Origin of the sequence: Mesorhizobium sp. WSM4898 (assembly GCF_029625845.1) — a bacterium.
Lineage (GTDB): Bacteria > Pseudomonadota > Alphaproteobacteria > Rhizobiales > Rhizobiaceae > Mesorhizobium.
In genome coordinates this window covers 1-55,069 of the sequence record NZ_JARTVQ010000013.1, presented here as the reverse complement: position 1 = coordinate 55,069, position 55,069 = coordinate 1, and the positions used below count along the sequence as shown (strand labels likewise).

Here is a 55,069-nt window from a genome sequence, read left to right as displayed (position 1 = left end):
ATTCAAGGAGCCAGGCATGGAGCGCCTGTCTGGAAAATGCCTTGACCTCGCCTTTCAGCGGTTCCGGCAGCCGGTTGGCCTTCGTGCGGAAGGCCTGGCCGTACTCCGGATCGCCGACCACGGGATGACCGATATGCGCCATATGCACCCTGATCTGGTGCGTCCGGCCGGTCTCGAGGCGGCATTCGATCAGACTTGCGGTGGTGAATTCCTTCTGCCGCCCGCCGAAACGCTCGACGACGGTGAAATGGGTAACGGCATGCCGGGCGTCGTCCCGGTCTTCGGGAACCACCGCGCGCCGTACCCGATCGGCGGCGCGGCCGAGCGCGGCCTCGACGGTGCCGGTCGGCCGCTGCGGAATGCCCCAGACCAGCGCCAGATAGGCGCGTTCGAGGTCGCCCGTCCGGCCATGATCGGCGAAGGCCTCAGACAGTGCCTTGTGGGCGCGGTCGGTCTTGGCCACCACCATGACGCCGCTGGTTTCCTTGTCCAGCCGGTGGACGATGCCCGGTCGCCTGACGCCGCCGATGCCGGAAAGACTGTCGCCGCAATGATGGATCAGCGCGTTGACCAGTGTGCCGGTCCAGTTGCCGGCGCCGGGATGCACAACCAGCCCCGCCGGCTTGTTGACGACGATCAGCTCGTCGTCCTCGTAAAGGATGTCGAGAGGAATGGCCTCGCCTTGCGGCTCGGCAGGCTCCGGCTCCGGCATGATGACCGCGACACGCTCGCCCGGCGCCATCTTGCGCTTTGCCTCCTCGACCGGCTTGCCGGCGATCGTAACCGCACCCTGCTTGATGAGGGCCTGCACGCGGCTGCGTGAGATCTCCGGGCCGAACTGGGCGGTGAGCCACTGGTCGAGGCGCTTGCCTGCGGCATCGGCGCCGGCTTCCAGCTCCACCTTTCCATCCAACTCATCGCCCGGCAATTCATCCTGTCTCAAAATCGGGGCCCTATCAAAATCGAGGTCTCTTCGCTATGAGCGCTCATCGAAACCGTTGCGGATTGTTTAGTCATGGCCCGGCCGATCGCCGAAGAAGATGAGGAGAAGCCGCTCGACCCTGCGGCCGAAAAAGTGCGCCGGAAGCTCATCCGCTTCATGATCGTCAATCTCGGTCTTCTGTTCCTCGCCCTTATGGTGGTGATCGGAGCCCTTGTCTACAAAGCCCGCAATGCGCCCGGCGCCGGATCGGTGCATGCCGGCGATGTCCAGGCTCCGGCCGGCGCGCCCCTCTCCGGCGATATCGTGCTGCCGGTCGGCGCCAAGGTCGTCAGCCAGGCACTGTCCGGCAACCGCCTGTCGATCGATGCCGAACTCGCCGACGGCAGCCGTTCCATCTTTCTCTACGACATTGCCGAGCGCCGCGTGATCGGCCAGTTCGCGATTCGCAACAAATGAGCGGCTTTGCCGATAACCGCAGCATTGCGACCGTGGCGCTCGTCGTCGAAAACTATGACGAGGCGATAGCCTGGTATGTCGAGCGGCTTGGCTTTGTGTTGAGCGAGGACGTCGACTTCGGCGGCGGCAAGCGCTGGGTGACGGTCACGCCGGCAAACAGGCAGGGCGCGCGGCTGCTCTTGGCGGCAGCCTCCGGCGAGAGGCAGGCAAGCCGCATCGGTGACCAGACCGGCGGCCGGGTGTTTCTTTTTCTCGAAACGGACGACTTCGCCCGCGACCATCAGGCGATGCTTGGCAGGGGCGTCGAATTCCGCGAGGCGCCGCGCTTCGAGCCCTATGGCACGGTGGCGGTGTTTGCCGATCTCTACGGCAATCTCTGGGATCTGATCGAGCCGAAACGGCAGGGTTGACGAGGGCAGTCCGCAAAGTCCGCGAACAGTCCGAAACCCCAGTTGCTTTTTTCCGGCCTTCATCCTATGTAGCCGGTTCTTGAGCGCGCCCATCGTCTAGCGGTCAGGACACCGCCCTCTCACGGCGGGAACAGGGGTTCGATTCCCCTTGGGCGTACCATTGATTCCAATAATTTAGCTGCCGCGTCGAATAGCGATCGAGAAGCCTTAGCCAGGCAATGCGCGAAGGAACACACAGCACCGTCGGCCGTTTGCCTTTCTTTCAGTGAAAGGATGAGACATGCCGACACCCGCTGAGCTCGAAGCGAAATTCTGGAAAGCACTGAAATCGGACATGACGATGATGATCGGCCTCGACGGCTCCAACATCATCCCTCGGCCCATGACGGCACAACTGGAGAAGGACGATACCGGTCCGATCTGGTTTTTCACGGCGAAAGACACGGAGCTTCCGATGGGCCTTTCCGGCGGCGAACAGGCAACGGCCACGTTCGTCTCCAAGGGACATGACCTCTTCGCAACGGTGCAGGGCAAGCTTCGCGTCGACAATGATCGGGCTGTGATCGATCGGCTCTGGAACCCCTATGTCGAAGCATGGTTCGAGGGCGGCAAAGACGATCCGAAACTCACGCTGTTGCGCTTCGATCCGGACCGAGCCGAAATCTGGCTCGATGCGTCGAGCGTGGTTTCGGGCATCAAGATGCTGCTCGGAAATGACCCGAAGCAGGAATACAAGGATAATGTCGCCAAGGTCGACCTTTAGGGGCCGGTCGCGACAGGCTGTCGGCCGCGTAATTTCTGCTTGATTCTCGGTTGATGCGGCAAAGGCCTCCAGCCTGGAATGCAACCACGCATCCACTCTATGGGCTCGCGACCAGAATGAACCGCGCCAGTTTGCGGCGGCAATGCGTTACGCGCCGGGATGGAAGATAGGCGCACGAATCCGCCACTGGCGCGCGCCTGGCGTTATACTCGACGTTATCGGAGCGCCGCTTTTTGCCCCTGGGCTTTGAAGCCCCTGTTTCCGCGCTGTCCCATGAGAGGAAGGCGCTGCGCTATTTCCCGGTAAGAAACGGCGTGGCTCAGTCATGCGATAGCGTCTAGCCACCGATTCGGCCTTGGCTACCATCCCAATTGGATTATCTGGGAAAGATCGGCGATGTCGCCATAGATCATCGAGCCTTTGACGAGAAAACACTTGCCATGCAAGACCTCGGACAGTGAGCTCGACGCGGTGCAAACCGGCAAAACTTTATGGCCATTGGCTTCGGTCGGGCCGATGCTGATGACGAGGAAAGCAATCGCAACGAGAGTCGTTCTGCTCATATCCAACCCCTCAAGCCTACTAGCTGCCAGGGCTGCAAAACCGGTTGCCTCCTCAAAGTAGCATCGGGCAATGATGGGATTCATCGTATCGATTGGAGAAGCGGCTCATCTATCTGCCGTAGGCGCAAAGACGGATTAGCCCCCGCCTGTTCAGTGGCCTCCACCATGCAGGCTAACGCTTCTTTGTTTCCCAGCCGAAATACAACGCCTCGAATTGCCCACCATCAAGGCGCTTGAATTGCGAACTTCTTCAAAGCGTTCAGGAGCTTCACGACGTGCATCTATCGCGCTTGCTGAAAAAGGCGGCGCGGAACAGTGCAGCCTAAAGATGGGGGCGCCCGGCCTGTGGCATATCGGGGGACCTAGGGCAGACAGGCCGGGCCTTTTACCCCATGTGGGCAAGGGGCAAGTCTGTACTATGCGCCACCTTTCGACGGCTGACATCAGAACTTTAGGTGTAGCTAATAAACGCCGTCGCGATTAATGAGCGCAAGCGAGGGACCTTTGGTTGCCTCTGCGGCTACACCCCTGATGGGATTGACCGCTCATAGTCAGCACGCTCCCAAACGGAAGCGGCAAACCGCTCACCTGCGAAAGCGGGATGAGTTGCGCCATGACCGTTGCAAGTCCTCGCGCTTCTCAAGACAGGCTTTTCGCAAACGCTGACGGACTTGGAGTGTGACCTTGCCGCGCCATCAACGCTGTGGTGGCACCGGATCGAGCAGGGTGACATCGTCGGGCCCCGCGGGTGGCAGTTCGCCATTGGGCGTCAGTTTGTTGACCGCCTCGGGCAAGTCCCTGGTTATCCTGGCTATCAGCTCATCGCGGGACAAGCCGGTCTGCATTGAAAGAGAAGCGAGCGTTTCGTCGTCTATTGCCGCCTCGACCTCTTTCGGCTCGATCGGCTGGTTGGGTCCGCTACTAACCCAAGAATCCACCTTGGAACTGGCTCCCGCATTTCTGAAGCGGTCGACAATATCCCCAAGCGCCGTCCCCGATACGCCTTTGGACAGCTGATCCAAGATCCCTCCCTGCAGACTGTTTGGATCGCGATTTCCCGCGCCACGGAGCAGCTCTCCGATCTTGTCGCGATTTTGGTAGGCGAGAATGCCCAATATGGCGACAGCCAGTCTTCCCAGGTTTGCCATTGATTGCCTCCCAGCAATTACAAGGGAAGAGCCGGTGATCACAAAGGTTCCGTCTAACGTGAAAAGTTTGCCGAGAGGCCAGCAAGCGAGGTCATCTTGCGATCAACAGTCTGGATCACGAGCCGCTTGATTTAGACGCATAAAGTCCTGGACGAAGGCCGCTCGGAAAGCCGCAAAAATCTCCGGTGGCACCCCCTTCAACCTGCTTGCCACTGGCGACAAGCCATACTGAAAGAATCCTGCTGGCCGCGATCCTATTGGCTTTTGTTCAGGAGCGTGGCGGGACCGAAAACCCGGCAGCCGGGTCCTAGGGAAAAGAATGCCGGTACTCCTCGCTAAATCAAACCGCGCTCGGAACAAAGGTGTGGGTTGCTTGTTGGGTTCGCAGCACATCTGCCCAACTAGGAACTTCTCCATGAAAAATCGCCATCTACTGGTTGCGCTGACCACAGCCGCCGCCATCACATTTGCAGTGCCTGCCTTTGCCGCCGACGATGCCCAGGGGTTCGTCGACAAGGCTGCCAGCGGGGGCATGTTCGAGGTCGAGTCGAGTAAGATCGCCCAAGCCAAAGCCCAGGGTCAGGCGGTCAAAGACTTCGCCCAAAAGATGATCGACGATCATGGGGCGGCCAATGCAAAACTCGAAACGATTGCCGGCGAGCAGAAGCTCAAAGTGCCCGCCGAGACGGATGCCAAGCACAAGAGCGACCTCGACGCCCTTCAGAACGGCAAGGATCCGGTCGAAAGGACCTATGTGCAGATGCAGCGTGATGCGCACGCGGATGCCGTGGAGCTGTTCGAGAACTACGCTAAGGATGGCGACAATCCCCAGCTCAAGGCGTTCGCATCGGAGACCTTGCCCACACTCAAAATGCATAAGGAAATGATCGAGAAGATCGCTTCCACCATGGACGATGAAACCGGCACGACGACGAGTTCGACAACTCCCGCCGTCACCACGACCGACACAAAAAATCCGGCTGCTCCGGTGCCAGGCGCCAATAGCTTCACCGAAGACCAGGCCAAGAGCCGGATCCAGGATGCCGGCTTCTCGGATGTCTCAGCGCTAACCAAGGACGATCAAGGCATCTGGCGCGGTCAGGCCACCAAGGACGGAAAGAAGACAACCGTGGCGCTCGATTATCAAGGCAACGTCGTTGCCGGCAGCAACTGAAACGGATTGGAGTTCAACCATGAGAACCGTGACCGGACTATTTGACAATTATGAGGACGCTTCCGATGCCGTCGGTGAACTCGAAGCCATCGGCGTTCCGCATTCCGACATCAGCATCGTCGCCAATAACTCGACCGGCTGGTACCAAGATGATCGCTCGAATGCCGCCGAAGATGCGGCTGGCGGCGCCGGTGTGGGCGCCCTCATTGGCGGCGCCGGCGGGTTGCTGACGGGGCTTGGGATCATGGCTATCCCAGGCGTGGGCCCTGTTGTCGCCGCAGGGTGGCTCGCCGCTACCGCTGCAGGCGCATTGGGGGGCGCAGTTGTCGGCGGGGCTGCCGGGGGCATCGTCGGAGCCCTTACCGACTCCGGGGTCCCGGAAAGGGATGCTCATGTCTACGCCGAAGGTGTGCGCCGCGGCGGGACGTTGGTCACGGCCAAGGTTAGCGACGCGTTGGCCGGCGAAGCCGAGAGCATCCTCGGTCAATCAAGATCGGTGAACTTGGAAGATCGCCGCAGTGCCTACGAAGCCGACGGTTGGACGAGCTTTGACGCTGGCGCCGAAAACTACACCGCCGACGAGATCGAACGCGATCGGGCGCGCTACGCAAATCGCGTTTGACCATATCGCCCCCAGGCGAAGGGCTTGGGGGCTTCACGCTCTGGCGCGTAGACAGCGCCTCCATGCCCGGAGCAACGCAGCTCGGTCCATCCGCTCAATAAAGTTCTCTGCGGCCTCGACGCGCGAGCCAGCTGTGATGCGGGGAGTGAAAAGTGATTTTGCGGCGCGCAACGCGCGGGTTACGCTATGTCACTTGCCAAAAGGAGGATGATGATGAAAGCCTTCCTCGGAACGATCTTAGCGCTGGGCCTGTCCGTCTCTGCAGCGTCAGCCAATTGCCCGGCACACGCGAAGGATCAAGCCTCAGTCGACGCGCAGCAGACGGCGAGTGTTGACAAGTCCGACACGTCAACATCGACGGAAATCAAGAAAGAAACCCCGGCGAAGTCGGAGTAGTGCTTCTTCTTCGAAGGTAGATTGAGAGAGTGTCCGCGCTGCGGGCGCCCGAAAGCCGGCTACCATGAAGAGCCATGCGGCGCGAGGACGGCGTGAGCGTCGCCGCTATCGCTGAGAAGCTTCGCTGATCGGCGACATGAAAGCGTAGCGGTGTCGCCAGTTCGGGCGTCTTCAAGGACGGTCTACAAATAGGGCTTCCGTCGGCTGCCGACGCTGAACCAAAAGTCTAAATGCCGGCTCGGGTCCGTTCACGAGACGCTCTCTCCAATAACAGCGACAGATGATGCAGGTGCATCAATTGGGCGTCTTCAAGCAACTGCAAAAAGCTGGACGCCTTGCATCGCGGCAACCGGCGGCGCTTTAGCGCAGCGATGCGCGCGCGCTGGCGCTTGATGTGCTGCTCGGCCTACAGAATATGGCGTTCCGCCATTTGGATGTCGTCAGCCAATGCCATCGTTGCAAACGGCGGTGTCGGGCAGGCGGTTCCGCTGACCCGGCCGGCCATCGAGCATGGTGCAAAGAGAGCCTTGTGCATCCTCCTTGCGGCCGGCGATGACCTGCTGGGGCGATGCCGTGTCGCCGCTTCTGGCGCAACGCCTCGGATTGAATTAGCATCCGATAATCAAAGTTTCGGCCGCGATCCAGCAGGATGCGGATTGCGGAACCAAGGGGGAAGCCGTGCGGCGGTCGCCTGCCGGGCGCCGATTTAAAGGCTGCCTGACCACATCGTCCGGCGGCAGGCGCGGCGGGGCCGGGAGGAGCCAATGCAAAAACTGCAGTCGCAAGGCGTCCATCACATCACGCTGGTCGGCGCCGATCGCCAGACCTCCATCGATTTCTGGGAAGGCGTGCTCGGCATGCCATTCATCTTCGAGCAGCCCAATCTCGACAAGGCGAGCGAAAGCCACCTCTATTTCGACCCGGGCGATGGCCGGCTGATCACCGTCTTCACCGACGAGAGCCGTAGCGCGGTCAAGCGGCGCACGCCGACCGATACCGGCTGTGTCCACCACATCGCGTTCTCGGTGTCGCGCGTGACGTTCCTGCAGGCAGTCGGCCGGCTCGACGAGCGCGCCATCAAGCACAGCGGCGTCAAGGATCGCGGCTTCATGGATTCGATCTATTTCGAGGATCCGCTTGGGCTGCTGATCGAGCTTGCCTCCTACCGGTTCGAGCCGCCCGCGGGCTTCAGCCATGCCGACGTGCTGATGGCGGCGCACAAGATCCGCGTTGCGCGCGGCGACTACAATATCGCCGAGGCGCACCTTGCCGACGCCATCCAGGCGCTGGTCGAGCGATCGCGCGAAACATTGTCCGAGAACCGGGCGGCGAAAAATCCATACTGAACAGGTCAGAGGGAGGACCAGATGGCAAAGGCTGCAACGAAGGGAACGAAGAAGGCCGCCGCCAAGCCGGCAGCGAAGATGGCAAAGCCGGCGGCAAAGGTGACTGCCGCCAAGATGTCGGCCAACGCAGTCAAGCCGGGCGCAAAAGCCGCGCCTAAAGCGACGGCAAAAGCCGCGTCTAAAGCAACGGCAAAGGCAGCGTTTAAAGCCAAGGCGAAGCCGGCGAAGAAGCCCGCGGTCAAGCTCAGCATGCTAAGGCCCAGCGTCAACAACATGACGGTCCGGGTGTTCACGCGAGCGGCCGGGCTCGACCATGCCGAGACCGACGCCTGGGGCCTGACGCGCACGCCGGAATTCCTGGCGCGGAACCCGGCGCATCTGACTCCGATGATCGAGGACAAAGGACTTCCCAGAGGCGTGCTTTGGGAAAGCTGCGCAATCATGCAGTACCTCGCCAACAAGCACGGGCTGGACAAGTTCTATCCGAAGGCGCCGGCCAAGCGGGCGATGGTCGACAGCGCCATGTTCTACCTGGTCGGAACGCTCTATCCCTATGTGGCCAGGGCCACTTATCCGGCACTTGGCTTTCCGCAATATGCCGGCGAGGTCGGCCACAGCGATGCCCATCCCGACAAGAAATCGGAGGCGCAAAAGGCTGCCATCGCCGCAATCGCCGAGCCGCTGGAGGTCTTTCATAGCTTCTTCAGGGACGGCAAGCCTTTCATCGGCGGCAACAACCCCTCGATCGCCGACATCCGTCTGGCGGCGACACTGGAGTTTCTGGCGGTCATCGACTATGCGCTGCCCAGCTGGGCGAAGGACTATATGGCTGCGATCGAGAAGAAGCTCGGCAAGGCCTATGCTGAGCCGGCCGGCGACGTGCGCGGCTACATCGCCCATGTGAAGGCCCAGGCCACGGCTTAAGAAATGCGCGAGGTTTAGGGTTTCGTTAACCAAACCCTTGTCTAGTGTCTCGGTCCTCGCTGCGACCACGGATGTACTGGCGCGATTGCCGAGGAGAAGGAAAGGTCGGCTCAGCGCCGGCCTTTTTGCTTTTCCGCCGGCGCGCCAGCGTCACGGCAGCATGATTTTATCGGGTGCCGGCGCGGTTGAAATTCTATTGTCATCAGCGTCGTTGATCGTACCATGCGAACGGGCGAAAGCGGCGAGGACAAAGCCATGAGAAGCACGGCTAGACTTTCAGCGATCGCAGGCGCGCTGCTGGCGATGCCTTTTCCGGCAGATGCCGCATCGCTCAACACGATGAACGAGGTCGGCGCGGCGCTGCAGGCGTGCTGGACGCCGCCGGCCGAAGCCGGAACTGCCTCGGTCACCTTGAGTTTCAGCTTCAAGCGCGACGGCACGCTGATCGGCCCGCCGAAGCCAACGGCCATCAAGGTCAACGGGGATGACAAGGCGCGTCAGGCGTATGTCGACGCGGCGACCGCTGCCCTGCGAAATTGCCTGCCGCTCAGCTTTTCGCCGGACCTCGCCAAAGGAATTCCGGGAAAGATCTTTACGCTTCAATTCAATTCGCCGAAGGACAACGCCAAAGCAATTCAGTAGTAGAACTGCCAAGTTGCCCAGTTTCGACTTCGCCGATTTCCAATAGAAAACATGGCTATGCTTTCTAAGAGGCGCTTTGCTGCTGGACAGCGCTACGCCGGATTGCGCCCGCGGCGGGCATTGGCGTGTTTTTCCAGTTGCGGCATCTCGAAGACATAGTCGCTCCAGGCCGATTCCGGAATTTGTCCGGCCAGATAGCATTCCAGCAATAGATTTTGCTCGGGTGTCAGACGCCTCGGGGCCCGCTCGTGATCCAGTCCAAGCGAATGGATCAGGTTTCTGGTCAGGCCTGAGACGGTGAAATGAACAGACATCTTCGCTCCCCTTCGTGTTTCGCCGATAACGCCAGACGCCACACAAAGGTTTCACGCGCAGTGAGGAAACACGCGATCTTATCGCAGCCGCGACGCTACTCGCAGACCACGCGATAGCGCTTGCCGGGTTCGCTGACATTCCGGCAGGCGAGCGCCTTCTGTGGCTGGGAGGACGCATCAGCCAAATCCGGCTGAAAGGAAGGGGCCGTCGAAACACGTCTTCGACTGGGGGAACTCACCGGGGCGCTCGGCGGCTGAGGAAATACGTCCGTCGCGATCTGCCGCGAAGCTGTTGTCCCTGGCGGGGCCTTGTCCCAAATGCGCCTGACGTCCATCCGGCTTGGAATGATGACGGTTCCGTCGTCGCTGCGCGTGCAGCCGCTCGCCGCGAGCAGCGCCGGACAGAGAACAAAAGTCAGCATTCGACCAAGCATCAGCTATACCCCCACCGATTTTATAGCCCGGCAGCGGTGGGTTCGCCAACGGACGGATTACCGCAGCGAGATCGGACCGGCGTCCGACTAAAACCCGTTAACGGCATCGGGCGTGTTCGGTTGCGAATCGTTAAGGTTAGCCGATCGTTAATGCTTGTCGGGCACATTCCGCCGGCGAACCGGGAGGGTTCGGCCTGGGGGTAGGGATGGCGGATACGGACGGTACTTTCGAGATGGGCGCCGCCCGTTTTTTCGAAGGCGCGGTCGAGCGCGGCGAGGCGGCGGTCCCCCGCGCCCCCGATCAGCATGCGGCCGCGACCTCGGAAGCGCTTGCCAATCTTCGCCTGATGGTCGATTCGATGCCGATCGGCGTCATTGTCCTCGATGCCGAGCTCAGGGCGGAGATCATCAACCGCGCCTTCTACGACTTCTGGAAGATCGATCCGCTTCGCGCCACTGCCGGCTGCGGCTTCCGCGAGCTGATGGAGGCCAGCCGCGACGCCGACCCCTATGGTGCCGACGAGGTGGGCTGGCAACGCCACATCGCCGAGCGCGAGGCCGAAATCCGGGCAGGCGTTGCCGGTTCCAGGCAGTTGCCGCGCAATGATGGCCGCGTGCTGATCGCCTCGCTTGCACCGCTTGCCGGCGGCAAGCGTCTGATCTCCTATGTCGACATCACCGACATGAAGCATCGCGAGACCGAGGCAGAGGATGCGCGCAAGAATCTCGCCACGGTGCTGGAGTCGCTGCCGGCCGGCGTCATCATCTATGACCGCCACGATGAATTCGTCTTCGCCAACCGCAAGCTGCATGACAGTTTGCCGGCGCTGAAGCCGGCCTGGCAGCCGGGCCGCACCTTACGCGAGGCGCTCGCTCTCGGTCATTCCGCCGGCTATTTCCGGTCGAGCGGCGACGTCGAGATCGACAATGTCTACGGTGTCGACAAAGAACGCTGGCTCGACGCCATGCTGAAGCGTTACCACCTGCCCAATTCGTCCTATGAGCGGCTCAATCCCGACGGTCGTTGGTTCCAGGTCTACGACATGAGAGCGGACGACGGCACGTTCATAGGGGTGCGCGTCGACATTTCCGACATCAAGGCCCGCGAGAAGGCGCTGCGCGAGTCGATGCGGCAGATCGACCTTTACCGGCATGTCATGGACGAATTGCCGGTGGCGGCGTTCATCAAGGCCGAGGATCTTACAATCGAGTTCGTCAACAAGGCCTGGTGCGCGCTGACCGGCATTGCCAAGGAAGACGTCATCGGCAAGACGGACCGGCAGCTTTTCGGCGCCGAGGACGCCGAAAGCTACAGCCATGACGATGCCGAGGTCATCGCGACCGGCAAGGGGCGCGAAGTCGAGGAGCCTGTCAGCCATCGCGACGGCACGGTGCGGCAGCTGATGACGCGCAAGAGCCGCCTCATCGCGACCGACGGATCGGTGCATCTGGTCGGTTCCAGCACCGACATCACCGAGGTCAAGGCGCGCGAGCGGGCGCTCAAGGAAAGCATGAGCGAGAACGAGGTGTTCCGCAACCTGATCGACAACGTGCCGGTGTCGATCTACGCGAAGCGTTCGGATCTAAGGCAATTCTACGTCAACAAGGGCTGGTGCGATCTCACCGGCTTCAGCAAGGAAGAGGCGATCGGCAAGACCGACGTCGAGATCTTCGGCGCGGACGGCGAAGCTTTCGTCGCCGGCGACCTGGCGGTGCTGCGCACCGGCGAGACGCAGGAGATCGAAGAACAGGTGACGCTGCCGGACGGCAGCGTGCGTCACCAGTTCGCGCGCAAGGGCGCGATGATCGCGTCCGACGGTTCGCTCTATCTGATCGGGTCGACCACGGACATTACGGAACTGAAACAGCGCGAGGCCGAGCTCAGCGAGGCGCGCCGGCGTGCCGTGCTTGCCGACCGCGCCAAGTCGGAGTTCCTCGCCAATATGAGCCACGAGATCCGTACGCCGATGAACGGCGTGCTCGGCATGGCCGAGTTGCTCGCAAAGTCGGACCTCGACCCAAAGCAGAGGACGTTCACCGACATCATCGTCAAATCGGGCAACGCGTTGCTCACCATCATCAACGACATCCTCGACTTCTCCAAGATCGACGCCGGCCAGCTCGTGCTCGACCCGGCGCCCTTCAACCTTGCCGAGGCGATCGAGGATGTGGCGACGCTGGTGTCGACCCGCGCCAAGGAAAAGGACCTCGAGCTCATCGTTCGCGTCCAGCCCGGGCTCGACGGGCAGTTCGTCGGCGACGTCGGCCGGATCCGACAGATCGTCACCAACCTGCTCGGCAATGCGGTGAAGTTCACCGACAAGGGCCATGTGCTGGTCGACGTGACCGGCGAGCGCGTTCCGTCGGGGACGAAGTTCGCCATCTCGGTCACCGATACCGGCATCGGCATTCCCGAAGACAAGCTGAAGCTGGTGTTCGAGAAATTCAGCCAGGTCGACACCTCCTCGACAAGACGGCACGAGGGCACCGGGCTCGGCCTTGCCATCACCTCGCGGCTGGTCGAGCTGATGGGCGGCGAGATCGGCGTCGACAGCGCCGAGGGCAAGGGCTCGACCTTCTGGTTCACCGTCACGCTGCCGCGGGCCGAGCGAGGCGGGCAGCGGATCATGCCGGTCGACGTGACCGGCGCGCGCGTGCTGATCGTCGACGACAATGCCGTCAACCGCGCGATCCTCAGCGAGCAGATGGCTTCGTGGACCTTCGATTCCTGCGCGGCCGAAAGCGGAGCCGAGGGACTGAAGGTGCTGATTGCGGCTGCCGCCTACGGCGTGCCTGTCGACTGCGTCGTGCTCGACTACCAGATGCCGGGCATGACCGGCGCCGAAATGGCGCGCATCGTGCGCAACACCGCCGGCCTCGCGCACACGCCGATCATCATGCTGACCTCGGTCGACCAGTCGCTCGCCAGCGCCGCCTACCGCGATCTCGGCATCGATGCGCAGCTGATCAAGCCGGCGCGTTCCTCGATCTTGCTGGAGACGCTGGTCGCCACCATCCAGCGTCATCGCCACAGCACGGCGGCCATCCATCCGGCCTTGACCGGCGACGTCGAGACCGGGGCCGGCGCGCCGCAGGCGTCCACGGCGCAGGCGACCGCGGCGGATCGCGTCCTGCTGCAGCCGCCGCCGGCGCGTGCCCGTGCACGCCTGGCCGGCGCGGAGGCCGGGCTCGACATTCTCGTCGCCGAGGACAACGAGGTGAACCAGATGGTGTTCACGCAAATCCTGGGCGAGACCGGATACCAGTTCGAAATCGTCGGCAACGGCCGCAAGGCGCTGGACGCCTTCGGCAGGCTTAACCCGCGCATGATCCTGATGGATGTGTCGATGCCCGAGATGAGCGGCCTGGAGGCGACCGCGGCCATCCGCCGGCTCGAAGCCGAGATGGGCACGCATGTGCCGATCGTCGGCGTCACCGCGCATGCACTGAAGGGCGACCGCGAGCGCTGCCTGGAAGCCGGCATGGACGATTACCTGCCGAAGCCGATCAGCCCGAAGGCGCTGCTCGAGAAGCTTGAAAGATGGCTCGGGTCGGACGCGGAAGTCCGCCGCAGCGCCGGATAACAGCCTTTCTGCGCGGCCGTTCACGGCGTCATCGACGAGGTCCGTCGGCGGGCGTCCAACGCAGACATATGGTGTGATCGCACCATACAAAACGAAGGCCAGGTCAGGACAATGGCTGCTGTCGATTCCGCCCTTCGGTTACGGGCGGGAGCAGCGACCGCCGGCAAGGAACAGCGTCGACTCTACCCCAACGGACCTGTTTTCGGCGATGGCCAGGCCATGATCCGCTCTGGCGCACAGGCAACGCGCTCTCGTCCGGATTTTATTTCCCGGCGGCCGGAGATCCGGCCGCCGGGATAATTTTTGATTCAAAAGTCGGACAAGCTACTGATTCCCGCGGCAAACTTCGGCTGGGTCCGCAAATGGCGGCCGCAGGCCCCCCCAAGGCATCCCCGTTCAGGCGTTACCGGGCTGACACGAAACTGTCATGCGACTGTAATAATCGACGTCTATTGCGCTCGTCAGGCGCCGACAGAAAAGGGTTGCCGAAAGACCATATTCCGAACAGGAGCAGGCCACATGAGACATTTCATCCGCTCGGCGGCCGTTGCGATTGCAATGGCTGCGGCATCTACGCTTTCCCTCTCCGCCGCTATGGCGGCCGACATCTCCGGTGCCGGCGCTACCTTCCCCTATCCGATCTACGCCAAGTGGGCCGACGTCTACAAAAAGGAGACCGGCATCGGTCTCAACTATCAGTCGATCGGCTCCGGTGGCGGCATCAAGCAGATCAAGGCCAAGACCGTGACCTTCGGCGCCTCGGACGCGCCGCTCAAGGGCGAGGATCTCAAGTCGACCGGGCTCGCGCAGTTCCCGATGGTGATGGGCGGCATCGTTCCGGTCGTCAACCTCGAAGGTGTCAAGCCGGGCGAACTGGTGCTCGACGGCCCGACGCTGGCCGACATCTTCGTCGGCAAGATCACCAACTGGAATGACGAGGCGATCAAGAAGCTCAACCCCGACGTCAAGCTGCCCGACCAGGCGATCGCGGTCGTGCACCGTTCCGACGGCTCGGGCACCACGTTCAACTTCAGCTACTATCTGGCCGAAGTCAGCGCCGACTGGAAGTCGAAGGTCGGCGTCAATACCGCGCTCGAGTGGCCGGTGGGCATCGGCGCCAAGGGCAACGAAGGCGTCGCCAACAACGTCGCGCAGACTGGTGGCGCGATCGGTTATGTCGAGTATGCCTATGCTAAGCAGAACAAGCTCACCTATACCGACCTGATCAATAAGGATGGCAAGAAGGTAGAGCCGACCGCTGCCGCGTTCTCGGCCGCTGCAGCCAATGCCGACTGGAGCTCCAAGCCTGGCTACGGCGTCATCCTGGCCAACCAGGCTGGTGCTGAAAGCTGGCCGATGACCTCCGCGACCTGGATCCTCGTCTACCAGAAGCCCGACGATGCGGCGGCCACCACCGAAGCGCTCAAGTTCTTCGCCTGGTCCTACGCCAAGGGCGACGACATGGCCGCCGAGCTGGACTATGTTCCGATGCCCGACGCGGTCGTGAAGAGCGTCGAGGAAATGTGGAGCAAGGACATCGTCGACAGCAACGGCAAGCCGCTCTACTCCGGCATGTAATTCCTCCGGAATAAGGAGGGCGCCTCGGGCGCCCTCCTGTCTCTTTCGAAATGCGAGGGCAAATGACAGCCGTTTCCGAAGCCGTGACATCGTCCGCCATACGGACCAGGGAAGCGACGGTGCGCCGCTTCGCCCTGACCGACACGATCTTCCGAACGGTCACGCGCCTCTCCGCCATACTCGTGCTGGTTCTTCTGGGCGGCGTCGCGGTCTCGCTGATCGCCGGCTCGTGGGAGGCGCTATCGAAGTTCGGCTTCTCCTTCCTGACGACTGAATCCTGGAATCCGGTCACCGAGAATTTCGGCGCGCTTGCGCCCATCTACGGCACCGTCGTCACCTCGGCCATCGCCATCCTCATTGCCGTGCCGATCGGCATCGGCATCGCCGTCTTCCTGACCGAGCTCTGCCCGCGCCCGCTCAGGCGCCCGATCGGCATAGCGGTCGAGCTGCTCGCCGGCATTCCCTCGATCATCTACGGCATCTGGGGCCTGTTCGTCTTCGCGCCATTCCTGCAGACGACGGTACAGCCATTCATCATCAATCTTTTCCACGGCATACCGGGTCTCGCCAGCCTGTTTGCCGGTCCGCCCTACGGCATCGGCCTCCTGACGTCGTCGCTGATCCTCGCCATCATGGTGCTGCCCTTCATCACCTCGATCACCAAGGACGTGTTCGACACGGTGCCAGCGGTGCTGAAGGAATCGGCCTACGGCATCGGCTGCACGACCTGGGAAGTGACCCGGCGTGTGGTCATTCCCTATACGCGGGTCGGCATCATGGGCGGCGTCATGCTCGGTCTCGGCCGCGCGCTCGGCGAGACGATGGCCGTCACCTTCGTCATCGGCAATGCGCACCGCATCAGCGCCTCGCTGTTTGCGCCCGGCACGACGATCTCGGCGACCATCGCCAACGAATTCACCGAAGCCGACGGCGAGCTTTACACGTCCTCGCTGGTCGCGCTCGGACTGATCCTGTTCATCATCACCTTCATCATCCTCGCGCTCGCACGCTACATGCTGTTGCGCATCGATAGCCGCACGGGAGCCTGACCGATGTCGACAGCCGCATCGCTCCACCGAAGCCGCAAGCGCAAGAACGCCGTGATGATGGCGCTCTGCACCATAGCGGCGGGCATCGGCCTCGTCTGGCTGGCGCTGATCCTCGGCGCCCTTCTCTATAAGGGGCTCTCGGGTGTCTCGCTTTCGGTGTTCACGGAAATGACGCCGCCGCCCGGCGACGCCGGCGGCCTGCTCAACGCCATTTACGGCAGCATCGTGATGACCGTGATCGGCATCGTCGTCGGCACGCCGATCGGCGTGCTCGCCGGAACCTATATGGCCGAGTACGGGCGCTTCTCGCGCCTCACGACGGTGGTGCGCTTCATCAACGACATCCTGTTGTCGGCGCCATCGATCATCGTCGGCCTGTTCGTCTACGAGCTGATGGTGCGGCCGATGGGTCATTTCTCGGCGATCGCCGGCGCGGTGGCGCTGTCGATCCTGGTGATCCCCGTCGTCGTGCGCACCACCGAGGACATGCTGAACCTTGTGCCCAACGCGCTGCGCGAGGCCGGCACCGCCATCGGCGCGCCGCGCTGGGTGGTGATCCGCTCGGTCGCCTATCGCGCCGCACTGTCCGGCATCGTCACCGGTATATTGCTGGCGATCGCCCGGATTTCGGGCGAGACGGCGCCGCTGCTCTTCACCGCGCTCAACAACCAGTTCTGGTCGAGCAATCTCAACGCGCCGATGGCCAGCCTGCCGGTGACCATCTTCCAGTTTGCGCTGAGCCCTTATGAGGAATGGCAGCAACTGGCCTGGACGGGCGCACTGATAATCACCCTGACGGTTCTCGGGCTGAGCATCTTCGCCCGCAGCCTTACCGGACGCAGAGAGGACAGATGAAACCGATGTTGTCCACCGACCTGAACGTAGCCGAGACGACCGCCGAGAAGGCCAAGATCGAAGTCAAGAACCTCAACTTCTACTATGGCCAGTCGAAGGCGCTGAAGGACATCAACCTGTCGCTGCCCGAGCGCAGCGTTACCGCCTTCATCGGACCTTCGGGCTGCGGAAAGTCGACGCTGCTGCGCGTGCTCAACCGCATCTACGAGCTCTACCCGAAGCAGAGCGCCGAAGGCCAGGTGCTGCTCGACGGCAAGAACATCCTCGACCGCTCGCAGGACCTCAACCTGCTCAGGACCAAGATCGGCATGGTGTTCCAGAAGCCGACGCCGTTCCCGATGTCGATCTACGAGAACATCGCCTTCGGCGTCAGGCTGTATGAGAAGATCAGCAAGGCCGAGATGGACAATCGCGTCGAACAGGCGCTGAAGCGCGCCGCGCTGTGGAACGAGGTCAAGGACAAGCTCAACGCCAGTGGCCAGAGCCTTTCGGGCGGCCAGCAGCAGCGGCTCTGCATCGCCCGCACCGTGGCGGTGAAGCCGGAGGTCATCCTGCTCGACGAGCCGGCATCGGCGCTCGATCCGCTCTCGACCGCCAAGATCGAGGAGCTGATCGACGAGCTGCAGGCCGACTACACGATCGTGATCGTCACCCACAACATGCAGCAGGCGGCGCGCGTCTCGCGGCAGACGGCGTTCATGTATCTCGGCGAGCTGATCGAATTCGACCGGACCGAAAAGATTTTCACCTCGCCCCGCGAGAAGCGCACGCAGGACTACATCACCGGCCGCTTCGGCTGAGTTCATACGAGGACATAACCATGGCCCATACGGTCGCTTCCTTCGACGAGGATCTGAGGCAGATCAGCCAGCTCATCCGCGACATGGGCGATCTTGCCGGCTCGATGGTCGGCGCGTCGACCAAGGCTCTGCTGAATTCCGACAACGCGCTGGCGCAGCGCGTGGTCTCCGACGATGCCATCATGGACGCGCGCCAACGCGAGCTCGACGATCGCGCCATCACGCTGATTGCCAAACGCCAGCCGATGGCCGACGACCTGCGCAGCGTCGTTGGCGCCATCCGGATGGCCGGCGATCTCGAGCGCATCGGCGACCTTGCCAAGAACATCGCTAAGCGCGTCGGCTCGGTCGGCATCAGCGCCGCGCCGCGCGACCTTTCGCACTCCATCGATTCGATGGCGCAGCTGGTGCTGATCCAAGTGCAGGGCGTGATCGAGGAATACACGGCCGGCGACGCCACGGCGCTCGCCAAGCTCCGCAACGACGACGAGCGCATCGACGTCAAATACACCTCCGTCTTCCGCGAGCTCCTGACCTACATGATGGAGGATCCGCGCAACATCACGGCTTGCACGCATCTGTTGTTCTGCGCCAAGAATCTGGAGCGCATAGGCGACCACGTCACCAACATCGCCGAGAACGCCTACTATGTGCTGACCGGCGCGCAATTGCCCGCGAATCGTCCTAAGCAGGACGAGACGGCGATGTCGGCGCCGGCGGCCTGACAGCGAAGGTGCCTGCTAAATGATCGCGCCACGCATCATGGTGGTGGAGGACGAGGAGCCGCTGGGGGTGCTGCTCCGCTACAACCTCGAATCCGAGGGCTATCAGGTCGAGGTGGTGACGCGCGGCGACGAGGCCGAGATCCGCCTGCAGGAGAATGTGCCCGACCTTCTGGTGCTCGACTGGATGGTGCCGGCGGTGTCCGGCATCGAGCTTTGCCGGCGCCTCAGGATGCGGCCCGAGACCGAACGCCTGCCGATCATCATGCTGACCGCGCGCGGCGAGGAAAGCGACAGGGTGCGCGGCCTCTCGACCGGCGCCGACGACTATCTGGTCAAGCCGTTCTCGACGCCGGAATTCATGGCCAGGGTCAAGGCGCTGCTGCGCCGCGCCAAGCCGGAGGTGCTGTCCAGCGTGCTCAAGGTCGGCGACATCGTGCTCGATCGCGAATCGCATCGCGTCTACCGCAAGAAGAGCGAGATCCGGCTCGGCCCGACCGAGTTCAGGCTGCTGGAATTCATGATGCGGCATCCCGGCCGGGTGTTCTCGCGCAGCCAGCTGCTCGACAATGTCTGGGGCGAGACGATCTATATCGACGAGCGCACCGTGGACGTGCATGTCGGCCGCCTGCGCAAGGCGGTCAACAACGGCCGCATGCCGGACGTCATACGTACCATCCGTGGGGCGGGCTACGCGATCAGGGAAGATTAGCCGCCGGCCTGGAGTTCATCCGTGCCTTCCAGGCGAGACAGTGCAGCCCAAAGCGCGTCGAACTCCGCTTTGGCAATCTCGCGGGTTTGCAAACCATCGTGCTCGGCCTCTTCCACCGTAGGCAGCTCCCCCTCGGGCAAGTGGTCGCCGTCGAGGCCTCCGGGATATGCGAGGAGCATGCGGCCATCGGCGTATATGTGTATTGCCCGACGACCAAGATTCTCGGCATCGCATTCGAAATAGTACAGGGTTGGCAAATCCGCGCCCCCAGGCGTGACACTCATGAGCCAGCGAGCGGGAGGGCCGAAGTCAGGCAGATAATAGGTTACGCCAAGCCGGTTCTTGTAGCTCTTCATCATAGGCACTCGTCGGCCTCAGGCGACATTCTTCCCCGCGCCGCTTCTCGCCTGCACGCCCGGCGCGAAAATCTCCTGGTCGACGAAGGTCAGCGCGCGCACGGCGCAGCCTTCGCGGATCAGCGGCAATTCGTTCGGCTCGGTATCGAAGGAGATCGAATTTGAATGCTGGCCGCCGGCGGTCTGGGCGATCGCCTCGCGCAGCGCCGGCTCGATCAGGTCGAAGGCGGCGGCGCTGACGCCGACCATGGCGACCGGCGCCGGGTCGATCAGCGCGAACAGGCTGCCGAGGCCGAAGCCCAGCGCCTCCCCGGCCCGGCGATAGGCCTCGCGCTCCGGGCCATCTGTCTCGCGCGCCTTGGCGGCGAGCGCCCGCATGTCGGCGTCGCCGACATCGATCGGCTCGGCGTCCTCGCTCATCTTCATGGCGCTGCGCCAGATGGCGTAGTTGCCGGCATAGGCCTCGACGCAGCCGCGGCGTCCGCAACGGCAAAGCGCGCCGCTCGGACGATGGATCATGTGGCCGAACTCGCCGCCTGAAGAATGCGTGCCGGTGAACAGCTCGCCCTTCAGCACCAGGCCCATGCCGATGCCGTGCGAGAGCAGGATGGCGATGAAATTGTCGCGATAGCGGTGGGGATCGCGCCACTGCAGCGCCACAGCCATCATGTTGCAGTCGTTCTCCATGGTGGCTGGAATGCCGAATTCCTTTTCAAGAATGTCGGCGAAGGCAATGTCGGTCAGCGGCGTGATCGGCGACCACAGCATGGCGCGGGCATGGGAATCGGTGATGCCCTGGATGCCCATGGCGATGCGGGCGACGCTGCCGACGTCGAGGTCCGGATCGTCCAACCGGCGCCGCACGATCGCCAAGCATTCGCCGATCAGCTCGTTGCGCGGCATGGTGAGGGTATCGAGGCGGCGCTGCTCCTCGGCGATGACCTGGCCCGCATAATCGATAACGGCGACCGAGAGGAAATTGAGCGACAGCACCACCGTTACCACCGCCGCCGCCTCCGGCTTGAGCGCGAGGCCCACCTGTGGCCGGCCGCGCTTCAGAGACGCGGTCTCGCTCGGCTTGCTCTCGGCCAGGATGCCTTCCTGGATCAGGTCGGAAGAGATCGCCGAAATGGTCGAATGGCTGAGCCCGGTGGTCGCGGCGATTTCCGTGCGCGACGGTTGGCCGGCCCGGCGCACGGCCGAGAGCACCATGGCGCGGTTGCGCCGGCGCAGATCGTCGTGGCGGATTCCGACCGACATTTTTTCTCCTCCCAGTCAGCGCGGCCTCTCGATCATGCACAGGACCCGGCGACGCGCCAGATCGATTCACCCGGACGCCGGCACCCGAACCGTCCTGGTTTTTTAACATTTTCGGTGGACGCGGTCTGCGCTTCCTCCGAACTGTTCCGCGATAGTGGCAGAAGCGGTCGGCACTGTCATTATTTATTGCGGGTCTCGAAAAAAAGAACGCGACACCTCAAAACCGTCAGAATTGCAGTTGACAGCGCTTTGGCGTTCGATCAGTATTTTTTCGAGGCTCGAAAAAAAGCCTCTAATGGCCTTCGGGCCAGTCTGGGTCGCGCCGCGAGGGGCGCAGGGAGGATATCATGAAGAGATTCGCAGCCGCCATGCTGGCGGGCGTCGCCATGTCGTTGACGTTGGCGTCGGTCGCCGAGGCGAAGGACAAGGTGATCGGCGTTTCGTGGTCCAATTTCCAGGAAGAGCGCTGGAAGACCGACGAAGCGGCGATGAAGAAGGCGATCGAGGCCGCCGGCGACAAGTATATATCCGCCGACGCACAGTCCAATCCAGGCAAGCAGCTGACCGACGTCGAAAGCCTGATCTCGCAGGGCGCCAATGCGCTGATCATCCTGGCGCAGGACGCCTCGGCGATCGGACCGGCGGTGCAGAAGGCACTCGACGAAGGCATTCCGGTCGTCGGCTACGACCGCCTGATCGAGAACAAGGACGTGTTTTATCTGACCTTCGACAACAAGGAAGTCGGCCGCATGCAGGCCCGCGAGGTGTTCAAGGCCAAGCCCGAGGGCAATTACGTCTTCATCAAGGGCTCGGGCGCCGACCCGAACGCCGATTTCCTGTTCTCCGGCTCGATGGAAGTGCTGAAGGAAGCCATCGACAGCGGCAAGATCAAGAATGTCGGCGAAGCCTATACCGACGGCTGGCTGCCCGCCAACGCGCAGAAGAACATGGAGCAGTTCCTGACCGCCAACGACAACAAGGTCGACGCGGTGGTGGCGGCCAATGACGGCACCGCCGGCGGCGTCGTCGCGGCTCTGACGGCGCAAGGGCTGGCCGGCACCGTTCCGGTCTCGGGCCAGGACGGCGACCATGCCGCGCTCAACCGCATCGCGCTCGGCACCCAGACGGTGTCGGTGTGGAAGGACGCGCGCGAGCTCGGCAAGCACGCCGCCGAGATCGCCTCGCAGCTCGCCGACGGCAAGAAGATGACCGACATCGCGGGCGCCAAGGACTTCACGACGCCTGGCGGCAACACCGTCAAGTCGCTGTTCCTGACCCCGGTCGCAATCACCAAGGATAATCTCAACCTCGTCATCGACGCGGGTTGGATCAAGAAGGATGAAGTCTGCGCGGGCGTTGCCGCCGGCAGCGTCGCGGTCTGCAACTAAGCTGGCCGTCAGGTTCAAACGCAGCGCCGCGGCCCGACAGCCGCGGCGTTTCTCCAAAGGCTTTCGGGCGTACTGAAGCCGGAGACCATTGGGGCAGTTCACTGTCCGGCAGGATCGCCGAACTGCTCCAGCCGTTTGTTTCCGCGCAATTCCAGGCGGCCACGCACTTTTCCTGGAATTGCTCTAGCATCGTGGTCCGGCATCGCGCCAGACGGCAAGCCGGTGGGAGGAGATCATGACCGATACGACCTCTGATACGCCGGCCAACCCGGCGGCGGATCGCGCGCGGGCTTCCGAACTCAGCGCCGTCGGGCGCTTCCTCAAGGCGACCGAGCTCGACACCCGCATGCTCGGCATGGTCGGCGCGCTGCTGATCATCTGGATTGGCCTGCATGTCATCTCGAGCCTGCGGCTCGGCGTCAATCCGCTCGATTTCGATAGCCGAACGTTCCTGACGCCGCGCAACCTGTGGAACCTGTCGGTGCAGACCTCGGCCGTGGCCATTATGGCTTCCGGCATGGTGCTGGTCATCGTCATGCGCAACATCGACCTCTCCGTCGGATCCGCCGAGGGTTTGATCGGCATGGTCATGGGCTTTGCCCAAGTGCATTTCCTGGTGCGAATGGTTGGGCTCGAGCTTGGCAATCCCTGGATCTGGGTGCTGGCGCTGTTGATCGGCCTGGCGCTCGGCCTGCTGATCGGCGCCTTCCAGGGCTTCGTCATCGCCTATCTCGAAGTGCCGGCCTTCATCGTGACGCTTGGCGGGCTGCTGGTCTGGCGCGGTGCTGCCTGGTGGGTCACCAGCGGCCAGACGGTGGCGCCGCTCGACGCCACCTTCCAGCTGATGGGCGGCGGACCGGCCGGCTCGATCGGCGCCAGATGGAGCTGGATCGTCGGCGCCGTCGCCTGTGTTGCCGTGGTGTTTGCGCTGTTCAACGGCAGGGTGCAGCGCAAGCGATTCCGTTTCCCGCTGCGTCCGATCTGGGCCGAGACGCTGCTCGGCGCGGTCACCTGCGCCGTCATCATGGGCGCGGTGTGGCTGGCCAATTCCTATCCCTGGCCGGTCGGCATCGTGAACCGCTACGCCGCCGCCAACAACATCACGGTCCCCGAAGGCGGCCTGTTCATCGCCCACGGCATCGCCATTCCGGTGCTGATGGCGATCGCCGTCGGCCTCGTCATGACCTTCATCACCAAGCGCACTCGCTTCGGCCGCTATGTCTTTGCCATCGGCGGCAATCCGGAAGCGGCCAACCTTGCCGGCATCAACACGCGCTGGATCACCATGAAGGTGTTCATGATCATGGGCGTGCTGGCGACGATGGCCGCGGCGATATCGTCGGCGCGGCAGAATTCATCGACCAATGCGCTCGGCACGCTGGACGAGCTCCTGGTCATCGCCGCGGCGGTCATCGGAGGCACCTCGCTCGCCGGCGGCTCGGGAACCGTGCTCGGCGCTATGCTTGGGGCGCTGCTGATGCAGTCACTGCAGTCCGGCATGGTGCTCCTCGGCGTCGATTCGCCGCTGCAAAGCATCGTCGTCGGCGCCGTGCTAGTCATCGCGGTCTGGCTCGACACCATCTACCGCAAGCGGGTGTGAAGGAGGCAGCATCATGGCAGACAAGAACGCTCCCGCCGGCGCCCCGCTGGTCGACATGCGCAACATCTCGATCGCCTTCGGCGGCATTCGCGCCGTCGACGATGCCTCCATCGATCTCTTCCCCGGCGAAGTGGTGGCGCTGCTCGGCCACAACGGCGCCGGCAAGTCGACGCTGATCAAGATACTGTCCGGCGCCTACAAGCGCGATGCCGGGCAGATCTTCGTCAACGGCGAGGAGGCAGCAATCTCCAACCCGCGCGACGCCAAGAAATACGGCATCGAGACGATCTATCAGACGCTGGCGCTTGCCGACAATGTCGACGCCGCCGCCAATCTTTTCCTCGGCCGCGAGCTGATGACCGCCTGGGGCACGCTGGACGACGTCGCCATGGAGGCCGAAGCGCGCAAGGTGATGGGCCGGCTCAATCCGCGCTTCCAGCGCTTCAAGGAGCCGGTGATCAAGCTGTCCGGCGGACAGAGGCAGTCGGTGGCGATCGCGCGCGCGATCCTGTTCAACGCGCGAATCCTGATCATGGACGAGCCGACGGCAGCGCTCGGCCCCCAGGAGACGGCCCAGGTCGGCGAACTGGTGCGGCAACTCAAGGCCGACGGCATCGGCATCTTCCTGATCAGCCACGACATCCATGACGTGTTCGAGCTGGCGGACAGGGTCTGCGTCATGAAGAACGGCCAGGTCGTCGGTACGGCGCGCACCAGCGACGTGACCCAGGACGAGGTGCTCGGCATGATCATTTTGGGCAAGTGCCCGCCAGGCGCCATGCCAGGCCCGGGAGCGCTGAAAATCGCGGCCTAAGACTATAAATTGGTTGGCTAATTTGCGACTTGTTTGATGAGCCAATCGCGGCGTTGGGTTGGCCTTGCCATTGTATTGGCGCGGAGACTTGCCCATAAAGGTGGCCAACCATCCATGGGCCGCACCCTGCATTGAAAAAGCTTTTCCCGATCGTCGCCTTCATCGCCGTCGCGCTGATCAGCCTGACGATGGCGGGGTTCGCCTATTTCGCGACCCAGGAGGCGGCACGCATCAAGTTCGAGGGAACCGCCGACGATGCGCTCAACCGCATCGAGAGCCGCATCGACCTGCATCTGTCGCTGCTGCGCTCGACCCAGGCGCTGTTCGATGCTCGTAACGGCGATATTACGCGCGGCGAGTTCAAGGCCTTCCTCACCGCGCTCGACATCGACGACAATTTCGCCGGACTGCGCGGCATCGGCTTCCTGAGGCTGGCCAAGGCCGGCGACGAGGCCACGCTCGAGCGCGACATCCTGCGCGCTCGCGGTTCGGCCCACCCGGTCTATCCGGCCATCACGCAGCAGCAATGGCGCACGCCCATCGTGCTTTTCGAGCCGCTCGATACCTCCAACCAGTCGATCATCGGCTTCGACATGTTCAGCGACCCGGCACGGCGGGCGGCAATCGAGAAGGCCATGGCCGACGACCAGCAGCATGCCAGCGGGCTCGTTCAACTTGGCCAGGGACAAGGGCTGGAGCAGACATTCCCCGGATTCCTGGTCTTCGTGCGGCTGAACGTGGAAACGGCTCCGGATGTCATTAATGCCAGCCGCTCCTCGACCGCCGGCTTCCTCTACGCCTCCTTCCGCGCACGCGATCTGTTCCAGGTGGCGCTCAGCAAGGCTCCGCTGCTGCCGGTCAACGTCGAAATCTTCGACGGCCAGCCGGGAGCCGACAATCTCCTGTTCCGGTCGGAGGCGCCGCCGGCCGAATCGCTCGGCGGAAAGCTGCTGGCGCGCCGGGATATCGTCGTGGCCGGCCGACCCTGGACTGTCCTGTTTCGGCCGACGAGCGCTTTCGCGCTGCCTTCCTCGCGCGCCATCCCGGTGATGCTCGGTCTGTTCGGCCTGCTTCTCGCCGGGGCCATCGCCTTGGTGGCCCGCTATCAGGAGCGCGCCTACGAGGCGAAGTCGCTGCTGCATGAGGCCACGGAGAAGAGCCTGCTGGAAAAGGAGCTGATCCTGCAGGAGATGAAGCACCGCATCAAGAACTCGATCACCAGGGTGCTGGCGATCGCGCGGCAGACTGCTTCGCAGGCCACGGACGTGAAGGAGTTCTCGGCATCATTCTCGGCGCGGTTGCAGGCGATGGCCGCGTCGCAGGACATGCTGACACGCTCGCGCTGGCAGAAAGCGGACCTCGGCGACCTGCTGCGCACCGAGCTTGGGCAGGTGTTCGGCAAAGAGCTTTCCGAAGGCATATTGTCGGGGCCGGAAGTGCTGCTTGACGAGACGACGACGCAGGCGCTTGGCCTGACCTTCCACGAGCTTGCCACCAACGCGCTGAAATATGGCGAGGCCGGCAACTCGGTGGGCGCCCTGAAGGTCGATTGGCGGGTCGAAGGACGTGGCCGGGAGCGGACGCTGGTGCTCGATTGGCGCGAGGCCGGGCAAAAGAAACTGGAGCCGCCGGCAAAGACCGGTTTCGGCACCAAGCTGATCGATCTCAATGTCACGCGAGAATTGCGCGGTACGATCAAGCGCGACTACCGGGCCGACGGGCTTAAGGTGGAAATAAGGATCCCGCTCACCGGATGAGCAGCGCCGGTGCGGCGGCGGGCCGTTCAGGCAAAGAAATGGAGGCCGGCAGGCCGGCCTTCATTGGATCGCTCTGTCGCGAGATCAGTTGCAGCGCGCAGTGTAGGTCGTGCCGTTACGGTAGCGATATACGCACTGGCCATTGCGCAGGTTGCGGACCAGGAGGCCGGACCCGGCGCCCACAGCCGCGCCGATCAGCGCGCCCCTGCCTCCGCCGACCAGGCCGCCGACGCCGGCGCCGATCAGGCCGCCCCCGACGACATCCTGCTCGGTCGTGGTGCAGCCGCTGACGGCGACCACGGCAACCATGGCAATGATCATTTTCCGCATAAATAGCTCCTCGCTTTTGTCCTCACTTTTGGCAGTGCCAACCGCCGTTTAGCACGAAAAAACGGGCTTTGCCTGCCCGATCTTGTTATTGCTGAAGAGAGTGTCTTACGGGCGTGCGCCGTTTGACGCGACAAGCGCGCCGGAAGTTTCCAGCGACGCGACGAGCCTGCCGTCGGGACGCACGGTCCACAGCAGTTGATCGTAGTCGTCTTCAAGTGCCGGATCGACGGCAAGGCACTCGCCCATGACACGCGGCGTGCGCCCCTGCAGGTCGCCCAGCGCAAACGGCCGTTCGGCGATGCAGGCCTCGAAAGTCTCGAAGACGCTGACCGGCACCGACAATTCGCGGCAATCGGTCATGGTGTCCGAGCAGCCAATGACGAGGAGCAAGGCGGCGATGTGTTCCACGGGTCGAATCCTCCCGCCGCAAAGAACGATTGTTGCCGCTCAAAAGTTCCTGCTCGTCGGAGTCGGCGCGCAATGGCGCGTGCCCTTGGCGCAGGCCGGCTGCTCGATCGGAAAGATCAGGCCAGTTGCCAGGCCATCGCCAGCCCGAGAGCAGCAACAAGCGCGACGGCGCCGAGGCGAAGCGATGGATGGGAGGAACGGGGCGAGGGCGGTGCTTCGGCGTCCTGGAAGCCGCCCATCGAGACGCGGGCGGCCCGCTCCAGCCTGTCCATATCGGCAATCATCATTCGCTTCCTCCCAAATCGCGGTGTGATTGCGCGGCTGGGTTTGATGCGTCGCGAGCGGTTCAGCGCCTCACGGGATCGCCGATCCACTCCACGGTTTTACGCAACTCGGAAGGGCATTGCGCGCTATCCTGGAGTTGCTTCTGGCGGGGAAACACAATCGGATTTTATGGTGAATGGCAGGTTAACGCCTCTCCGGCGGCTGTCTGTTGCCCAAGACGTGGTTGTTCATTCTATCTCGAAATTGCCGCGCGGGATGGTCAGGCGATATTCGAGACGATCGTCGTCGATATCGAGACTGGCGGAGCCATTCAGCGACGTCGGCACGACGCGTTCGAGGGCGACGCTGCCAAAACGATTTTCGGTGCGCCGACCGGCGCCGATCCTTTCTGTCCAAATCAGCAAAAGGCCAGGCGAAGTCTCGCTGCCGGCCGCGATCCTGGCGCTTACCCTGATCCGCCCGTCAGGCTGCGACAGGGCGCCGTAGCTTACCGAATTCACGGCCAGCTCGTGCATGGCCAGTCCGATATGAAGGGCAGCGTTCGGATTGAGGTAAGGGTTCTCCCCATCGAAACGCAGGCTGCGACTTGGATCGGCGCTATAGCGGCCGACCTGGCCGGACACGAGCTCACGAAGCGCCGCTCCCCGCCAGTTGGAGGATGTCACCAGATCCTGAGACGAGGCGAGCGACTGGATACGGCCGCGAAAGTGCGTCAGAAAATCGCCGAGCGTCTCCGAGTAGCGTCCGGTCTGGGTGGCTATGCTCTGGATGATGGCCAGAAGATTCTTCGAGCGATGGCTGACCTCTCGCAGCAGCGTTTTCAGCGTCTGCTCGCGGCGCTTCTGCTCCGTCGTCTCGACCATGGTGGTGACGACGCCCTGAACCTCGCCGGAGTCGCTGCGATCGGCATCGATCCAGACATGGAACCAGCGCACGCCGTCACTGTCGGAAATGCCGAGCTCGAGGCGATCCGGGTTGCCGGTTTCAATCACCTTGCGCTTGGCTGCGCCTATGCGCTCGGACTGCGCGGGGGAAAGCGCATCCTTGCCCTCGGCCGTCTCGCAGGCCCACGGGGCCCGCATGTTGCGCGCCCAGACGGTCTTCATTTCACGATCCTGGTAGAGGACCGAAATTCCAGCATTGTGGAGCGCGTGGAGTAGCGCGCGACCCACCTGCATCCCGCTTTCCGCCGGATGCATCGCGATCACTTCGTCGCTGTGCTCTTGCGTATAGTCCTTCTCTGAGGCCTTGGAACGCATTCGATACTTCCCGCATCCAGGCGCGAACGGCTTACGAGGATTGCTGCCCCGGTCTTGACCTACTGATGCTTATGCTGCCCAAAAGCGGTCCGCCGGACGACATCCTTTTGGGGACATCGCCCGGCGGTGGCTGGAAACCGTTTGAGGGGTGCGGCTTCCAGTGTTCGGCACTCCCCCTGGTCAGGTTCTCCTGACGAGGCCGGCGATGAGTGAGATCACCAGGAAAGCAAGGAAGACGAAGAACAATATCTGCGCGATGCCAGCCGACGTGCCGGCGATGCCGCCGAACCCAAGCGCGCCGGCGATGATCGCGACCACAAGAAAAACGAGCGCCCAGTACAGCATGATATCTCTCCTTCTAACGTCCTGGAAAAAACGTGGCTGGATGGCGTTTGTTCCACCATTTGCGGAAAAAGACGATCCCCTGAAAACGCTTCACGGATGGGACTCCGCGCCTCGCATGAGACCTCAATGATCGGACATGCGGTCAGGCCGCGGCTTTCGCCTGCCGGTCGAAGAACAGCGCCTGACTGATCAGGGCCTTCACCATGTCTGGATTGAAGGGCTTGGTCACCAGAAACGCCGGTTCGGGACGCTCGCCGGTCAACAGGCGCTCAGGGAAAGCGGTGATGAAGATCACCGGCACCGGCGTCGAGGACAAGATCTCGTTGACCGCCTCTATGCCCGAGCTGCCATCGGCGAGCTGGATGTCGGCCAGCACCATTTTCGGACGCGTCTTGCCGAAAACGGCGACCGCCTCGGCGTGCGTGCGGGCGGTGCCGACAACGCGATGGCCGAGGCTTTCGACCATCTCCTCGATGTCCATGGCGATCAGCGGCTCGTCCTCGATGATCAGCACGTCGGTCGCGACCTGGCGAGAAATCTCGCTGCTTGCTTGGGCAAGCAATTCGGAGAACTCCTGTTCGTCGGCATCGAGGATTTCCGCCGCTTCATCCTCGCTGAAACCCTCTACGGCGACCAGCAGGAAAGCCTGCCTCGGCCGCGGCGCGATTGCGTTGAGATTGGCGGCCGCCCGCTGCTCCCAAGCTGTCTGCGCATGCTCTTGCGGCACGCGGATCGCAATCGAAGTGAAAAGCCTGGCAAAGACCTTGTACAGCGCAATGCGATCGCTCGATGCCTTGGGGAAAACTTCGGTGTCGGCGATGATGGCCTCCAGCATCGCAGCAACCAGGGCGTCACCGCTTTCCTGCGATCCCGACACGGCGCGCGAGAAACGGCGGAGGAAAGGCAGGTGAGGAGCGATGGTTGCGGACAGGCTCATATTTGACGTCTCCCTCAGATGACGTTGTTGCATTGCAAAGGCTAGACTCACTGGAAGTCCCGGCAAAACCAACGTCGGCTTTCTGAAAAAGTTCCGCCGGGCAGGGAACTAAATTAGGAAGCGGGCGTTTCCGGCTTTGGGATGGGCAACCAGACAAGGGTGCCGCTTGCGTCGTGATCTATGGTTTTAAAGCGGTTTCAGGTGCTGGGACTTAGGGCAAACATGAAAGAAATGTCAAAGAATGCTGGCGCCCCGAGCAGGCACCGGAACGGGGGTAGCAGTCCGCTCGGACCGAACTCCGAAATCGCCCGCAAACTCAAGCAATATTACGACGAGCTGGTCTCCGATCAGGTGCCGGATCGATTCGCTCAGTTGCTCAGCCAGCTGGAAAAGGCCGAACCCGCCGAGAAAAAGGACTGAGACATGGCGGCGGTCTCCCAGAGCTTCAAGACCGAGCTGCTCGGCGCGATCCCAAGCCTGCGCGCCTTTGCGGTGTCGCTGACGCAGAATGCCGACAAGGCGGACGACCTCGTCCAGGAAACCCTGGTCAAGGCGTGGGACAAACATGAGAGTTTCCAGCCGGGCACCAACCTCAAGGCCTGGCTGTTCACCATCCTGCGCAACGAATTCTATTCGCAGATGCGCAAGCGCGGTCGCGAGGTGCAGGACAGCGACGGCATCATGACCGCCAGGCTCGCCGTCCACCCGGCCCAGCATGGCCAGCTCGATCTCAAGGATTTTCGCGGCGCGCTGGAGCAGCTGCCGGAGGATCAGCGCGAAGCGATCATCCTGATCGGCGCGTCCGGCTTTTCCTACGAAGAGGCGGCGGAGATCTGCGGCTGCGCTGTGGGCACGATCAAGAGCCGGGTCAGCCGCGCGCGCGCCCGGCTGCAGGACATCCTGAAGATTTCTGGCGAGGACGAATACGGTCCCGACGCGATCTCGGCGCAGGTGACAGGATCAAACGCCGCCTGACACCGACCTCCGGCTCTTCGACGCTACGTCGTCACGCCGCTTTCGCGCGCCTGCAGGCGAGCGCCAGGGCCTGGATCAGATCGTCTCCCGAGTAGGGCTTGGTGACCAGCTTAATCTCGGGAAAAGAGCCTTCGAGATCCTCGGCGTCGGAGTAGCCGGACGCGAAGACGAATGGAATGCCTGCGCTGCGCAGCCGCTCGGCGAAGTCGAGTGTCGAGGTGCCGCCGAGCATCAGGTCGACGATAGCGGCGTCGAACCAGGAAAACCCATCCCGCAGGTCGATTTCAGCCAGGTCGCCAACAATCGTGACCTCGGCGGCCCCTTGGTCGCGGCATAGTTGCTCGACATCCATCGCTATCAGGAATTCGTCTTCCAAGACCAGGATACGCAATCCGTCTAGCAATGGGGGCACGTGGCGGCGACTCCTATAAGGCTGCAGTCATGCGCGGTATTCGGCGCTCTGTCATTTAAAAAAGACATGACCGGCGATGCATTGCGTGAGCGGCGGAACCTCGGTCCGGGTGAAGCGTTTGTATTCGCCCGATCGGGGCAGGGGTTTCGAAGAGGGGTCGAAATGTCCGGCCAGAGCGCATATTCCCTTGCCACCCGCCAATATCCTTGCGGCAAATGCCCGCTGCGGCCGCTGCCAGTCTTTCGCGAATTCGAGAGCCAGGAGCTGTTGTTCGTCAGCGGGTTCAAGAAAGGAGAGCTTGCGGTCGACAAGGGGGCGACCGTGCTGGTCGAAGGCAGCCACAGCGCGCATCTCTACACCATACTTTCAGGCTGGGCATTCCGCTACAAGCTGTTGCCCGACGGGCGGCGGCAAATCCTCAACTATTCCATGCCCGGCGATCTCATCGGCCTGCAAGGCAGCCTAATGGGCGAGATGCAGCATTCCGTCGAGGCCTTGTCGCCGATGCTGCTGTGCGTCTTCGAGCGCGACCAATTGCACGAGCTTTACCGTAACTACCCGGGCCTGGCCTATGACATCACCTGGATGGCGTCGCGCGAGGAGCGCATGCTCGATGAAAACCTGCTGAGCATCGGTCGCCGTTCCGCGCTGGAGCGCACCGCCTATCTTGTCGCCTTCATCTCCAGCCGTGCCCGGGGCGCAGGCCTGAACGGCAAGCGGCCGGTGCAGATCCCGATCACGCAGCAGCATATCGCCGATACGCTCGGGCTTTCGCTGGTGCATACCAACAAGACGATCCGCAAGCTGATGGACCGTAAGCTGATCATTTGGCGTGACGGTGGTTGCGAGGTTCTCAGCCATGAGGGGCTGACGGAGTTGGCCGGCTGGCAAGGTTTGGGTGAGGAGCGCAGACCGCTTATCTGAGGACGACCCGGACCGGGAAAACGGAACCCCGGTCTCGGCCAAGCGTTGAAATGGAAGCAAACATAAGGAGTTACGCAATGGCGACCGCCGCAGGCAGATCCGCAACAGACACTCCCCCCAGCGCCGACCTCGAAGCCGACATCCGGCAGTTGAAGGCCGATATCGAAGAGCTCACCAGGCAATTGGCCAAGACCCGGGACGACAGTTACGGGGCAGCGCGCCGCGCGGCCGCCGAAGGCGTCGAGCAGCTGCGCGCGCACGGCGAGGCAGCGTTCGAAAGCATGCGCGGAAGCGCTCAGGATTTGGAAGCGCAGTTGATAGCCAGCGTTCGCGAAAAGCCGGTGACGTCGCTGGCGATTGCGGCGGGAGTAGGCTTCCTGTTCGCGCTGCTGTCGCGCCGCTAGCAGCCCTCATATGGGGACGCTGGTTTCGCTTATTTCCGGCCTTGCTTCCGGCGAGGCGGTGGCGGCCTTTCAAAGAGCGCGGCAGACCGCAATCCTCTACGGACTTGCCGGTGTTTTTGCCCTGTGCGGCGTCGGTTTCCTCATCGGCGCGGCCTATATCTGGCTGGCGGCGCGCTACGGGCCGCTAGCGACCAGTCTCGGCTTCGGCATCGGCTTCCTGGTGATCGCCGGGCTGATTGTCGTGATCCACAAGCTGACAACCAGCATGCGGGCGCGGCGGCGCGCGCGAAGGCGAAAGGCCGACATGACGGCGGTTGGCGTTACCGCGGCGCTCGCGTTGCTCCCGGCGCTCGCGAAAAGCAAGGGCGGCCTGGGCACGCTTCTCGCGCCCGCGATCGCGCTCGCCGCCTACGCCATCTACCGCGAGAACGTGAAGGCTGGGCCTCGAGAAAAGGATCGCAGCGAAACGCCATAGGCGCGGCAAGCCGGTCGAGGCGGCCGACCGTTGCCGGATGATTGGGAACTTTCGCGGAAAGGGTCCGTTACCCGACCATGCCGTGCTCGGCGTGCCCGCCCCCACACCTGGAGACCGACCATGCCCAAGACCGTTCCTGAAAACGAAGCCCGCCAGGGGCATTGGGGCTGGCATGCGCTCAGGATTCTCGTCGCCGGGCTGCTGCTGGTATTCATCGCCTGGGGCGTAGCCGAGATTTATGGCGTGTTGATCAAAGAGCCGAGCACCGAGCAGCAGCACGTCCCACAACCTCCAGGGACCGAGCAGGCGCCTGCTCCCAGTGGTCAAACACAGTAGTTTGAAGTCTTCGGCCCATTCAGGCTGCCTTTGCCTGCGCGCTGCTTCTAGGGACCAGCACGTTAAGGGTCGCCGGATGGATTTCGACCGTGGTTTCGCGTTCCAGCTTGACCAACTCTCCGTCCATCACCGCCTTGAACTTGGTCGGCGACGAATGAATTTTCAGCACGGCCTTGTCAGCCTGGTGGATCTCGACATGTTCGCTTTGGCGCCACCGGCCGCGCAGCATGGCAAGCAGCAATTTTACCAAGTCACGGCGCCGGCGCGCAACGCTGACATAGATGCCAAGCATGCCGCCGGCCGGATTGTCCGCATAAGGCAGATGGCCCTCGCCGAACAGGTTGTTGCTGATGCCAATTCCGGTCGCGCGGGTGATGATGTCGGTCTTGCCGATGGTCAAGGTCACCTTGAGGGTGCGCGGGTTCTTGATCGTTGCCCATGCGGCGCGAACCGACGCCCGCATCTTTCCCAGCCGCGAGCCAAAATCCATCTTCTCGCGGAGCTGGACCATTCTGGCATGCATGCCGATTGAAAATTGATGCACGAAGGGACGGCCATTCGCGGTCGCCATATCGACCGCCTTGACCTCGCCGTCGGTAAAGGCCTTCAAGGCGGCTTCCAGTGTCTGGGGGATGCCAAGGCTGCGCGCGAAAAGGTTCATCGTACCAGCCGGCAATATGGCCAACGCCTTCTTCTTGTTCATCAGAAGCGAGGCGGCGGTGGACACCGTTCCGTCGCCGCCTCCGGCGAGCACGACATCGACGTTGCGCCTGGCTATGGCCTTTTCCAAAGCCGTAGCGATTTCGCCGCCCGCAACGATGTCGATCTGAACCGAATGGCCAGCCGCTTCCAGAAGCTCGCGGACCCGGTCGGCAAAGGCTGCAACATCGGTCGTGCGCAGGGTGCCCCCGTCCTTGTTCAGCACCGCAGCAAACCGCATGCCCCTCTCCGTCCTGCTATTGTTAGGCCAAAAACGAGCTCTCAGCCGGAGGCTGAAACGGAAAGGGGCCGCCGAAGGTTCCGCGTCAGGGAGCAAGTCAAGCGCCGTGGACGGGCGCCGTTTGGAACAAGGCTCCCCTCACGACGTTGTGAAATCGTGGAATATTGCCGCGCTCGCCCTTGCGTTGTGCGAGGCCGCGAACGCGGCGCGTAGGAAATCAGGCACGAGGAGAGACGATCATGATCCGCACTCTTTTTGCAACGACCGCGCTTGCAACCCTCCTAGCAACCGGGGCCTTTGCGCAGAACACAACGCCTGCACCGGCGCAGGCGCCCGCCACCGAAACCCCCGCGCCCGCCGCCGAGACCCAAGCTCCAGTAGTACGTGCAGACGGGGCGCTGATGACCAATATCATCGGTGAATCCGTCTATAATGGGACCGGCGACGATGCCGAAGACATCGGCAAGGTCGACGACGTCGTTTTCGATGCAAGCGGCAACGTAAAATCCGTCATCATCGGCGTCGGCGGCTTTCTTGGCGTCGGCACCAAGGATGTCGCCTTCGATTACAACAAGCTGGAATGGGCCGAGAAGAACGGCGACCGCTGGCTCGTAGCGAAGACGACCAAAGACGAGCTGAACGCGCAGGCGGCCTTCGATCGCAAGGCCTATGATCTGGCCCCGGCGCAAACGACCGATGCCACGCAGCCAGCGACCACCGACACCGGAACGGCGCAAGCGCCCGCTCAGCCGGCCCAGCCGGTAGAGAAGGCTGAAGGCAATCTCGCCACCAACATCATGGGCGAGTCGGTCTATAACGGCACCGCCGACGACGCCCAAAAGATCGGCGACGTCAACGACATCGTTCTTGCCAAGGACGGCAAGGCCGAATCCCTCGTGATCGGCGTCGGCGGCTTCCTGGGCATTGGCGAGAAGAATGTTACCTTCGACTTCGCCAAGGCCAAATGGGCGGAGAAGAATGGCGATCGCTGGTTGATCGCCGAGACGACGAAGGAAGAACTGGAGGCCCAGCCGGACTTCAACCGCAAGGCTTATGATCCGGCGCCGGCCGCAGCCACCACGGCTTCGAACACTGCTCCGGCAACGACCACCCCTGCCGTGACCTCGTCCGACACCACGGCCGACAAGGAGGCCAAACCGGCTCAGCCGGCCCAGACGACGGCTGAGACCAAGCCCGCGGCGCCGGCTGCGAATACGACGGCTGAGAACAAGCCGGCCGATACCGGCACAGCCGCCACCGACACGACCAAGACAGCCTCGATCGACAAATCGACGTTGAACGAAATGCCGATGGGCAACATCAGAGTCGACGACCTGAAGGGCACCACGGTATACGGCGCCAACGATGTCGAGATCGGCGAGATTGGCGATGTCGTGCTGACGCCCGACAACAAGCCGGATGCGGTGGTTATCGATGTCGGCGGTTTCCTAGGCATCGGCGAGAAGGAAGTCGCCCTCGGCATGGATAAGCTGAAGTTCATGACCGACAAGGACGGCAATAAGTATCTCTACACCAACTTCACCAAGGAGCAGTTGGAGGCGCAGGCAGCCTACGACAAGAGCTCCTATGCCGCAAACCGCGACAAGCAGAGGATGGTCCTGCAGTAAGGGACCAGGCAGCGGGCAGCGGGCAGCAGGGAATACGCGTTTCGCTATTCCCTGCTGCCTGCTGTCTTTCTCACATGGCCGACCACTCCGTCCTTTGTCAGCTCCGCCAGCGCGAGTGATTGGTCGAGATGGTTGGCGCGCCAGGTGAGCATCTTCTCGGCGAGTTCCACGCGCACCGGCAGATAGGCGGGGTCGTGCGCGACGTTGCTCAACTCGTCCGGATCCTTAGACAGGTCGAAGAGAAGCGGCGGCAGGCCGCCGCCGAAATGGACATATTTGAAAGCCTCGGTGCGAAGGACGGCAAGGTTGCAGGCGCGTGAGCCGATGCCGAAATGCCGCTCGGCTTCGCCGTCGGCGACCGAGCGGAAATCGAATTCCCAGTGCGCCGCGTCGCGCCAGTCGGCCGGCTCCTCGCCGTCGAGCCAGGACGCCAGCGACCTGCCGTCGAGGTGCGGTTCGGGTGCTGCGCCGATCAGGTCGAGCAAGGTCGGGAAGACGTCCACCGCCTCGGTGAAACGATCGATGGATGCGCCGGCCGCATTTGTCCGACGCGGATCGCGCACGATCAGCGGAATGTGGTAGCTGGCGTCGAAGAAGCCGCCTTTGCCAAGCATGAAGTGGTCGCCCATCATCTCGGCATGGTCGGAGGTGAGCACAACCACAGTGTCATCCCAACTGTCGGCCGCCTTCAGCGCTTCCCAGATGCGGCCGAGCTGCGCGTCGAGCTGGGAGATCATGCCGTAGTAAAGCGCACGGATCCGGCGAAAATTCTCCTCGCTCCAATCCCGCACCTTGCCCTCGACGCCGGGAACGAACTTCGTCCGCTTCTGCAGGCCAAGATCGTATGCGAGGTAGGGGTGGCTTTGCGCCTCGGCCTGCCAGTTCGCCGCGCGCCGGAAAGCGGGGCCGTCGGCCGGGTCGTACATGGTGTTGTAGGGCTGCGGCACGATGAAAGGCGGGTGCGGGCTGATGAAGGAGATGTGCGCGAACCACGGCGCCGACTGCTCCTGTTCGCCAAGCCAGCGGATGAATTCGCCGGCCAGGAAGGCCGCCGGCGTCTGGTCCTTCGAATAGACCGGCGGCGCGTTGCTTACATCATCGCCGACCTTGCCCTGCTTGCCAGCCGGACGATGGATGCCCGGTGCCCCGGCGCTCGTGTCGATGCCGCGCGTCCGCAGCCAGGACAGCCACTGCTTCTGATGTTCGGGCAGCAACTGCCGGACGCTGAAGCCGGGCAGCACGCCTTCATAACTCCTCAGCCGCGGATCGCCGGCCGCAAGCCGGCGCGGGTCCGGCGCCACATCGGTATAACCGAACAACGTGGGGTCATAACCCACCGCGCGTGCGGAAAGCGCGATGTTACTGTGGCGGGCGTCGAGCGGCGAGCCGTTGCGGCAGACCCGGTTGTTCATCTGATAGAGGCCGGTGTAGAGGCAGGCGCGCGCCGGCGAGCAGGGCGCCGCTCCACCGTAGTGGCGCTGGAACAGCACGCCCTCGGCCGCGAGCGCATCCACATGCGGCGTTTTCACTACCGGATGTCCCGCCGCCGACAGACAATCGCCGCGCCACTGGTCGCAGGTGATGAGAAGAACATTCGGGCGGCTCACTCGGTTCTCCAAACTCTTCTCCTCAAGATGGTGCGCCCGCTCATGGAGCCGAAATTTCCCGATCGGCGCAAGGAGGCAGTTCATCAATTGGTGAACATCGGTCTTATGGCCGTTCACTTTTGTGATACAGTCCATTCTGAGTTTGGTCGCTTTGCCGGGCCCGGCGCTATCCTCATATTGCGGTGGACAGCGGCAAGGGCCGCAGCAAGGATAGGGAAGGAGCAAGACCATGCTCAATCAGATCAAGGGCCTGCATCACGTTACCTCGATGGCAAGCGATGCGCGCCGCAACAATGAGTTCTTTACCAAGAAGCTCGGCCTGCGCCGGGTGAAGAAGACCGTCAATTTCGACGCACCGGACGTCTATCACCTCTACTATGCCGACGAGTTCGGCACGCCGGGCTCGGTGATGACCTATTTCCCGTTCCCCGACATCGGCAAGGGCCGGCATGGGGTGGGTGAGGTCGGCACCACCGTCTTCTCAGTGCCGGAAGGCACGCTCGGCTATTGGGAAAAGCGCTTCGCCGACGAGGGCGTCAGCGGTGTTGGCCGCAGCGAAAGCTTCGGCGAGAAGCGGCTTGCCTTCACGGGCCCCGACGGCGACAGTTTTGCGCTGGTCGAAGACAAGGCCGACGGCAGAGCGCCCTGGGTGAAGGGCGGCGTCCCCGCCGATGAGGCGATTCGCGGCTTCCACTCGGTCGCGCTGAGACTGAAGGACGGCGGCGCCACCGAGGAGCTGCTGAAGTTCATGGGCTATGAAGAGGTCGACAAGTCCGGCAATGTCCGCCGGATGGCGATCAAGAACGGCAACGGCGCCGACGTCGTCGACATCGAATCGCTGCCGGGCGCCGGCTTTGCCAATCTCGGCGCCGGCTCGGTGCACCATGTCGCCTTCGCGGTCGAGAATCGCGCGCGGCAGCTCGAAGTGCGCAAGGCACTTGTCGACACGGGTTACGGCGTGACGCCGGTCATCGATCGCGACTATTTCTGGGCGATCTATTTCCGCACGCCGGGCGGCGTGCTGTTCGAGGTGTCGACCAACGAGCCGGGCTTCAACCGCGACGAGGACACCGCGCATCTCGGCGAGGCGCTGAAGCTGCCGACGCAGCATCAGCATCTGAGACCCTATCTCGAACAGCATCTCCAGAAGCTGGAAGACTGACGCCATGAGCAAGGACGCCTACATCCACAAAGTGCTGCCCGGTTCGCCGGGCAGCGCGCTGTTGTTCATCTTCCACGGCACCGGAGCTGACGAGAACCAGCTTCTGTCCTTCGGTCGCGAGCTCGCGCCTTCGGCGACGTTAGTCTCGCCGCGCGGCGATGTGTCGGAGCAAGGTGCCGCCCGTTTCTTCCGCCGCACCGGCGAAGGCGTCTACGACATGGACGACCTCGCGCGGGCGACGGCCAAGATGGCCGGCTTCGTCAAGGCGCATGTCGAGGCGGCAAAGCCCTCGGCAGTGTTCGGCCTCGGCTATTCCAACGGCGCCAACATCCTGGCCTCGGTGGTGTTCGCCGAGCCAGGACTGTTCGATGCCGCGGGGCTGATGCATCCGCTGATCCCGTTCGAGCCGCAGGTGCAGGGCAGCCTTGCCGGGCGCCGCATCCTGATCACGGCCGGCAGGCGCGACCCGATCTGCCCGCCGAACCTGACAACGCGGCTGGAGGCCTATTTGCGCGCCGACGGGGCCAATGTCACAGTGGAATGGCACGACGGCGGGCACGAGGTGCGGCCGAATGAAATCGAAGCCGCGCGGCGGCTGTTCGCCCTCACGCCCGCCAGCGAAGGAGGCGCAAAAAATGGCTGACCAACTGCCCGAGATTGAACTGGAAGATCGCGGCTCCAAGGGTCGCTACCTGCTGCGCGGACCGGGCGGCGCCGACGCCGAAATGACCTTCACCAAGATCGGCGAGCACCAGCTCATCATCGATCACACCGAGGTGCCGGATGTCTTTCGCGGCCAGGGCGCCGGGCTTCGCCTGGTAACCCGCGCCGTCGAGGACGCGCGCGCGGCGGGCAAGAAGATAATCCCGCTCTGCCCCTTCGCCAACGCCCAGTTCCGCCGCCATCCGGAATGGGCCGACGTGCTGAAATAGTAGCACTTGTCTTCCCCTTCTCCCCCGGGGAGAAGGGGGCCGCGAAGCGGCCGGCTGAGGGGAGTTCCAGGGAAAACCGACGTCTCACTCCGCTGCAGCGCCCTAAACCGTCTCGGCGCCGCGCGCCGATCCACCGCCCGGGGGCGAGCGACGCGTCTCGCCCCGTTCTTCGGAGCCCGCAAGGGGAGAAGGAAGAGAGCCGCCCAGCCATAAATGCGAACACGCGTCTGGCATTTGCGCAGTTCGGCCATCTTGCCTAATTAGACAGATCACCTGGGATTCTCCCGCCCTGATCCGCCACCTCAAAAAAGCGAATGGCCTGATGACCGAATCCGACCTCATTCCCGTTTTCGATGGCCACAACGACACGCTGCTCAGGCTCTACCAGTCGAACGAAGCCGATGTCGAAAAGCTGTTCATCGAGGGCACGCCGGGCGGTCACATCGACATGCCGCGCGCCAAAAAGGGCGGTTTTGCCGGCGGCATGTTCGCGATCTTTCCGCCGCCGATCGAAAAGACCAAGCGCAGCGCCGTGCCGCCGGCGCCGAGCGACAACGAGCCACTGCCGCCGGAACTGCCGCGCGCCGAGGCGGTCACTTCGACCATCGGCATGGCCTCGATCCTGTTCAGGCTGGAGCGCGCCGGCGCGCTCACCGTCTGCCGCAGCGCCGGCGATGTGCGCGAGGCGATGGCGAATGGCTCGATCGCCGCGGTGTTCCATATCGAAGGCGTCGAGGCGATCGATCCCGAGCTTGCCATGCTCGACGTGCTCCATGCCGCCGGGCTCCGCTCGCTGGGGATCGTCTGGAGCCGGCCGAACGCCTTCGGCAACGGCGTCCCGTTCCGCTTTCCCTCGTCGCCCGATACCGGGCCGGGCCTGACCGACGCCGGCAAGGCGCTGGTCAAGGCATGCAACCAGCTCAGGATCATGATCGACCTCTCGCATCTCAACGAGAAGGGTTTTCGCGATGTCGCCGCGCTCAGCGATGCGCCGCTGGTCGCGACCCACTCCAACGTGCATGCGATCTGCGGCCATTCGCGCAACCTCACCGACTGGCAGCTCGGCGCGATCCGCGAAACGGGCGGCATGGTGGGCCTGAACTTCGCCACCGGCTTCCTGCGCGAGGACGGCCGCATGAATGCCGACACCAGCCTCGACATCATGCTGCGCCACATCGAGTCGCTGTTGCAGGCGCTGGGCGAGGACGGTGTGGGTCTCGGATCCGATTTCGACGGTGCCATGATCCCGGCGGTGATCGGCGACGTGGCAGGCCTGCCGAAGCTCCTCGATGCGCTCGCCGCTCGCGGCTTCGGGCGCGCGCTGATCGAGAAGATCGCTTATCGGAATTGGCTGCGTGTCCTTGAAAGGACGATCGGATAAAGTGACAATCTTGGACGTTCGGAATTGGGCCAGAACGCTCCCCCAACGTCGTCATCCTAGGGCGAAGCAGGAGCGCAGCTCCGTCGCGCTGCGGGCTTACGCACCCAAGCGCTTAAGCCATTCCTTGCCGACACCGCGGTCGCGGATGATCGGCAAGGGGTCTTCATGGTCGAGCCGAGCGCAGATGCGGTAGACCTCCAGCGTGTCGGCATCCATCTCGCCGCGCTTGAAGAAGAACATCGCCGCCGCATAGCGGGTGCGGCCGGACCACATCTCGCCGAGCGGCGTGTTGACCAGCTGCCACTGCTCGGCCGCTTCCGCCTCCGCGTCCAGCCTGTCCGCATCCCCTTCCACGTCAAAAGTCCGCCGGCGGGTTGGCGGTGCGGCGATCGAGCTTGATGAACGGCCGCGGCACTACTTTCGCCCGCTTCATCAGCTTCTGGTATCGCAGCTCGCGCAAGGCGTAGATCTCGACCCAGAGGTCGTCGACGACCGTATCACCATAAGGCCGTTGCAAGGAGGCGATGGCGATGTTGCGCTTGGCCATGGGCGACCACATCGCCGCGCTGACGAGCCCGACCTCCCGGCTCTTCTTCCAGTAGACGATGGCGTGCTCGGCCGGGATGTTGCCTTCGATCTCCAGCCCGACCAGCACATGGCGCAGCTGCTTCTTCGCCCGCGCTTCGAAGATGGGGCGGCGGCCGTTGAAGTGGCCTTTGTCCGGATCGACCATGAAGCCGAGGCCGATCTCGTCCGGCATGCGCAGGCGGTCGGCACGGATGGCGTGCTCGGCAGTGGTGAAGTCGGCATTGGCGACGATCAGCCCGGCTTCTAGCCGGGCGCGATTGAGCGCCGTGTAGCCGATGGCGCGGATGCCGCGCAGCCCGCCCGCCGCCATCAGCCGGTCCCATAGGCTCAACGCCTTGTCCGCCGGCACGAACAGCTCGTAGCCGAGATCGCCGGTGAAGCCGGTGCGCGAGATGGTGATGGCAGCGCCGTCATGCGCGAAGTCGGCGAGGTCGAAAACCTTCAGCCGCTCGATGCCGGCAAAGCCGGCGTCGCGCAGGATGGCGAAGGAGGTTGGGCCTTGCAGCGCGAGCCCGGCGACCGCTTCGGTTTCTTCCTCGACGCTGACCTCGTAGCCGATGGCGCTGTCAAGCAGCCAGGGCAGATGCCGCTCCTGCGAGCACAGCCGAAAGCGCGTCGGCGACAGCCGGAACAGCGTGCCGTCATCGAGGACGAAACCTTCGTCGTCGCACCAGGCGGTGTAGTGGACGCGGCCCGGCTTCAACCTAGTCACGTCGCGCAGCGTGACACGGTCGAGATAGGCTTCAGCGTCCGGACCCTCGATCCGGTATTTCGTCATCGGCGAGATGTCGAGGAGTGCCGCCTGGCTGCGAATGGCAAAATATTCCAGCTCCTCGTCCCAGAGCGAATGCGGCGCGCGGTAGCCGGCCCAATTGTACCAGTCGTTTGTCAGCGCCAGCGCGTCGATGCGCGGCTGGAAAGGTGTGCCGAGCCGAAGCGTGCGGAAGTGGGATTGCGCAAGGGTGCGGGCGGAATTGATTTTCACATGACGATTCATGTCGGCGGCGTAGAGCGCTGCGTTTGTGAATGGCGAAATCATCTCATGCCCTTATCGCGATGATGCGGCGTGCGGCGTTGAGGCCGGGGGCGCCGGAGATGCCGCCGCCGGGATGCGAACCGGCGCCGGCAAGGAACAGCCCTTCGAGCGGCGTGTCGTAGCCCGACCAACCGGAGACCGGCCGCGACATCAGCATCTGGTCGGCCTGCAACTCGGCGTGGTGCCAGTGACCGCCGGGCATGCGGTAGCGTCCCTCGATGTCGGCCGGAGTCAGCAACTCGGCATGACGCACCGTGGCGCCGATGCCAGGCGCATAGGCTTCGAGCTGCGCCATGATCGCCTTGAGGAATTGCGGCTTGCCGGCGGTCCAGCCCTGTTTCAATGCATAGGGCGCGTACTGCACCACGGCCGAGAGCACGCAGGCGCCGCAGGGTGCCAGCGAAGGATCTATCAGGCTGGGCAGCGTGATCTCCATCACCGGCTCGGGCGAGAACTCGCCATATTTCGACGGGTTGAAGGCGCCCTCGACATGGTCCGGCGAAGGCGCGATGACGAGTCGGCCCTTGTGGCCAGCGGCGTCGACGCCGGCAAATTGCGGCGGCCGGTCGAGCGCGAGATGAAGCTTCGCCGCATCGCCCTTCATGCGGATGTTCTTCATCTTGCGCACGAAACCGGTGTCGACCTCGCGCGGCCCGGCCAGATCGAGGATCGTGGTTGCGGGATTGATTGCCGAGACGACGGCTTTTGCGCGCAGCGCTTCGCCGCCCTGCGTGACGACACCGACGGCGCGGCCCTTCTCGACGACGACCTTGGCGACCGGCGAAGCCAGACGGATCGAAACCCCCGCTTGCTCGGCCGCCGAGCGGATGGCGGCAACGACCGCGCCCATGCCACCCTTGGGCTGTATCTGCGCGCCGGCGAGCCCGCCGATCTCGCCAGCGAGCCGATAGTAGAGGCCGAGCAGCGATGTCGGCGAGCGCGGACCGAGATGGCTGCCCAGTGTCGCGTCGAAAGCGAGCAGGCCTTTCAGCCTGTCGTCGGAAAGCTGCTCGTCGAGCAAGTCGTAGACGTTCATCAAGAGCACGCGCAGGAAGTCGCGCATGTCCTCCTTGCCGAGCTTCTTCAGCGCCAGCGCCGTCTGGCCGAGCCCGGTCATTTCGGCGAGCGACATGCCGGCAAGGTCCGGCGGACGGCGCGACAGGAAGGGTTTCAGCACGCCGGCGTAGCGCAACAGCTGCGCGCGCAGGTCGCGCCAAGCCGACTGCTCCGACGGGCTGGCGCCCGTCAGCGCCTCGCCATAGGCGCCGTGCAGCACCAGCGGGCCGTCTTTCGACAATGCGATCGACGGCACCAAATCGCCGCGCTCGATCTTCAGCCCGTGGCGCTCGAGCTCCAGCGTCTTCACCACATCGGGATGCAGGCGGTTGAGCAGATGAGCGACCGAGGAGACGCGAAACCCCGGCGCGAATTCCTCGGTGCGCGCCGCGCCGCCGACCTCCTTGCCGGCCTCGAGCAGCAGCACCTTGCGTCCCGATTTCGCCAGCGTGGCGGCGGCGACCAGGCCGTTGTGCCCGCCGCCGATGACGATCGCGTCCCAATTCGTTTCAGATGACGTCATGGGCCGGGCTCATATGCAGGGTTGGTTTGGCGAGATCGCGCAGGATCTCGGCGGCGGCGTTGCGTCCGGGCGCGCCCATGACGCCGCCGCCCGGATGCGTGGAGGAACCGCACATATAGAGCCCGCCGACCGGCGAACGGTATTGCGCGTAGCCCGGCACCGGGCGATTGAACAGCAGCTGGTCGAAGGTCAGTTCGCCTTGGAAGATGTTGCCTTCGGTGAGGCCGACCTCGGCCTCGATCTCGCGCGGCGTGCGCACCTCCATATGGACGATGCGGTCGCGGAAGCCGGGCGAATATTCGGCGATCTGCGCAACCACGCTCTCGGCGAAGCCGTCGCGGTCGGCGTCCGTCCAGTCTCGGCCGCCAATTTTGGGCGGCGCGTATTGCACGAAGCAGCTCATGAAATGTTTTCCCGGCGGCGCCATGGTCGGGTCGAGTGTGGTCGGGATCACCATGTCGAGGAAGGGATCGGCCGACCAGCGCCCGGCCTTCCAGTCGTCATAGGCGCGCTCCATGCGCTCGATTGAATCGGTGAAGTGCATGTCGGCGCGATAGACCGGCGAATCCTTCGGCAGAGCCGGGAATTGGGGAAGTGAATCCAGCGCGATGTTGACCTTGCCGGACGAGCCGCGGATCTTGAAGTTCCTGACCCGCCGAAGGAAGATGTCGGGCAGCTCCTTCTCCTCGACCAGCTTCAGGAAGGTGCGCTTCACGTCGGCGTTTGAGACGACGAGCTTGCCATAGACCTCTTCGCCGCCGGCCAGTACGACGCCCTTGGCCCTGCCGTTCCTAATCAGCACGCGCTCGACCTCGGCGCCGGTGCGGATCGTGCCGCCGGAGGCCTTGAACGAGGCGGCGAGCGCCTTGGTCACGGCACCCATACCGCCACGCGCATAGCCCCAGGCGCCCACCGAGCCATCGACCTCACCCATATAGTGGTGGAGCAGGACATAGGCCGTGCCGGGCGACATGGGCCCAAGCGCCGTGCCTATGATGCCGGAGAGCGCAAAGTTCGCCTTGATGACGTCGGTCTCGAAATACTCGTCGAGGAAGTCGGAGATCGACATCGTCCAGAAGCGCAAGGTCAGCGCCATTTCCTCAGCGGTGAGACCGGCGAATTTCTTGCCGAGATAGAGCAGCTCGCCAAGATCGCGCGGCTTGAAGCTGGTGGGATCGGGCGCGGTGCGCATCAACAGCGGCTGGATGAAGCGGCACTGCCTTGTGACGTCGCGCGAATAGCGGTCGTAGGCCTCGGCGTCGCGCTTGGAGAAGCGGGCGAATTCGCGGCGATGCGCATCGTGGTCGCGGTAGTTGGCGAGATAGTCGCCGTCGCGCGTGAACACCGCGCCGCCTTCATAGGAGATCACCTGCAGGCCGAAGCGCGGCAGCTCCAGATCGCGCATGATCTCGGGCCGGAACAGCGAGCAGACATAGGAGCAGTTGGAGTAGAGAAAGCCCGGCGTCAGCTCGCGGCTGGTGGCCGCACCGCCGACCCAGTCGTTCTTCTCGACCACCAGCACGTCGAGCCCGGCGCGTTGCAGATAGCCGGCGTTGACCAGCCCGTTGTGGCCGCCGCCGATGACGATCGCGTCCCATGCCTTCATGTGCGCTCAACCTCCCTCCGGCCGTCCGTTGTTGGGTGCGATTTGTTCCCTGATCAGCCGAATTTGGCACGGGTCACGGTTTTTTGTCCAGCCATTTTGAATGAATGTTCAACAAATGGTGTTGCGTTTCTGCGTTGATGCGCTAGGCTTTGCCCCGCATTTCTGGTGTTCCGCTAGCGCGAAGGTGACTTCGGCATTTGAGGCTCAGTCCGATGATCGAAACGGCTAACGCCGAGCCGGAATATGACGACGCGGCCATTCGCCTCGAGGCGCTCTGGGGCGATGGCTACCTCTCCCCGGGCGGCCCGGACGAAGTGGACCGCGTGGTCGAAGGCCTCTCGCTCAAGGTCAAGACGATCCTCGATCTCGGCTGCGGCGCCGGCGGCGTCACGCTGGATCTGGTCGCGCGCCATGGTGCGGCGCATGCGACCGGTTTCGATGTCGAGAGGCCGGTGATCGAGACGGCAAAGCGAAAGGCGGCTGCGCAGGGTCTCCAGGACCGCGTGAGCTTCGTCCAGGGGCCGCCGGGACCGCTGCCTTTCACCGATGCTTCCTTCGACGTTGTCTTCTCCAAGGACGCACTGCTGCATGTCCGGGACAAGGATGCGCTGTTCGCCGAGATCTTCCGCGTGCTGAAGCCCGGCGGCGTCTTCGCCGCGTCGAACTGGATGATCTCGCACGACGGCGAGCCGTCTGCGGACATGAAGACCTATCTCGCGGCGGAAGGCTTGTCCTTTGCCATGGCTTCGCCGGCGCGCTACGCTGAGGCGATGCGTCGTGCTGGCTTCCGCGACATCAGCGTCCGCGACCGCAACGCATGGTACAGCGAGGTGGCGCGGGAGGAACTGGCGCGCCTGAAGGGGCCACTCTATCAAGCGCTCGCCGCCGCGGTCGGCGGGGGCTATGTCGACAAGAACATCCGGACCTGGGAGGCGATGCAGAAGGTGCTTGACAGTGGTGAGCACCGCCCCACTCATCTGCGCGGTTGGAAGCCGGTCGGATAGCCGGCAATGCTGGAGACCGTCACGCTCATGAAGAATGCAGAGGCCAGGGATGCCTTGCCCGAACCGGCACGAAAAGGAGACGCCGAGAAGCGCGGCCGCAAGGCTTCGAAAGAAGTCAGGCAACTCCAGTTGATCGAGGCGACGATCGATTCACTGGCCAAGCGCGGCTATGCGGAAACGACGATGGCCGATGTGGCCGACGGCGCGGGCCTGTCCCGCGGCATCGTCAACTTCCATTTCGAAAGCAAGGAGAAGCTGCTCGTCGCCACGCTGCAATATATGTATGACGAGTATTCGGCGCATTGGCGCGCGGCCTTGCAGAAGGCAGGCGACGATCCGGCGCGGCAGCTGCAGGCGCTGGTGTGGGCCGACTTCGATCGCTCGATCTGCAACAAGCGCAAGCTCGCCGCCTGGTGCGCCTTCTGGGGCGAGGCCAAATCGCGGCCGACCTACCAGGCGCTGAGCAGCTCGCGCGACGCTTACTACCAGCAGGTGTTCATCGATCTCTGCGCGACGCTCAAGCAAAGCGGCGGCTATGCCTATGAGCCGCAGGTCATGGCGCTGGCGCTATCGGCCATGCTCGAGGGCCTGTGGCTGCGGTTGATGATGGGCACCCAGGACACCACGCGCGAGACCGCGCTGCAGGCGGCCAACGCGTTCCTGGCCGCCGCCTTTCCGAAACACTACGATTAACGTCAGCCCGGGGTTAGCAACAGCCGGCCAGCAAGACCGGCAAGACCAAAGAGGATGGAACAGCATGAAGAAACTCAGCCGACGCCTGACACTTACTTTGGCGCTCGCCGGCGCGCTGGCGTCTTCGGCGGCAGCGTTCGCCGTTGCCGCCGACAAGGACCTCATCGTGTTCGACTGGTCCGGCTATGAGGACCCCAGCTTCCACGGCAAATATGTCGAGAAGGACGGCGACTCGCCGACCTTCGCCTTCTTCGGCGATGAGGACGAGGCATTTGAGAAGATCCGCTCCGGCTTCAAGGCCGACCTCGGCCATCCGTGTTCGCAAAGCGTGGTGAAGTGGCGCGAGGCGGGGCTGTTGCAGCCGCTCGACACTTCCAAGATCGCCGGCTGGAAGGATCTCAACCCCGGCATCATGGCGATGAAGGACCTTGCCACCACCCCCGACGGCAAAGCCTGGTTCATGCCTTGGGACTGGGGTGACACGCAGCTCACCTTCAACTCCGACAAGATCGCCGAGAAGGACGTGCAGTCGCTGAAGGCCTTCGCCGATCCCAAGTATAAGGGACGCGTCTCGATCGGCGACAATGTCGACGACGCCTATGCGCTGGCCAGCCTCGCCATCGGGCTGAAGGACTGGACAAAGATGACGGACGAGCAGTTCAAGCAGGCGTCCGATTTCCTGCGCCAGGTGCACAAGAACGTGCGCTCCTACTGGACCGACACCACCGACATCGTGCAGCTGCTCTCAGGCGGCGAGGTCGATCTCGCCTGGGCCTGGAACGACGCGGCGGTGCAATCGCAGGCCGCCGGCGTGCCGATCAAGTCCAAGAAGGATACCGACGAGGGCATCTCGACCTGGGTGTGCGGCTATGTGCTGTTCAAGGACGCGCCCGGCAACATTGACAAGGCCTATGACTATCTCAATGCCGTCAACGATCCGGAAGTCGCCAAGGTGCTGGTCAAGGACTGGGGCTACGGCCAAGCCAACGCCAAGGGCATGGCCGGTGTCGACCAGGCGGTGCTCAAGGAAAAGGGCTACGACAACGTGGAAAAATGGGTCGACAAGACGCTGTTCCAGCAGCCGCTGCCTTCCGAGCTCAAGCTGAAGATGATCGCCGAGTTCGAGAAGATCAAGGCCGGCTATTGAACAGCAAGACCGAAAGCACCGACGTTGCAATCGTCGGCGCCGGCTTCACCGGCCTGTCGGCCGCGCTCGAATTGAAGCGCGCCGGCATCGATTTCCTTGTCCTGGAAGCGCGCGGCCGCGTCGGCGGTCGTGTGGAAGGTGCGCGAAACGGGCTCGGCGAGCTGATCGACAGCGGCGGCCAGTTCCTGTGCGAGGACATGCCGGAGTTGATGGCGCTGGCCAGGGCGCGCGGCAAGACCTTCGTCAAAACCTTTGTCGATGGCGATTTCATCACCCATCCACCGATGTCGGTCGACCAGGCCGGACAGACCTATGTGACCGCGATGGCGATCCGCGACCGCATGAACTGGACCGAGCCTGACGATCCCGCGATCGCCGGGCTGACCGTCGCCTCCTGGCTCGAACGCCAGACCGATCCGGTAGATGCCAAAGCCGCCTTCCGCTCGATGATCGAAGGACTGTGGTGCCTGGCGCTGGAAAAGGTGCCGCTCTGGTACCTGATCGACAATGATCGCCGCATCACCAACGAAGTGCCGGAACTGCAATATTCTCTGCGCGAGACCATGCAGTCGCTGGCCGCGGACCTGGCGGGCGATCTCGGTGACCGGCTGCGGCTGAACGAGCCGGTCATTCGCGTCGAGCGCGGGCCGTCCGGCGTTCGTGTCGTTGCAGGCGGCGGCGCCGTCGAGGCGCGCGAGGTCCTGCTCGCCCTGCCGCCTGCGACGGCCAACAGGCTCGACTTTCGGCCTGCCTTGTCAACGGCCTTGAAGAAGGCGCTTGGCGTCTGGGAAAGCGGCGCGGTGGTCAAGATCCTCGTCCGCTATGCCAGGCCGTTCTGGCGCGAGCGCGATCTGAGCGGAATGGTTATGTGGCGCGACATGCCGGGCCTGTTTGCCTGCGATGCCAGCAGGGATGCCGAGCATGCAGCGCTCGTCGTCTTCATCGGTGGACCGCTGGCGCTGCGCTGCCGCAAGCTGGGTGCTGCGGCGTTGCGCGCCGAGGTCATTGCGAAGCTCGCGGATGCGCTCGGTCCGGACGCGGCCGATATTCTCGATTTCAGCCAGCGCGACTGGACGCATGACCGCTGGAGCGGCGGCGCCTATAGCGATCTCATCGTCGACGTGACGGCAAGAGATGCCGAGCGCACGATCCTTGCCGGCGCGCCGCCGATCCATTTTGCGTCGTCGGAAGTGTCGCCGTCCTTCCCCGCCTATGTCGAGGGCGCGATCGTGGCCGGACGCATCGCCGCCGGGAAGATTTTGGCGCGGCTTCAGTCTGCCATCGCCACCAGGGCCTCTGGGTCGTAGGCGAGACGGATCGGCGCGCCGACCGGAATGTCGTCGGCGCCGAAATCATTGGTCTCGGTCACCGAGAGCGGCTTTTCCAGCCCCGGGATCTCGACGATCAGATGCGTGATCTCGCCGAAATAGTGGCGCTCGACCACCGTGCCGGCGACCTCGAACTTGGCCGTCGCATTGTCCCAGAGCACGCGCAGCCGCTCCGGCCGGATGCCGAGCGTCGCCGCGCCGCCGTTGCGCACGAAGACCTTCGGCTTGTCGGTCCTCACACGCCCGAAGCCAAGCGTGTCGACAACCAAGGACACGCCGTTCTCCTCGACGATCTCGGCCTTGACGAAATTCATGCCGCCGAGGAAGTCGGCGACCTGGCGGTTGACCGGGCGCTGGTAGATTTCCTTGGGCGAGGCGACCTGCGCGATACGGCCGCCGAACATGACGGCGATGCGGTCCGACATGGCCAAAGCCTCGTACTGGTCGTGCGTGACCAGCACGAAGGTGATGCCGACCGCCTGCTGCAGCCGGCGCAACTCGACCTGCATCTGCTCGCGCAGCTTCTTGTCGAGAGCCGATAGCGGCTCGTCGAGCAGCAGCACCTTGGGACGCATGACCAGCGCGCGGGCCAGCGCCACGCGCTGACGCTGGCCGCCGGAGAGTTCGGTGGCGCGGCGCTTGCCAAGGCCGGTCAGCGACACCTGCGCCAGCGCCTCCTCGACGCGGCGCTGTTCTTCGCCGCCCTGCAGTTTCAGCCGCTTCAGCCCGTAGGCGACGTTCTGCTCGACATTGAGATGCGGAAAGATCGCGTAGCTCTGGAAGACCATGTTGGTCGGACGCCGGTTGGCGGGAATGCCGTCCATCGGCTGGCCGTCGACGGCGATCGAGCCGCTGGTCGGCGTATCGAAGCCGGCGATCATGCGCAAAAGCGTGGTCTTGCCGCAGCCGGACGGCCCGAGCAGCGAGAAGAACTCGCCCTCCCTGATCACGAGCGATGCATTGTCCAACGCCTTGAACGCGCCGTAGCTGCGCGTGACGTCGCGGATCTCGATCATGGCGCGATCGGACATCGTTCGCTCGGATTGGACCCGCTCAAGCATAGAGGCCTCTCTCGTTCTGGGTGCGTCTCGCCGCGCGGCGGCGCAGGATCTCGGCAACGGTCATCAGCACGAAGGACGCCGCCAACAACAAAGTACCGAGCGCCAGCACGCCGGGGAGCTTGGCCGCGAAGCGCAGCTGTCCCCAGATGTAGATCGGCAGCGTCGCCTCGGTGCCGGTGAGGAAGAAGGCGATGATGAACTCGTCGAGCGAGATGGTGAAGCAGACCAGCAGGCTGGAGATGATCGCCGGCGCCACCATCGGCAGCGTCACCCGCCGGAAGGTGCCGAAGGCGCTTTCGCCGAGATCGGCGGAGGCTTCCTCGAGGCTGCGGTCGAAACCTTCGAAGCCGGAGGTCAGCACCGTCATCGAATAGGGAATGCAGACCAGCACATGCCCAAGCACGACCGTGAACAGCGACAGGCTCAAGCCCAGTTGCAGCATCACCAGGAGCATCGAGATGGCAACGATGACCTCGGGCAGCACCAGCGGGGCCATGATCAGCCCGTTGACGGTGCGGCGGCCGGGATAGCGGTAGCGGGTGATCGAACGGGCGGCGAGAATGCCGAACACGGTCGACAGGATAGCCGCCGAGACGCCGACAACCAAGCTGTTCCAGGTGGCGTCGATCAGTGCCGGCGTGCGCGGCAGGTCCTGGTACCAATGCAGCGTGACGCCTGAGAGCGGGAATTTCGGCGTCGCCGCGGTGTTGATCGAGAAGATCGGCAGGAAGATCACCGGCAGATAGAGGAAGAGGATGTAGAGCGCGGCGTAGCTCGACAGCCAGCTTGGCAGGTAACGTCTGATCGCCGTCATCGCGCCAGCCTCTGCAGCGCGCGGATGACCAGCACCGCGGCGCCGGCCATCAGCGAGACGATGACCATGGTGGTGACGGAGAGTGCTGCGCCGAGCGGCCAGTTCGACGCCTTGCCGAATTGCGCCTGGATGGCGTTGGCGATCATGACGCCGTCTTTGCCGCCGACCAGCTTCGGCGTGACGTAGTCGCCGACGGTCGGGATCATGACGATCAGCGCCGCTGAGATGACGCCTGGCGCCGACAGCGGCAAGGTCACGCGCAGAAAGGAGCGCAGCGGCCCGTCGCCGAGGTCGGTCGCCGCTTCGACCAGGGTGCGGTCGACCTTCTCCAGCGAAACGAAGATCGGCAGGATGGCGAAGGTCGCCCAGGCGTGAGTCAGCGTGATGATGACGGCGCTGGAATTGTAGAGCAGCGCAGTCGACGGCTCGTCGATGATGCCGAGGCCCATCAGGCCGGAATTGAGCACGCCGTTGTAGCCGAGGATCACCTTCCACGACATCACGCGCAGCAGGTAGCTGGTCCAGAACGGGATGGTGATGAGGAACAGCCAGAGGCTCTTCTGGCGGCCGCCATGGAAGGAAATGAAATAGGCGATCGGATAGGCGAGCAGCACGGTGAACAGGCTGACCGTCAGCGAGATGTAGAGCGAGCGCCAGAGCAGGTCGCGGTAGATCGGCTCGGTCAGCGCGATCCGATAATTCTCCAGCGTGAATGTGTGGTCGATGGTCAGGTAGTCCTGCGTCCAGAAGGAATGGGCTATAACAACCAGGATCGGCAGGACGAGAAGGATGAGCGCGTAAAGGAAAGTCGGGCTGATCAGCGCAATGCCCTGGACGGCTTCCGACTGCAGAAGGGGACTTCGTCTGGCTCTCGCCATGCGCAGCGGGGGCGACCCTTCCGCGGCGGCCGTCATTGCAGCGCTCCGGGCGTGATTGCAGTTGCCGGCTCGGACTGTCCCGCCATACGGCCTTCCCATTGATCGGCGCCGACTGCCTGTTCCCAATTTATGTGCCCGGAGCGATCACTCCAGACTTGCCGGCTTTCTTTCATCATGAGCGCATCCGCCGATTGAAATCAAGCGCTATTTCTGCAATATTGATTGAATGGACATTCAAAATGAAGTGACGAAAAGCCGAATTTCCATGGCTTTCCGCTTCGTTTCATGTCTCTGGAAATCACCGCAACGGACCATGCGAGGCTAAGATGGCGGCTGCACGAGAGATCAAGGCGAGGGAAGTTGTCGAGCCCGGGGACGACGATGCGGTCGAGCTGGCCAAGCGCCATCTGGTCCAGCCCTGGCCCTATGCCGGTTCGGTCGGCGCCGAGGCACGGGCGCTGATCGGCGAGGGCGAGGGCATCTACATCACCGACGCATCCGGCAAGCGGCTGATCGACGGTCCGGCCGGCATGTGGTGCATCAATGTCGGGCATCGCCGCGAGGAACTGGCAAGGGTGATGTACGACCAGGCGATGGCGCTGTCCTACAACACGCCTTGGTATACGATGAATGCGCCCTCAGCCGAGCTTGCGAGACGCATCGCCGATGCCGCTCCCGGCGATCTCAGTCACACCTTCTTCACCACCGGCGGCTCGTCGGCGGTGGAGACGGCGCTGCGCTTCATGCAGTTCTACAACAATGTGCGCGGCAGGCCGGAGAAGAAGCTGATCATCAGCCGCGGCGGCGCCTATCACGGCTCGACCTACCTGTCGGCCTCGCTCAACGGCCGCCCGCGCGACCGGCACTGGATGGATGGTGCCGACGAGCTGGTGATCAAGCTCTCCTCGCCCGATCCGTTCCGACGGCCGAAGGAGATGAGCATCCACGTCTTCACCGATTTCCTCGTCGACCAATTCCGCGACACGGTCGCGCGCGTCGGCGCCGGTCGCATCGGCGCCTTTGTCGGCGAACCGGTGCAAGCTTCGGGCGGCGTCGTCGTGCCGCCGGATGGATACCTGAAGCGCATCCGTGAGATCTGCCGCGAGAACGACATCCTCTATGTCTCGGACGAGGTGGTGACCGGCTTCGGACGGCTCGGCCATGTCTTTGCCTCTGGCGACGTGTTCGGCCTCGACCCGGACATGATCACCTTCGCCAAGGGGGTGACCTCGGGCTATTTCCCGCTTGGCGGCGTGATCATCTCGGAGCGGCTGCTGGAGGAACTGCGCCGCTCCAACCATCCCGATGCGCTGTTTGGCCATGGCCTCACCTACACCAGCCATCCGATCGGCTGCGCCGTCGCGCTGAAGAACCTCGATCTTTTGGAAGAGGGCGTGCTTCAGCATGCGCGCGAGATCGCGCCCTATTTCCAGGCGCGCCTGAAAACGCTCGAGGAACTGCCGCTGGTCGGCGAGGTACGCGGCGCCGGCCTGATGGCTTGCGTCGAATGCGTCGCCGACCGCGAGAGCAAGGATCCGCTGCAGCTCGACAAGGATGTGGGAAAGCGTATCGACGCGCATTGCCATGAGCTCGGTCTCTTGGTGCGGCCGCTGATCAACATGTGCGTGATGTCGCCGCCGCTCATCATCAGCCGCGAGCAGATCGACGACATGGTCGCGATCCTGCGCGAAGGCATCTCGCGCACGATGGATGATCTGAGGAAGGAAGGCGTCTGGCGGGGGTGAGAGAGCGCCCCTCTCCCCGTTCTACGGGGAGTGTAGCCGGCGGGTGAGGGGCAGCGCCAGCTTGCGAGATTCAGTTCAGACGCTCCCTGAGGTTCGGGAGCCAGAGCCAATTGTGAGGCGCTTGCACTGCCCCGCCCTTCGGGCACCTTCTCCCCGTGTAACAGCAGGGGAATCGCAGATAAGTTGATTGGCTATTGCCAAGCCGGAAAGAAAGGATTCTTGAGAGGCTTTCTCGTAGCA

Annotated in this window: 58 protein-coding genes and 1 tRNA gene (1 of these 59 cut by a window edge); 37 read left to right on the top strand and 22 right to left on the bottom strand. The window is 63.4% G+C overall.

Features of this window, described 5'->3' with window-relative positions; genetic code table 11:
- Positions 1–901: the 5' portion of an RluA family pseudouridine synthase gene (locus tag P9228_RS29100; RefSeq protein WP_278056878.1), read on the bottom strand. It extends 92 nt beyond the left edge of the window; 901 of the gene's 993 nt are visible here — the first part of the coding sequence; the start codon lies at positions 899–901; its stop codon lies beyond the left edge, outside the window.
- Between the two features lie 114 nt (positions 902–1,015).
- Here P9228_RS29100 and P9228_RS29095 point away from each other — a divergent pair, with 114 nt between their 5' ends.
- The 4 genes from P9228_RS29095 to P9228_RS29080 all read left to right on the top strand — a co-directional run bounded on the left by P9228_RS29095 (position 1,016) and on the right by P9228_RS29080 (position 2,572).
- Positions 1,016–1,399: a fimbrial protein gene (locus tag P9228_RS29095; protein ID WP_067002059.1), complete on the top strand. Its 384-nt coding sequence runs from the start codon at positions 1,016–1,018 to the stop codon at positions 1,397–1,399.
- Positions 1,396–1,809, top strand: a complete 414-nt coding sequence (locus P9228_RS29090; RefSeq protein ID WP_278056876.1) for a VOC family protein — start codon at positions 1,396–1,398, stop codon at positions 1,807–1,809. The genes P9228_RS29095 and P9228_RS29090 overlap by 4 nt, the downstream gene beginning before the upstream one ends.
- Positions 1,810–1,894: 85 nt before the next feature.
- A tRNA-Glu gene (locus P9228_RS29085) sits at positions 1,895–1,969 on the top strand.
- A gap of 120 nt (positions 1,970–2,089) precedes the next feature.
- Positions 2,090–2,572, top strand: a complete 483-nt coding sequence (locus P9228_RS29080; protein ID WP_278056875.1) for a pyridoxamine 5'-phosphate oxidase family protein — start codon at positions 2,090–2,092, stop codon at positions 2,570–2,572.
- Between the two features lie 359 nt (positions 2,573–2,931).
- On the opposite strand, the gene P9228_RS29075 is transcribed toward P9228_RS29080, so the two are convergent.
- Together P9228_RS29075 and P9228_RS29070 are read right to left on the bottom strand one after the other, a co-directional pair.
- Positions 2,932–3,219 carry a hypothetical protein gene (locus P9228_RS29075; protein WP_245307357.1) on the bottom strand — a complete coding sequence of 96 codons (288 nt, stop codon included), beginning with the start codon at positions 3,217–3,219 and terminating at the stop codon, positions 2,932–2,934.
- Between the two features lie 611 nt (positions 3,220–3,830).
- Positions 3,831–4,283 (bottom strand): YidB family protein, encoded by a 453-nt coding sequence (locus tag P9228_RS29070; protein ID WP_278056873.1) that lies wholly within the window; start codon positions 4,281–4,283, stop codon positions 3,831–3,833.
- A 415-nt stretch (positions 4,284–4,698) separates the two neighbouring features.
- Between P9228_RS29070 and P9228_RS29065 the strand changes: the two genes are divergently transcribed.
- From P9228_RS29065 to P9228_RS29040, 6 genes are all read left to right on the top strand, one after another.
- The gene (locus tag P9228_RS29065) at positions 4,699–5,457 is read left to right on the top strand and encodes a DUF4142 domain-containing protein (RefSeq protein ID WP_278056871.1); all 759 of its coding nucleotides are present in this window, start codon (positions 4,699–4,701) and stop codon (positions 5,455–5,457) included.
- A 19-nt stretch (positions 5,458–5,476) separates the two neighbouring features.
- The gene (locus tag P9228_RS29060; protein WP_278056870.1) at positions 5,477–6,079 is read left to right on the top strand and encodes a hypothetical protein; all 603 of its coding nucleotides are present in this window, start codon (positions 5,477–5,479) and stop codon (positions 6,077–6,079) included.
- Positions 6,080–6,292: 213 nt separating this feature from the next.
- Positions 6,293–6,475 carry a hypothetical protein gene (locus P9228_RS29055; protein WP_067002221.1) on the top strand — a complete coding sequence of 61 codons (183 nt, stop codon included), beginning with the start codon at positions 6,293–6,295 and terminating at the stop codon, positions 6,473–6,475.
- A gap of 764 nt (positions 6,476–7,239) precedes the next feature.
- Entirely contained in the window at positions 7,240–7,821 is a 582-nt protein-coding gene (locus P9228_RS29050) for a VOC family protein (RefSeq protein WP_095824037.1), read from the top strand.
- 21 nt (positions 7,822–7,842) lie between these two features.
- Positions 7,843–8,745 carry a glutathione S-transferase family protein gene (locus P9228_RS29045; RefSeq protein ID WP_067319300.1) on the top strand — a complete coding sequence of 301 codons (903 nt, stop codon included), beginning with the start codon at positions 7,843–7,845 and terminating at the stop codon, positions 8,743–8,745.
- 255 nt (positions 8,746–9,000) lie between these two features.
- Positions 9,001–9,387: a hypothetical protein gene (locus tag P9228_RS29040; RefSeq protein WP_278056868.1), complete on the top strand. Its 387-nt coding sequence runs from the start codon at positions 9,001–9,003 to the stop codon at positions 9,385–9,387.
- 92 nt (positions 9,388–9,479) lie between these two features.
- Here the strand turns inward: P9228_RS29040 and P9228_RS29035 are convergent, their stop codons facing one another.
- On the bottom strand, positions 9,480–9,701 hold the full coding sequence (locus tag P9228_RS29035; RefSeq protein WP_067002082.1) for a hypothetical protein: 222 nt from the start codon (positions 9,699–9,701) through the stop codon (positions 9,480–9,482).
- Positions 9,702–10,341: 640 nt separating this feature from the next.
- On the opposite strand from P9228_RS29035, the gene P9228_RS29030 reads away from it, so the two are divergent.
- The 7 genes from P9228_RS29030 to phoB all read left to right on the top strand — a co-directional run bounded on the left by P9228_RS29030 (position 10,342) and on the right by phoB (position 19,435).
- Positions 10,342–13,719 carry a response regulator gene (locus P9228_RS29030; RefSeq protein WP_278056867.1) on the top strand — a complete coding sequence of 1,126 codons (3,378 nt, stop codon included), beginning with the start codon at positions 10,342–10,344 and terminating at the stop codon, positions 13,717–13,719.
- A gap of 519 nt (positions 13,720–14,238) precedes the next feature.
- The gene (pstS, locus tag P9228_RS29025) at positions 14,239–15,297 is read left to right on the top strand and encodes a phosphate ABC transporter substrate-binding protein PstS (RefSeq protein ID WP_127241371.1); all 1,059 of its coding nucleotides are present in this window, start codon (positions 14,239–14,241) and stop codon (positions 15,295–15,297) included.
- Positions 15,298–15,359: 62 nt separating this feature from the next.
- A complete protein-coding gene (gene pstC, locus P9228_RS29020; protein ID WP_067002087.1) occupies positions 15,360–16,346 on the top strand; it encodes a phosphate ABC transporter permease subunit PstC in 987 nt (328 codons plus the stop codon).
- 3 nt (positions 16,347–16,349) lie between these two features.
- On the top strand, positions 16,350–17,201 hold the full coding sequence (pstA, locus tag P9228_RS29015) for a phosphate ABC transporter permease PstA (RefSeq protein WP_095824034.1): 852 nt from the start codon (positions 16,350–16,352) through the stop codon (positions 17,199–17,201).
- Positions 17,198–18,001 (top strand): phosphate ABC transporter ATP-binding protein PstB, encoded by an 804-nt coding sequence (pstB, locus tag P9228_RS29010; RefSeq protein ID WP_067002093.1) that lies wholly within the window; start codon positions 17,198–17,200, stop codon positions 17,999–18,001. The genes pstA and pstB overlap by 4 nt, the downstream gene beginning before the upstream one ends.
- 20 nt (positions 18,002–18,021) lie before the next feature.
- Positions 18,022–18,726 (top strand): phosphate signaling complex protein PhoU, encoded by a 705-nt coding sequence (gene phoU / locus P9228_RS29005; protein ID WP_278056864.1) that lies wholly within the window; start codon positions 18,022–18,024, stop codon positions 18,724–18,726.
- 19 nt (positions 18,727–18,745) lie between these two features.
- A complete protein-coding gene (gene phoB / locus P9228_RS29000) occupies positions 18,746–19,435 on the top strand; it encodes a phosphate regulon transcriptional regulator PhoB (RefSeq protein ID WP_010911896.1) in 690 nt (229 codons plus the stop codon).
- Here the strand turns inward: phoB and P9228_RS28995 are convergent.
- On the bottom strand, positions 19,432–19,791 hold the full coding sequence (locus tag P9228_RS28995; RefSeq protein WP_278056862.1) for a hypothetical protein: 360 nt from the start codon (positions 19,789–19,791) through the stop codon (positions 19,432–19,434). The two genes, phoB and P9228_RS28995, sit on opposite strands and share 4 nt — an antisense overlap.
- An 18-nt stretch (positions 19,792–19,809) precedes the next feature.
- Positions 19,810–21,051: an ROK family transcriptional regulator gene (locus P9228_RS28990; RefSeq protein ID WP_278056861.1), complete on the bottom strand. Its 1,242-nt coding sequence runs from the start codon at positions 21,049–21,051 to the stop codon at positions 19,810–19,812.
- Positions 21,052–21,398: 347 nt separating this feature from the next.
- On the opposite strand from P9228_RS28990, the gene xylF reads away from it, so the two are divergent.
- From xylF to P9228_RS28970, 4 genes are all read left to right on the top strand, one after another.
- Positions 21,399–22,439, top strand: a complete 1,041-nt coding sequence (xylF, locus tag P9228_RS28985; RefSeq protein ID WP_127247164.1) for a D-xylose ABC transporter substrate-binding protein — start codon at positions 21,399–21,401, stop codon at positions 22,437–22,439.
- A 235-nt stretch (positions 22,440–22,674) separates the two neighbouring features.
- A complete protein-coding gene (locus P9228_RS28980; protein ID WP_278056860.1) occupies positions 22,675–24,039 on the top strand; it encodes a sugar ABC transporter permease in 1,365 nt (454 codons plus the stop codon).
- A gap of 13 nt (positions 24,040–24,052) precedes the next feature.
- On the top strand, positions 24,053–24,853 hold the full coding sequence (locus tag P9228_RS28975) for an ATP-binding cassette domain-containing protein (protein WP_067002105.1): 801 nt from the start codon (positions 24,053–24,055) through the stop codon (positions 24,851–24,853).
- Between the two features lie 131 nt (positions 24,854–24,984).
- The gene (locus P9228_RS28970; RefSeq protein WP_278056858.1) at positions 24,985–26,610 is read left to right on the top strand and encodes a CHASE domain-containing protein; all 1,626 of its coding nucleotides are present in this window, start codon (positions 24,985–24,987) and stop codon (positions 26,608–26,610) included.
- An 84-nt stretch (positions 26,611–26,694) separates the two neighbouring features.
- Here the strand turns inward: P9228_RS28970 and P9228_RS28965 are convergent, their stop codons facing one another.
- The 6 genes from P9228_RS28965 to P9228_RS28940 form a co-directional block, all read right to left on the bottom strand.
- On the bottom strand, positions 26,695–26,940 hold the full coding sequence (locus P9228_RS28965) for a YMGG-like glycine zipper-containing protein (protein WP_095824030.1): 246 nt from the start codon (positions 26,938–26,940) through the stop codon (positions 26,695–26,697).
- A 105-nt stretch (positions 26,941–27,045) separates the two neighbouring features.
- A complete protein-coding gene (locus P9228_RS28960) occupies positions 27,046–27,348 on the bottom strand; it encodes a hypothetical protein (protein ID WP_127242101.1) in 303 nt (100 codons plus the stop codon).
- A gap of 116 nt (positions 27,349–27,464) precedes the next feature.
- Positions 27,465–27,635, bottom strand: coding sequence for a hypothetical protein (locus P9228_RS28955; RefSeq protein ID WP_164748129.1), 171 nt, complete (start codon positions 27,633–27,635; stop codon positions 27,465–27,467).
- Between the two features lie 225 nt (positions 27,636–27,860).
- Complete coding sequence (locus P9228_RS28950; protein WP_095824028.1) at positions 27,861–28,892, bottom strand: sensor histidine kinase; 1,032 nt, start codon at positions 28,890–28,892, stop codon at positions 27,861–27,863.
- A gap of 180 nt (positions 28,893–29,072) precedes the next feature.
- Positions 29,073–29,237 (bottom strand): DUF1328 domain-containing protein, encoded by a 165-nt coding sequence (locus P9228_RS28945; protein WP_067002119.1) that lies wholly within the window; start codon positions 29,235–29,237, stop codon positions 29,073–29,075.
- A 142-nt stretch (positions 29,238–29,379) separates the two neighbouring features.
- Complete coding sequence (locus P9228_RS28940) at positions 29,380–30,174, bottom strand: response regulator (RefSeq protein ID WP_067002122.1); 795 nt, start codon at positions 30,172–30,174, stop codon at positions 29,380–29,382.
- Positions 30,175–30,396: 222 nt separating this feature from the next.
- Here P9228_RS28940 and P9228_RS28935 point away from each other — a divergent pair, with 222 nt between their 5' ends.
- Both P9228_RS28935 and P9228_RS28930 read left to right on the top strand, forming a co-directional pair.
- Positions 30,397–30,594, top strand: a complete 198-nt coding sequence (locus P9228_RS28935) for a NepR family anti-sigma factor (protein WP_278056921.1) — start codon at positions 30,397–30,399, stop codon at positions 30,592–30,594.
- 3 nt (positions 30,595–30,597) lie between these two features.
- Entirely contained in the window at positions 30,598–31,149 is a 552-nt protein-coding gene (locus P9228_RS28930) for an RNA polymerase sigma factor (protein WP_040973662.1), read from the top strand.
- A gap of 31 nt (positions 31,150–31,180) precedes the next feature.
- Here P9228_RS28930 and P9228_RS28925 read toward each other — a convergent pair whose 3' ends face one another.
- Positions 31,181–31,525 (bottom strand): response regulator, encoded by a 345-nt coding sequence (locus P9228_RS28925; RefSeq protein ID WP_336618911.1) that lies wholly within the window; start codon positions 31,523–31,525, stop codon positions 31,181–31,183.
- A gap of 198 nt (positions 31,526–31,723) precedes the next feature.
- Here P9228_RS28925 and P9228_RS28920 point away from each other — a divergent pair, with 198 nt between their 5' ends.
- The 4 genes from P9228_RS28920 to P9228_RS28905 all read left to right on the top strand — a co-directional run bounded on the left by P9228_RS28920 (position 31,724) and on the right by P9228_RS28905 (position 33,700).
- Positions 31,724–32,485 carry a Crp/Fnr family transcriptional regulator gene (locus tag P9228_RS28920; RefSeq protein WP_095799844.1) on the top strand — a complete coding sequence of 254 codons (762 nt, stop codon included), beginning with the start codon at positions 31,724–31,726 and terminating at the stop codon, positions 32,483–32,485.
- A gap of 77 nt (positions 32,486–32,562) precedes the next feature.
- The gene (locus P9228_RS28915) at positions 32,563–32,889 is read left to right on the top strand and encodes a DUF883 family protein (RefSeq protein WP_095778215.1); all 327 of its coding nucleotides are present in this window, start codon (positions 32,563–32,565) and stop codon (positions 32,887–32,889) included.
- A gap of 10 nt (positions 32,890–32,899) precedes the next feature.
- Positions 32,900–33,364 (top strand): phage holin family protein, encoded by a 465-nt coding sequence (locus tag P9228_RS28910; RefSeq protein WP_095824027.1) that lies wholly within the window; start codon positions 32,900–32,902, stop codon positions 33,362–33,364.
- Between the two features lie 120 nt (positions 33,365–33,484).
- A complete protein-coding gene (locus P9228_RS28905; protein WP_067002134.1) occupies positions 33,485–33,700 on the top strand; it encodes a hypothetical protein in 216 nt (71 codons plus the stop codon).
- Between the two features lie 19 nt (positions 33,701–33,719).
- Here P9228_RS28905 and P9228_RS28900 read toward each other — a convergent pair whose 3' ends face one another.
- On the bottom strand, positions 33,720–34,640 hold the full coding sequence (locus P9228_RS28900; protein ID WP_278056852.1) for a diacylglycerol kinase family protein: 921 nt from the start codon (positions 34,638–34,640) through the stop codon (positions 33,720–33,722).
- 239 nt (positions 34,641–34,879) lie between these two features.
- Between P9228_RS28900 and P9228_RS28895 the strand changes: the two genes are divergently transcribed.
- On the top strand, positions 34,880–36,268 hold the full coding sequence (locus P9228_RS28895) for a PRC-barrel domain-containing protein (RefSeq protein ID WP_278056851.1): 1,389 nt from the start codon (positions 34,880–34,882) through the stop codon (positions 36,266–36,268).
- A gap of 44 nt (positions 36,269–36,312) precedes the next feature.
- Here the strand turns inward: P9228_RS28895 and P9228_RS28890 are convergent, their stop codons facing one another.
- The gene (locus P9228_RS28890) at positions 36,313–37,875 is read right to left on the bottom strand and encodes an alkaline phosphatase family protein (RefSeq protein ID WP_278056850.1); all 1,563 of its coding nucleotides are present in this window, start codon (positions 37,873–37,875) and stop codon (positions 36,313–36,315) included.
- 229 nt (positions 37,876–38,104) lie between these two features.
- On the opposite strand from P9228_RS28890, the gene P9228_RS28885 reads away from it, so the two are divergent.
- The 4 genes from P9228_RS28885 (at position 38,105) to P9228_RS28870 (ending at position 41,350) form a co-directional block, all read left to right on the top strand.
- Positions 38,105–39,037: a VOC family protein gene (locus tag P9228_RS28885; protein ID WP_095799849.1), complete on the top strand. Its 933-nt coding sequence runs from the start codon at positions 38,105–38,107 to the stop codon at positions 39,035–39,037.
- 4 nt (positions 39,038–39,041) lie between these two features.
- On the top strand, positions 39,042–39,680 hold the full coding sequence (locus P9228_RS28880) for an alpha/beta hydrolase (protein WP_095799850.1): 639 nt from the start codon (positions 39,042–39,044) through the stop codon (positions 39,678–39,680).
- The gene (locus P9228_RS28875) at positions 39,673–39,969 is read left to right on the top strand and encodes a GNAT family N-acetyltransferase (RefSeq protein ID WP_278056848.1); all 297 of its coding nucleotides are present in this window, start codon (positions 39,673–39,675) and stop codon (positions 39,967–39,969) included. Before P9228_RS28880 ends, P9228_RS28875 begins: the two co-directional genes overlap by 8 nt.
- 322 nt (positions 39,970–40,291) lie before the next feature.
- Positions 40,292–41,350 (top strand): dipeptidase, encoded by a 1,059-nt coding sequence (locus P9228_RS28870; RefSeq protein ID WP_067319258.1) that lies wholly within the window; start codon positions 40,292–40,294, stop codon positions 41,348–41,350.
- A 96-nt stretch (positions 41,351–41,446) separates the two neighbouring features.
- Here P9228_RS28870 and P9228_RS28865 read toward each other — a convergent pair whose 3' ends face one another.
- From P9228_RS28865 to P9228_RS28850, 4 genes are read right to left on the bottom strand one after another with little or no spacing between them, the layout of a single operon-like run.
- Positions 41,447–41,704 (bottom strand): hypothetical protein, encoded by a 258-nt coding sequence (locus P9228_RS28865; protein WP_082953643.1) that lies wholly within the window; start codon positions 41,702–41,704, stop codon positions 41,447–41,449.
- A gap of 1 nt (position 41,705) precedes the next feature.
- Positions 41,706–42,935 carry an aminomethyltransferase family protein gene (locus tag P9228_RS28860; protein ID WP_278056919.1) on the bottom strand — a complete coding sequence of 410 codons (1,230 nt, stop codon included), beginning with the start codon at positions 42,933–42,935 and terminating at the stop codon, positions 41,706–41,708.
- Positions 42,936–42,978: 43 nt separating this feature from the next.
- Positions 42,979–44,553, bottom strand: a complete 1,575-nt coding sequence (locus P9228_RS28855) for an NAD(P)/FAD-dependent oxidoreductase (protein ID WP_278056847.1) — start codon at positions 44,551–44,553, stop codon at positions 42,979–42,981.
- Entirely contained in the window at positions 44,540–46,159 is a 1,620-nt protein-coding gene (locus tag P9228_RS28850; RefSeq protein ID WP_095799854.1) for an NAD(P)/FAD-dependent oxidoreductase, read from the bottom strand. Before P9228_RS28850 ends, P9228_RS28855 begins: the two co-directional genes overlap by 14 nt.
- 212 nt (positions 46,160–46,371) lie before the next feature.
- Here P9228_RS28850 and P9228_RS28845 point away from each other — a divergent pair, with 212 nt between their 5' ends.
- The 4 genes from P9228_RS28845 (at position 46,372) to P9228_RS28830 (ending at position 50,310) form a co-directional block, all read left to right on the top strand.
- Positions 46,372–47,163 (top strand): class I SAM-dependent methyltransferase, encoded by a 792-nt coding sequence (locus P9228_RS28845; protein WP_278056844.1) that lies wholly within the window; start codon positions 46,372–46,374, stop codon positions 47,161–47,163.
- A gap of 6 nt (positions 47,164–47,169) precedes the next feature.
- Complete coding sequence (gene betI / locus P9228_RS28840) at positions 47,170–47,856, top strand: transcriptional regulator BetI (protein WP_067319249.1); 687 nt, start codon at positions 47,170–47,172, stop codon at positions 47,854–47,856.
- Between the two features lie 64 nt (positions 47,857–47,920).
- The gene (locus tag P9228_RS28835; protein WP_067001264.1) at positions 47,921–49,003 is read left to right on the top strand and encodes an ABC transporter substrate-binding protein; all 1,083 of its coding nucleotides are present in this window, start codon (positions 47,921–47,923) and stop codon (positions 49,001–49,003) included.
- A complete protein-coding gene (locus P9228_RS28830) occupies positions 49,000–50,310 on the top strand; it encodes a flavin monoamine oxidase family protein (RefSeq protein WP_164888341.1) in 1,311 nt (436 codons plus the stop codon). Before P9228_RS28835 ends, P9228_RS28830 begins: the two co-directional genes overlap by 4 nt.
- On the opposite strand, the gene P9228_RS28825 is transcribed toward P9228_RS28830, so the two are convergent.
- Genes P9228_RS28825 through P9228_RS28815 form a run of 3 tightly spaced genes read right to left on the bottom strand, consistent with a single transcriptional unit; the run spans position 50,274 to position 53,120 of the window.
- Positions 50,274–51,347 carry an ABC transporter ATP-binding protein gene (locus tag P9228_RS28825; RefSeq protein WP_278056918.1) on the bottom strand — a complete coding sequence of 358 codons (1,074 nt, stop codon included), beginning with the start codon at positions 51,345–51,347 and terminating at the stop codon, positions 50,274–50,276. The two genes, P9228_RS28830 and P9228_RS28825, sit on opposite strands and share 37 nt — an antisense overlap.
- Positions 51,348–51,384: 37 nt before the next feature.
- Entirely contained in the window at positions 51,385–52,206 is an 822-nt protein-coding gene (locus tag P9228_RS28820) for an ABC transporter permease (protein ID WP_278056841.1), read from the bottom strand.
- Entirely contained in the window at positions 52,203–53,120 is a 918-nt protein-coding gene (locus tag P9228_RS28815; RefSeq protein ID WP_278056840.1) for an ABC transporter permease, read from the bottom strand. The genes P9228_RS28820 and P9228_RS28815 overlap by 4 nt, the downstream gene beginning before the upstream one ends.
- A 290-nt stretch (positions 53,121–53,410) precedes the next feature.
- Between P9228_RS28815 and P9228_RS28810 the strand changes: the two genes are divergently transcribed.
- A complete protein-coding gene (locus P9228_RS28810) occupies positions 53,411–54,829 on the top strand; it encodes an aminotransferase (RefSeq protein WP_278056839.1) in 1,419 nt (472 codons plus the stop codon).
- The last annotated feature ends 240 nt before the right edge of the window (positions 54,830–55,069 follow it).

Excerpts from the sequence above, each read along its gene's own strand:
- P9228_RS29095 (WP_067002059.1), top strand. The coding sequence starts at position 1,016 with ATGGCCCGGCCGATCGCCGAAGAAGATGAGGAGAAGCCGCTCGACCCT.
- P9228_RS29090 (WP_278056876.1), top strand. The coding sequence starts at position 1,396 with ATGAGCGGCTTTGCCGATAACCGCAGCATTGCGACCGTGGCGCTCGTC.
- P9228_RS29080 (WP_278056875.1), top strand. The coding sequence starts at position 2,090 with ATGCCGACACCCGCTGAGCTCGAAGCGAAATTCTGGAAAGCACTGAAA.
- P9228_RS29075 (WP_245307357.1), bottom strand. The coding sequence starts at position 3,219 with ATGAATCCCATCATTGCCCGATGCTACTTTGAGGAGGCAACCGGTTTT.
- P9228_RS29070 (WP_278056873.1), bottom strand. The coding sequence starts at position 4,283 with ATGGCAAACCTGGGAAGACTGGCTGTCGCCATATTGGGCATTCTCGCC.
- P9228_RS29065 (WP_278056871.1), top strand. The coding sequence starts at position 4,699 with ATGAAAAATCGCCATCTACTGGTTGCGCTGACCACAGCCGCCGCCATC.
- P9228_RS29060 (WP_278056870.1), top strand. The coding sequence starts at position 5,477 with ATGAGAACCGTGACCGGACTATTTGACAATTATGAGGACGCTTCCGAT.
- P9228_RS29055 (WP_067002221.1), top strand. The coding sequence starts at position 6,293 with ATGAAAGCCTTCCTCGGAACGATCTTAGCGCTGGGCCTGTCCGTCTCT.
- P9228_RS29050 (WP_095824037.1), top strand. The coding sequence starts at position 7,240 with ATGCAAAAACTGCAGTCGCAAGGCGTCCATCACATCACGCTGGTCGGC.
- P9228_RS29045 (WP_067319300.1), top strand. The coding sequence starts at position 7,843 with ATGGCAAAGGCTGCAACGAAGGGAACGAAGAAGGCCGCCGCCAAGCCG.
- P9228_RS29040 (WP_278056868.1), top strand. The coding sequence starts at position 9,001 with ATGAGAAGCACGGCTAGACTTTCAGCGATCGCAGGCGCGCTGCTGGCG.
- P9228_RS29035 (WP_067002082.1), bottom strand. The coding sequence starts at position 9,701 with ATGTCTGTTCATTTCACCGTCTCAGGCCTGACCAGAAACCTGATCCAT.
- P9228_RS29030 (WP_278056867.1), top strand. The coding sequence starts at position 10,342 with ATGGCGGATACGGACGGTACTTTCGAGATGGGCGCCGCCCGTTTTTTC.
- pstS (WP_127241371.1), top strand. The coding sequence starts at position 14,239 with ATGAGACATTTCATCCGCTCGGCGGCCGTTGCGATTGCAATGGCTGCG.
- pstC (WP_067002087.1), top strand. The coding sequence starts at position 15,360 with ATGACAGCCGTTTCCGAAGCCGTGACATCGTCCGCCATACGGACCAGG.
- pstA (WP_095824034.1), top strand. The coding sequence starts at position 16,350 with ATGTCGACAGCCGCATCGCTCCACCGAAGCCGCAAGCGCAAGAACGCC.
- pstB (WP_067002093.1), top strand. The coding sequence starts at position 17,198 with ATGAAACCGATGTTGTCCACCGACCTGAACGTAGCCGAGACGACCGCC.
- phoU (WP_278056864.1), top strand. The coding sequence starts at position 18,022 with ATGGCCCATACGGTCGCTTCCTTCGACGAGGATCTGAGGCAGATCAGC.
- phoB (WP_010911896.1), top strand. The coding sequence starts at position 18,746 with ATGATCGCGCCACGCATCATGGTGGTGGAGGACGAGGAGCCGCTGGGG.
- P9228_RS28995 (WP_278056862.1), bottom strand. The coding sequence starts at position 19,791 with ATGAAGAGCTACAAGAACCGGCTTGGCGTAACCTATTATCTGCCTGAC.
- P9228_RS28990 (WP_278056861.1), bottom strand. The coding sequence starts at position 21,051 with ATGTCGGTCGGAATCCGCCACGACGATCTGCGCCGGCGCAACCGCGCC.
- xylF (WP_127247164.1), top strand. The coding sequence starts at position 21,399 with ATGAAGAGATTCGCAGCCGCCATGCTGGCGGGCGTCGCCATGTCGTTG.
- P9228_RS28980 (WP_278056860.1), top strand. The coding sequence starts at position 22,675 with ATGACCGATACGACCTCTGATACGCCGGCCAACCCGGCGGCGGATCGC.
- P9228_RS28975 (WP_067002105.1), top strand. The coding sequence starts at position 24,053 with ATGGCAGACAAGAACGCTCCCGCCGGCGCCCCGCTGGTCGACATGCGC.
- P9228_RS28965 (WP_095824030.1), bottom strand. The coding sequence starts at position 26,940 with ATGCGGAAAATGATCATTGCCATGGTTGCCGTGGTCGCCGTCAGCGGC.
- P9228_RS28955 (WP_164748129.1), bottom strand. The coding sequence starts at position 27,635 with ATGATGATTGCCGATATGGACAGGCTGGAGCGGGCCGCCCGCGTCTCG.
- P9228_RS28950 (WP_095824028.1), bottom strand. The coding sequence starts at position 28,892 with ATGCGTTCCAAGGCCTCAGAGAAGGACTATACGCAAGAGCACAGCGAC.
- P9228_RS28945 (WP_067002119.1), bottom strand. The coding sequence starts at position 29,237 with ATGCTGTACTGGGCGCTCGTTTTTCTTGTGGTCGCGATCATCGCCGGC.
- P9228_RS28940 (WP_067002122.1), bottom strand. The coding sequence starts at position 30,174 with ATGAGCCTGTCCGCAACCATCGCTCCTCACCTGCCTTTCCTCCGCCGT.
- P9228_RS28935 (WP_278056921.1), top strand. The coding sequence starts at position 30,397 with ATGAAAGAAATGTCAAAGAATGCTGGCGCCCCGAGCAGGCACCGGAAC.
- P9228_RS28930 (WP_040973662.1), top strand. The coding sequence starts at position 30,598 with ATGGCGGCGGTCTCCCAGAGCTTCAAGACCGAGCTGCTCGGCGCGATC.
- P9228_RS28920 (WP_095799844.1), top strand. The coding sequence starts at position 31,724 with ATGTCCGGCCAGAGCGCATATTCCCTTGCCACCCGCCAATATCCTTGC.
- P9228_RS28915 (WP_095778215.1), top strand. The coding sequence starts at position 32,563 with ATGGCGACCGCCGCAGGCAGATCCGCAACAGACACTCCCCCCAGCGCC.
- P9228_RS28910 (WP_095824027.1), top strand. The coding sequence starts at position 32,900 with ATGGGGACGCTGGTTTCGCTTATTTCCGGCCTTGCTTCCGGCGAGGCG.
- P9228_RS28905 (WP_067002134.1), top strand. The coding sequence starts at position 33,485 with ATGCCCAAGACCGTTCCTGAAAACGAAGCCCGCCAGGGGCATTGGGGC.
- P9228_RS28900 (WP_278056852.1), bottom strand. The coding sequence starts at position 34,640 with ATGCGGTTTGCTGCGGTGCTGAACAAGGACGGGGGCACCCTGCGCACG.
- P9228_RS28895 (WP_278056851.1), top strand. The coding sequence starts at position 34,880 with ATGATCCGCACTCTTTTTGCAACGACCGCGCTTGCAACCCTCCTAGCA.
- P9228_RS28885 (WP_095799849.1), top strand. The coding sequence starts at position 38,105 with ATGCTCAATCAGATCAAGGGCCTGCATCACGTTACCTCGATGGCAAGC.
- P9228_RS28880 (WP_095799850.1), top strand. The coding sequence starts at position 39,042 with ATGAGCAAGGACGCCTACATCCACAAAGTGCTGCCCGGTTCGCCGGGC.
- P9228_RS28875 (WP_278056848.1), top strand. The coding sequence starts at position 39,673 with ATGGCTGACCAACTGCCCGAGATTGAACTGGAAGATCGCGGCTCCAAG.
- P9228_RS28870 (WP_067319258.1), top strand. The coding sequence starts at position 40,292 with ATGACCGAATCCGACCTCATTCCCGTTTTCGATGGCCACAACGACACG.
- P9228_RS28860 (WP_278056919.1), bottom strand. The coding sequence starts at position 42,935 with ATGAATCGTCATGTGAAAATCAATTCCGCCCGCACCCTTGCGCAATCC.
- P9228_RS28855 (WP_278056847.1), bottom strand. The coding sequence starts at position 44,553 with ATGACGTCATCTGAAACGAATTGGGACGCGATCGTCATCGGCGGCGGG.
- P9228_RS28850 (WP_095799854.1), bottom strand. The coding sequence starts at position 46,159 with ATGAAGGCATGGGACGCGATCGTCATCGGCGGCGGCCACAACGGGCTG.
- P9228_RS28845 (WP_278056844.1), top strand. The coding sequence starts at position 46,372 with ATGATCGAAACGGCTAACGCCGAGCCGGAATATGACGACGCGGCCATT.
- betI (WP_067319249.1), top strand. The coding sequence starts at position 47,170 with ATGCTGGAGACCGTCACGCTCATGAAGAATGCAGAGGCCAGGGATGCC.
- P9228_RS28835 (WP_067001264.1), top strand. The coding sequence starts at position 47,921 with ATGAAGAAACTCAGCCGACGCCTGACACTTACTTTGGCGCTCGCCGGC.
- P9228_RS28825 (WP_278056918.1), bottom strand. The coding sequence starts at position 51,347 with ATGATCGAGATCCGCGACGTCACGCGCAGCTACGGCGCGTTCAAGGCG.
- P9228_RS28820 (WP_278056841.1), bottom strand. The coding sequence starts at position 52,206 with ATGACGGCGATCAGACGTTACCTGCCAAGCTGGCTGTCGAGCTACGCC.
- P9228_RS28815 (WP_278056840.1), bottom strand. The coding sequence starts at position 53,120 with ATGACGGCCGCCGCGGAAGGGTCGCCCCCGCTGCGCATGGCGAGAGCC.
- P9228_RS28810 (WP_278056839.1), top strand. The coding sequence starts at position 53,411 with ATGGCGGCTGCACGAGAGATCAAGGCGAGGGAAGTTGTCGAGCCCGGG.